This window comes from Burkholderia sp. 567 (assembly GCF_040545115.1).
Taxonomy (GTDB): domain Bacteria; phylum Pseudomonadota; class Gammaproteobacteria; order Burkholderiales; family Burkholderiaceae; genus Burkholderia; species Burkholderia ambifaria.
In genome coordinates, this window is the sequence record NZ_JBEPLG010000001.1 from 282,727 (window position 1) to 339,259 (window position 56,533).

At 65.6% G+C, this 56,533-nt stretch carries 52 protein-coding genes (2 of these 52 running past the window's edge); 41 read left to right on the top strand and 11 right to left on the bottom strand.

The features are described 5' to 3' along the window. Positions 1-24: the final stretch of a DMT family transporter gene (locus ABIC50_RS01325; RefSeq protein WP_011656095.1), read on the top strand. 873 nt of this gene lie to the left of the window's left edge; only the last 24 of its 897 coding nucleotides appear in the window; its start codon lies off the left edge, out of view; the stop codon is at positions 22-24. Between the two features lie 330 nt (positions 25-354). On the opposite strand, the gene ABIC50_RS01330 is transcribed toward ABIC50_RS01325, so the two are convergent. Beyond that, positions 355-1,569: an MFS transporter gene (locus ABIC50_RS01330; protein ID WP_011656096.1), complete on the bottom strand. Its 1,215-nt coding sequence runs from the start codon at positions 1,567-1,569 to the stop codon at positions 355-357. A 348-nt stretch (positions 1,570-1,917) separates the two neighbouring features. Between ABIC50_RS01330 and xdhA the strand changes: the two genes are divergently transcribed. The 4 genes from xdhA (at position 1,918) to ABIC50_RS01350 (ending at position 7,167) form a co-directional block, all read left to right on the top strand. Continuing rightward, the gene (xdhA, locus tag ABIC50_RS01335) at positions 1,918-3,540 is read left to right on the top strand and encodes a xanthine dehydrogenase small subunit (RefSeq protein WP_354161183.1); all 1,623 of its coding nucleotides are present in this window, start codon (positions 1,918-1,920) and stop codon (positions 3,538-3,540) included. An 18-nt stretch (positions 3,541-3,558) separates the two neighbouring features. Then, positions 3,559-5,922 (top strand): xanthine dehydrogenase molybdopterin binding subunit, encoded by a 2,364-nt coding sequence (gene xdhB, locus ABIC50_RS01340; protein WP_354161186.1) that lies wholly within the window; start codon positions 3,559-3,561, stop codon positions 5,920-5,922. 84 nt (positions 5,923-6,006) lie between these two features. Further along, entirely contained in the window at positions 6,007-6,669 is a 663-nt protein-coding gene (xdhC, locus tag ABIC50_RS01345) for a xanthine dehydrogenase accessory protein XdhC (protein ID WP_354161189.1), read from the top strand. A 96-nt stretch (positions 6,670-6,765) separates the two neighbouring features. Further along, positions 6,766-7,167, top strand: coding sequence for a polyketide cyclase (locus ABIC50_RS01350; RefSeq protein ID WP_105832631.1), 402 nt, complete (start codon positions 6,766-6,768; stop codon positions 7,165-7,167). 42 nt (positions 7,168-7,209) lie between these two features. Here the strand turns inward: ABIC50_RS01350 and ABIC50_RS01355 are convergent, their stop codons facing one another. The 3 genes from ABIC50_RS01355 to ABIC50_RS01365 form a co-directional block, all read right to left on the bottom strand. Continuing rightward, on the bottom strand, positions 7,210-8,157 hold the full coding sequence (locus ABIC50_RS01355; protein WP_126227245.1) for a LysR family transcriptional regulator: 948 nt from the start codon (positions 8,155-8,157) through the stop codon (positions 7,210-7,212). Between the two features lie 68 nt (positions 8,158-8,225). Next, positions 8,226-8,864, bottom strand: coding sequence for a 2-hydroxychromene-2-carboxylate isomerase (locus tag ABIC50_RS01360; RefSeq protein WP_006752404.1), 639 nt, complete (start codon positions 8,862-8,864; stop codon positions 8,226-8,228). A 91-nt stretch (positions 8,865-8,955) separates the two neighbouring features. Continuing rightward, entirely contained in the window at positions 8,956-10,419 is a 1,464-nt protein-coding gene (locus ABIC50_RS01365) for a TAXI family TRAP transporter solute-binding subunit (protein ID WP_175711995.1), read from the bottom strand. Positions 10,420-10,883: 464 nt separating this feature from the next. Here ABIC50_RS01365 and ABIC50_RS01370 point away from each other — a divergent pair, with 464 nt between their 5' ends. Both ABIC50_RS01370 and ABIC50_RS01375 read left to right on the top strand, forming a co-directional pair. Continuing rightward, positions 10,884-11,249 (top strand): BON domain-containing protein, encoded by a 366-nt coding sequence (locus tag ABIC50_RS01370; RefSeq protein WP_006759602.1) that lies wholly within the window; start codon positions 10,884-10,886, stop codon positions 11,247-11,249. A gap of 248 nt (positions 11,250-11,497) precedes the next feature. Further along, on the top strand, positions 11,498-13,585 hold the full coding sequence (locus ABIC50_RS01375) for a D-(-)-3-hydroxybutyrate oligomer hydrolase (RefSeq protein ID WP_212083187.1): 2,088 nt from the start codon (positions 11,498-11,500) through the stop codon (positions 13,583-13,585). A gap of 516 nt (positions 13,586-14,101) precedes the next feature. Here ABIC50_RS01375 and ABIC50_RS01380 read toward each other — a convergent pair. The 4 genes from ABIC50_RS01380 to ABIC50_RS01395 all read right to left on the bottom strand — a co-directional run bounded on the left by ABIC50_RS01380 (position 14,102) and on the right by ABIC50_RS01395 (position 17,816). Beyond that, positions 14,102-14,890, bottom strand: a complete 789-nt coding sequence (locus ABIC50_RS01380; RefSeq protein WP_354161192.1) for a sulfite exporter TauE/SafE family protein — start codon at positions 14,888-14,890, stop codon at positions 14,102-14,104. A gap of 346 nt (positions 14,891-15,236) precedes the next feature. Then, positions 15,237-15,971: a DsbA family oxidoreductase gene (locus tag ABIC50_RS01385; RefSeq protein WP_354161193.1), complete on the bottom strand. Its 735-nt coding sequence runs from the start codon at positions 15,969-15,971 to the stop codon at positions 15,237-15,239. A 91-nt stretch (positions 15,972-16,062) separates the two neighbouring features. Beyond that, on the bottom strand, positions 16,063-16,857 hold the full coding sequence (locus ABIC50_RS01390) for a helix-turn-helix transcriptional regulator (protein WP_006759597.1): 795 nt from the start codon (positions 16,855-16,857) through the stop codon (positions 16,063-16,065). After that, positions 16,854-17,816, bottom strand: coding sequence for an ornithine cyclodeaminase family protein (locus ABIC50_RS01395; protein ID WP_354161195.1), 963 nt, complete (start codon positions 17,814-17,816; stop codon positions 16,854-16,856). Before ABIC50_RS01395 ends, ABIC50_RS01390 begins: the two co-directional genes overlap by 4 nt. Positions 17,817-18,196: 380 nt before the next feature. Between ABIC50_RS01395 and ABIC50_RS01400 the strand changes: the two genes are divergently transcribed. The 10 genes from ABIC50_RS01400 (at position 18,197) to groL (ending at position 26,262) form a co-directional block, all read left to right on the top strand. Further along, positions 18,197-18,976, top strand: a complete 780-nt coding sequence (locus tag ABIC50_RS01400; protein ID WP_354161197.1) for an ABC transporter substrate-binding protein — start codon at positions 18,197-18,199, stop codon at positions 18,974-18,976. Between the two features lie 67 nt (positions 18,977-19,043). Then, on the top strand, positions 19,044-20,288 hold the full coding sequence (locus tag ABIC50_RS01405) for an NAD(P)/FAD-dependent oxidoreductase (RefSeq protein WP_354161200.1): 1,245 nt from the start codon (positions 19,044-19,046) through the stop codon (positions 20,286-20,288). Between the two features lie 269 nt (positions 20,289-20,557). Further along, the gene (locus ABIC50_RS01410; RefSeq protein WP_354161202.1) at positions 20,558-20,917 is read left to right on the top strand and encodes a COG4315 family predicted lipoprotein; all 360 of its coding nucleotides are present in this window, start codon (positions 20,558-20,560) and stop codon (positions 20,915-20,917) included. Between the two features lie 58 nt (positions 20,918-20,975). Continuing rightward, positions 20,976-21,491: a sigma-70 family RNA polymerase sigma factor gene (locus ABIC50_RS01415; protein WP_006753920.1), complete on the top strand. Its 516-nt coding sequence runs from the start codon at positions 20,976-20,978 to the stop codon at positions 21,489-21,491. Continuing rightward, on the top strand, positions 21,491-22,273 hold the full coding sequence (locus ABIC50_RS01420; RefSeq protein WP_175737591.1) for an anti-sigma factor family protein: 783 nt from the start codon (positions 21,491-21,493) through the stop codon (positions 22,271-22,273). The genes ABIC50_RS01415 and ABIC50_RS01420 overlap by 1 nt, the downstream gene beginning before the upstream one ends. Before the next feature lie 28 nt (positions 22,274-22,301). Then, positions 22,302-22,727, top strand: a complete 426-nt coding sequence (locus tag ABIC50_RS01425; RefSeq protein ID WP_471685897.1) for a quinol oxidase — start codon at positions 22,302-22,304, stop codon at positions 22,725-22,727. Next, positions 22,724-23,356 (top strand): LolA family protein, encoded by a 633-nt coding sequence (locus ABIC50_RS01430; protein WP_126227256.1) that lies wholly within the window; start codon positions 22,724-22,726, stop codon positions 23,354-23,356. Before ABIC50_RS01425 ends, ABIC50_RS01430 begins: the two co-directional genes overlap by 4 nt. Positions 23,357-23,400: 44 nt before the next feature. Beyond that, the gene (locus tag ABIC50_RS01435; protein WP_011656115.1) at positions 23,401-23,910 is read left to right on the top strand and encodes an SRPBCC family protein; all 510 of its coding nucleotides are present in this window, start codon (positions 23,401-23,403) and stop codon (positions 23,908-23,910) included. 371 nt (positions 23,911-24,281) lie between these two features. Next, entirely contained in the window at positions 24,282-24,575 is a 294-nt protein-coding gene (groES, locus tag ABIC50_RS01440) for a co-chaperone GroES (protein ID WP_004186661.1), read from the top strand. Positions 24,576-24,621: 46 nt separating this feature from the next. Further along, positions 24,622-26,262 (top strand): chaperonin GroEL, encoded by a 1,641-nt coding sequence (gene groL, locus ABIC50_RS01445; protein ID WP_006759587.1) that lies wholly within the window; start codon positions 24,622-24,624, stop codon positions 26,260-26,262. A 170-nt stretch (positions 26,263-26,432) separates the two neighbouring features. On the opposite strand, the gene ABIC50_RS01450 is transcribed toward groL, so the two are convergent. Next, entirely contained in the window at positions 26,433-27,299 is an 867-nt protein-coding gene (locus ABIC50_RS01450) for a hydroxymethylpyrimidine/phosphomethylpyrimidine kinase (protein ID WP_354161204.1), read from the bottom strand. 257 nt (positions 27,300-27,556) lie between these two features. Between ABIC50_RS01450 and ABIC50_RS01455 the strand changes: the two genes are divergently transcribed. From ABIC50_RS01455 to ABIC50_RS01490, 8 genes are all read left to right on the top strand, one after another. Then, positions 27,557-27,727: a rubredoxin gene (locus tag ABIC50_RS01455; RefSeq protein ID WP_004186709.1), complete on the top strand. Its 171-nt coding sequence runs from the start codon at positions 27,557-27,559 to the stop codon at positions 27,725-27,727. A gap of 105 nt (positions 27,728-27,832) precedes the next feature. Continuing rightward, on the top strand, positions 27,833-29,182 hold the full coding sequence (locus ABIC50_RS01460; RefSeq protein WP_354161207.1) for a hypothetical protein: 1,350 nt from the start codon (positions 27,833-27,835) through the stop codon (positions 29,180-29,182). Between the two features lie 182 nt (positions 29,183-29,364). Further along, entirely contained in the window at positions 29,365-29,943 is a 579-nt protein-coding gene (locus ABIC50_RS01465; RefSeq protein WP_006751106.1) for a YqgE/AlgH family protein, read from the top strand. After that, positions 29,940-30,389 (top strand): Holliday junction resolvase RuvX, encoded by a 450-nt coding sequence (gene ruvX / locus ABIC50_RS01470; protein ID WP_011656118.1) that lies wholly within the window; start codon positions 29,940-29,942, stop codon positions 30,387-30,389. The genes ABIC50_RS01465 and ruvX overlap by 4 nt, the downstream gene beginning before the upstream one ends. Further along, positions 30,376-30,903 carry a bifunctional pyr operon transcriptional regulator/uracil phosphoribosyltransferase PyrR gene (gene pyrR / locus ABIC50_RS01475; protein ID WP_175668693.1) on the top strand — a complete coding sequence of 176 codons (528 nt, stop codon included), beginning with the start codon at positions 30,376-30,378 and terminating at the stop codon, positions 30,901-30,903. The genes ruvX and pyrR overlap by 14 nt, the downstream gene beginning before the upstream one ends. Positions 30,904-30,977: 74 nt before the next feature. Then, the gene (locus tag ABIC50_RS01480; RefSeq protein WP_105832647.1) at positions 30,978-32,009 is read left to right on the top strand and encodes an aspartate carbamoyltransferase catalytic subunit; all 1,032 of its coding nucleotides are present in this window, start codon (positions 30,978-30,980) and stop codon (positions 32,007-32,009) included. 61 nt (positions 32,010-32,070) lie between these two features. Beyond that, positions 32,071-33,348 carry a dihydroorotase gene (locus ABIC50_RS01485; protein WP_354161210.1) on the top strand — a complete coding sequence of 426 codons (1,278 nt, stop codon included), beginning with the start codon at positions 32,071-32,073 and terminating at the stop codon, positions 33,346-33,348. A 19-nt stretch (positions 33,349-33,367) separates the two neighbouring features. Then, complete coding sequence (locus ABIC50_RS01490) at positions 33,368-34,225, top strand: lysophospholipid acyltransferase family protein (RefSeq protein ID WP_354161212.1); 858 nt, start codon at positions 33,368-33,370, stop codon at positions 34,223-34,225. A gap of 31 nt (positions 34,226-34,256) precedes the next feature. Here the strand turns inward: ABIC50_RS01490 and ABIC50_RS01495 are convergent, their stop codons facing one another. Beyond that, the gene (locus ABIC50_RS01495; RefSeq protein WP_354161214.1) at positions 34,257-35,096 is read right to left on the bottom strand and encodes a symmetrical bis(5'-nucleosyl)-tetraphosphatase; all 840 of its coding nucleotides are present in this window, start codon (positions 35,094-35,096) and stop codon (positions 34,257-34,259) included. 458 nt (positions 35,097-35,554) lie between these two features. Here ABIC50_RS01495 and ABIC50_RS01500 point away from each other — a divergent pair, with 458 nt between their 5' ends. Further along, complete coding sequence (locus ABIC50_RS01500; protein ID WP_011656123.1) at positions 35,555-36,337, top strand: ABC transporter permease; 783 nt, start codon at positions 35,555-35,557, stop codon at positions 36,335-36,337. Positions 36,338-36,347: 10 nt separating this feature from the next. After that, entirely contained in the window at positions 36,348-37,097 is a 750-nt protein-coding gene (locus tag ABIC50_RS01505; RefSeq protein WP_011656124.1) for an ABC transporter ATP-binding protein, read from the top strand. 410 nt (positions 37,098-37,507) lie between these two features. Here the strand turns inward: ABIC50_RS01505 and ABIC50_RS01510 are convergent, their stop codons facing one another. Next, complete coding sequence (locus tag ABIC50_RS01510) at positions 37,508-37,687, bottom strand: hypothetical protein (protein WP_354161216.1); 180 nt, start codon at positions 37,685-37,687, stop codon at positions 37,508-37,510. 577 nt (positions 37,688-38,264) lie between these two features. On the opposite strand from ABIC50_RS01510, the gene ABIC50_RS01515 reads away from it, so the two are divergent. The 14 genes from ABIC50_RS01515 to ABIC50_RS01585 form a co-directional block, all read left to right on the top strand. Continuing rightward, a complete protein-coding gene (locus ABIC50_RS01515) occupies positions 38,265-39,200 on the top strand; it encodes a GDP-L-fucose synthase family protein (protein ID WP_011656126.1) in 936 nt (311 codons plus the stop codon). 86 nt (positions 39,201-39,286) lie between these two features. After that, positions 39,287-40,630 (top strand): FkbM family methyltransferase, encoded by a 1,344-nt coding sequence (locus ABIC50_RS01520; RefSeq protein WP_354161219.1) that lies wholly within the window; start codon positions 39,287-39,289, stop codon positions 40,628-40,630. Continuing rightward, positions 40,573-42,828, top strand: a complete 2,256-nt coding sequence (locus ABIC50_RS01525) for a glycosyltransferase (protein WP_354161222.1) — start codon at positions 40,573-40,575, stop codon at positions 42,826-42,828. Before ABIC50_RS01520 ends, ABIC50_RS01525 begins: the two co-directional genes overlap by 58 nt. A 484-nt stretch (positions 42,829-43,312) precedes the next feature. Then, the gene (locus tag ABIC50_RS01530) at positions 43,313-44,086 is read left to right on the top strand and encodes a sulfotransferase domain-containing protein (RefSeq protein ID WP_158380523.1); all 774 of its coding nucleotides are present in this window, start codon (positions 43,313-43,315) and stop codon (positions 44,084-44,086) included. A gap of 808 nt (positions 44,087-44,894) precedes the next feature. After that, positions 44,895-45,956: a dTDP-glucose 4,6-dehydratase gene (rfbB, locus tag ABIC50_RS01540; protein WP_354161224.1), complete on the top strand. Its 1,062-nt coding sequence runs from the start codon at positions 44,895-44,897 to the stop codon at positions 45,954-45,956. A gap of 11 nt (positions 45,957-45,967) precedes the next feature. Continuing rightward, a complete protein-coding gene (gene rfbA / locus ABIC50_RS01545; RefSeq protein WP_011656131.1) occupies positions 45,968-46,861 on the top strand; it encodes a glucose-1-phosphate thymidylyltransferase RfbA in 894 nt (297 codons plus the stop codon). Further along, positions 46,846-47,397 carry a dTDP-4-dehydrorhamnose 3,5-epimerase gene (gene rfbC / locus ABIC50_RS01550; protein WP_105832654.1) on the top strand — a complete coding sequence of 184 codons (552 nt, stop codon included), beginning with the start codon at positions 46,846-46,848 and terminating at the stop codon, positions 47,395-47,397. The genes rfbA and rfbC overlap by 16 nt, the downstream gene beginning before the upstream one ends. After that, positions 47,394-48,290: a dTDP-4-dehydrorhamnose reductase gene (gene rfbD, locus ABIC50_RS01555; protein ID WP_011656133.1), complete on the top strand. Its 897-nt coding sequence runs from the start codon at positions 47,394-47,396 to the stop codon at positions 48,288-48,290. Before rfbC ends, rfbD begins: the two co-directional genes overlap by 4 nt. A gap of 6 nt (positions 48,291-48,296) precedes the next feature. Further along, complete coding sequence (locus ABIC50_RS01560; protein WP_354161227.1) at positions 48,297-48,449, top strand: hypothetical protein; 153 nt, start codon at positions 48,297-48,299, stop codon at positions 48,447-48,449. A gap of 58 nt (positions 48,450-48,507) precedes the next feature. Beyond that, entirely contained in the window at positions 48,508-49,953 is a 1,446-nt protein-coding gene (locus ABIC50_RS01565) for a mannose-1-phosphate guanylyltransferase/mannose-6-phosphate isomerase (protein ID WP_354161230.1), read from the top strand. A gap of 317 nt (positions 49,954-50,270) precedes the next feature. Then, the gene (locus ABIC50_RS01570; protein ID WP_354161233.1) at positions 50,271-51,599 is read left to right on the top strand and encodes a methyltransferase domain-containing protein; all 1,329 of its coding nucleotides are present in this window, start codon (positions 50,271-50,273) and stop codon (positions 51,597-51,599) included. Continuing rightward, complete coding sequence (locus ABIC50_RS01575; RefSeq protein ID WP_354161236.1) at positions 51,599-55,324, top strand: glycosyltransferase; 3,726 nt, start codon at positions 51,599-51,601, stop codon at positions 55,322-55,324. Before ABIC50_RS01570 ends, ABIC50_RS01575 begins: the two co-directional genes overlap by 1 nt. Before the next feature lie 12 nt (positions 55,325-55,336). Continuing rightward, complete coding sequence (gene gmd / locus ABIC50_RS01580) at positions 55,337-56,377, top strand: GDP-mannose 4,6-dehydratase (protein WP_011656138.1); 1,041 nt, start codon at positions 55,337-55,339, stop codon at positions 56,375-56,377. Beyond that, positions 56,355-56,533, top strand: the beginning of a protein-coding gene (locus tag ABIC50_RS01585; protein WP_354161239.1) for an NAD-dependent epimerase/dehydratase family protein. The gene runs 739 nt beyond the window's last position; only the first 179 of its 918 coding nucleotides appear in the window; it begins with the start codon at positions 56,355-56,357; its stop codon lies beyond the right edge, outside the window. Before gmd ends, ABIC50_RS01585 begins: the two co-directional genes overlap by 23 nt.

A 56,533-nucleotide genomic window follows, 5' to 3' on the forward strand; every position in this document is an offset into this window, starting at 1 on the left:
TTTCCGAGGACGGCGCGAGCCTGAGCGCACGGTCGCGGCGCCGCCTGATCGGGTTGGCGCGGTAGGCTCTGATTTCGCTTCAGGGCTGCGCTTGATCCGCCGGTTGGGTCAGGAGGGGATGAGGGGCACGCAGGCGCATGCGGGGGAAGGCGCGGCTGCTGCGATTCTCGATGTCGACACGGCCGGAGGCGCAGTGCCGTCGGCGCGGCGACCGTGCCTGGCCCCGATCGCGCGGAATCGAACCGCGCGCTCAGGGAGGCCGCCGCGTTCCGGCGTCATCCCCAAGCTACCCGCGTATGGCGGGACTTCAATCTATTGTCGCGTTGAACGGCATTGCCGGTGCCGCGACACGGCTCACGCCGCCGCGCCGCTCCCCGCGACCCGCGCCTGCCGCTGATACAGCACCATCGACAGCGCGACACCCGCCGCGGCGGCCACGGCCGCGAACAGGAACACCTGCGGATAGCCGAACGCGCCCGCGATATAGCCGGCGAGCGGCCCGGTAATGCCGAGCGACAGATCGAGGAACACGGAGTACGCGGACAGCGCCGCGCCGCGACTCGCGGGCGGCACGAGCGCGACGGCCTCGACGCCGAGCGCCGGGAAGATCAGCGCGAAGCCGAAGCCGGTCAGCGCGGCGCCGGCGAGCGCGACGTGCGGCACGGGCGCGAGCCACAGCAGCAGGAGGCCCGAGCATTCGAACGCGAACGACACGATCGCGACGCGGAAGCCGCCGTAGGTCTTGATCGTGTTCGCGAACAGCAGGCGCGCGCCGATGAACAGCGTGCCGAACACGGTCAGCGACAGCGCGGCGTTCGGCCAGTGGCGCGCCGCGTAGTACAGCGTGACGAAGGTCGCGATCGAGCCGAAACCAGCCGAGCCGAGCGCGAGGCCGAGGCCGTGCGGCAGCACGCGGGTGAACACGCTCGCATACGACATCCGCTCGCCATGCACGAGCGGCACGGCATCGATCAGGCGTGCGAGGTAGAAGCCGATCGCGGCGAGCGCGATCACGATCACGCCGATCAGCGCCGGGTTCAGCGTATGCGCGATCGCCACGCCGACCGGCGCGCCGAGCGCGAGCGCGCCGTAGGTCGCGATGCCGTTCCACGAGATCACCTTCGCGTTGTGCGCGACGCCGACCCGGCCGATGCCCCACAGGATCGCCCCCGTGCCGCACAGGCTTTCGCCGACACCCAGCACGAGCCGGCTCGCGACCAGCAGCACGAGGCTCGCGACCGGCCAGTGGGCCAGCAGCAGCGCGACGAGCAGCAGCACGCCCGACACGCCGCAGCCGATCAGCCCGCGCAGCACCGTCTGCTTCGGCCCGAGCGTATCGGCGAAGCGCCCCGCGAGCGGGCGCGATGCGAGCGTCGCGAAATACTGGACGCTGATCGCACCGCCCGCGACGATCGCGGAAAAGCCGAGATCGTCGTGGACGAAGCCCGGCAGCACGGCGAGCGGCAGGCCGATGGTCAGGTAGCAGATGAACGTGAAGCTGACGACGGACACGATTTGCAGCGTGACGGCGAACCCGCTGCGCGGCGGTGTGGCGGAATCGGTTGACATGGGGTCGGAACGAATGAGCGAAGCGGAGCGGAAGTTGGCGTAAAACGGAATCGGGATTTTCCCATGGAACCGGTTTTCACGCAGGTACCGCTTAGTTCAACACGCCCCGTTTCCTCGCTGGCGGAGCGCCGGCGGATCGGCGCGGCCCGACCCGAAACGCAAGCGGGGCAACGCCGGAGCGGCGCGGCCGGGCGGCTTTGTCGCTCATATCGCGGCAGTTATATGGGCCGCATGCGTGATGGGCTATGGGTTGGGAAATTTGATGGTGATAGCGTGCAAACTGTCAGATAAACGTCGGTCGAGCGCTCCGCGCAGGCCGCCTTGCCCCCCTTGAAGAACGACAGAGACATGAGTGAGCCGATCCGCTTCTACCATCGTCACGCGGTCCGCGAAGTCAGCGGCGCGGACGTCACCCGCACCGTGCTGCAGTACCTGCGCGAGGATGCGCATTGCACCGGCACGAAGGAAGGCTGCGCGGAAGGCGACTGCGGCGCGTGCACGGTCGTCGTCGGCGAGCTGACCGACGCGGGCACGGTCGCGTTCAAGGCGGTCAACGCGTGCATCCAGTTCCTGCCGACACTCGACGGCCGCGCGCTGCTGACGGTTGAAGACCTGCGCCAGCCGGACGGTTCGCTGCACCCGGTGCAGCAGGCGATGGTCGATTGCCACGGGTCGCAATGCGGGTTCTGCACGCCCGGCTTCGTGATGTCAATGTGGGCGCTGTACGAGAAGCACGGCCACGAAGGTTGCGGCAGCGCGTGTGCGAAGGCGAAGGACGTGCCGACGCGCACCGAGATCGCCGACGCGTTGACGGGTAACCTGTGCCGCTGCACCGGCTATCGCCCGATCGTCGACGCGGCCGTGCGGATGTTCGATGCAACCGGCGAAGGCGCGGCCGGCAAAGGTGCAACCGGCGAAGGCGCGACCGGCGAAGGTGCGACCGGCGAAGGCGCGTCCCAGCCCGTAGCCCCGGTCGACACGGCCGCGCTCGCCCGCACGCTCGCATCGCTCAAGCGTGACGACACATTCGACTACACGACGAGCGACGGCGCGCGCTTCGCGGCGCCGCGCACGCTCGACGCGCTGGCCGCGTTGAAGATCGAGCGGCCCGACGCACGCATTCTTGCCGGCAGCACCGACATCGGCCTGTGGGTCACCAAGCAGTTGCGCCGGCTCGACGATCTGATCTACGTCGGCCAGATCGCCGAACTGCAGACCATCGCGCACGGCGACGACTGGATCGAGATCGGCGCGGGCGTGACGCTCGAGAACGCGTATGCGGCCCTCGCCGGCACGTATCCGGAGCTGACCGAAATGTGGAAGCGCTTTGCGTCGCTGCCGATCCGCAACGCGGGGACGATGGGCGGCAACGTCGCGAACGGCTCGCCGATCGGCGACTCGATGCCGGGCCTGATCGCGCTCGGTGCGCGCGTCGTGCTGCGCGGCGGCGACACGGTGCGCGAGCTGCCGCTCGAGGCGCTCTACACCGGCTATCAGCAAAAGGACATGGCGCCGCACGAATTCGTCGTCAGCCTGAAGGTGCCGACTCGCACCGGCGCGCGCGCGAAGCTGCAGTTCCGCACCTACAAGGTGTCGAAACGGTTCGACTCCGACATCTCGGCTGTGTGCGCGGCGTTCGCGTTCGTCGCGGACGGCGACACGATCCGCGAGCCGCGCGTCGCGTTCGGCGGGATGGCCGCGACGCCGAAGCGCGCGACGCACACGGAAGCCGTGCTCGACGGCGCGCAGTGGCACGAAGCCACCGCGCAGGCCGCGATGCAGGCGCTCGAGCGCGACTACCAGCCGCTCTCCGACATGCGCGCGACGAGCACGTATCGCCTCGATACCGCGAAGAACCTGGCGTATCGATTCTGGCTGGAGACGCGCCCGCACGACCCGCTGCCGCCGCAAGCCGTGAATGTGCGTGAAGTGGCCGCCGAAGCCGGCGCCGACGCCGACGCGCGCGTCTGAAGACGGAGAACACCGAACATGAACCAGCAAGCAGAACCGTTCCTGAACACCCTCGACCAGCAAGCCGACGCCGCGCAGGTGCACATCTCGCGTCCGCACGAATCCGCCCATCTGCACGTGAGCGGGCGCGCGACCTACACCGACGACATCCCGATCGTCGCCGGCACGCTGCACGCGGCGCTCGGGTTGTCGGCCAAGCCGCACGCGAAGATCGTGTCGATGAACTTCGACGCGGTGCGCGCGACGCCGGGCGTCGTCGCCGTGTTCACGGCCGACGACATCCCGGGCGTCAACGACTGCGGCCCGATCATCCACGACGACCCGGTGCTCGCGAAAGGCATCGTGCAGTTCGTCGGCCAACCGATGTTCATCGTCGTCGCGACGTCGCATGACATCGCGCGGCTCGCCGCGCGCCGCGCGCAGGTCGACTACGAGGAGCTGCCCGCGATCCTGACCGCGCAGGAAGCGCGCCAGGCCGAAACCTACGTGATCCCGCCGCTGAAGCTCGCGCGCGGCGACGCGGCCGCGCGCCTGGCCGCCGCGCCGCATCGCGAGTCGGGCGAGATGCTGCTCGGCGGCCAGGAGCAGTTCTATCTGGAAGGGCAGATCGCGTACGCGGTGCCGAAGGACGACGACGGGATGCACGTGTACTGCTCGACGCAGCACCCGAGCGAAATGCAGCATCTCGTCGCACACGTGCTCGGCGTCGCGTCGCACAACGTGCTGGTCGAATGTCGCCGGATGGGCGGCGGCTTCGGCGGCAAGGAATCGCAGTCGGGCCTGTTCGCATGCTGCGCGGCGCTCGCCGCGTGGAAGCTGCTGTGCCCGGTGAAGCTGCGCCCGGACCGCGACGACGACATGATGATCACCGGCAAGCGGCACGACTTCCATTACCGCTTCGACGTCGGCTACGACGACGACGGCCGCCTCGACGGCGTCGCGCTCGAGATGACGTCGCGCTGCGGCTTCTCGGCCGACCTGTCGGGCCCGGTGATGACGCGCGCGGTGTGCCACTTCGACAACGCGTACTGGCTCGGCGACGTCGACATCGCCGGCTACTGCGGCAAGACCAACACGCAGTCGAACACCGCGTTCCGCGGCTTCGGCGGCCCGCAGGGCGCGTTCGCGATCGAGTACATCCTCGATGACATCGCGCGCGCGCTCGGCCGCGATCCGCTCGACGTGCGCTACGCGAACCTGTACGGCAAGACCGAACGCAACGTGACGCCTTACGGGCAGACGGTCGAGGACAACGTGCTGCAGGAGCTGCTCGGCGAACTCGAGACGACGAGCGACTACCGCGCGCGGCGCGCGGGCGTGCGCGAATTCAACGCCCGCAACACGGTGCTGAAGAAGGGCATCGCGCTCACGCCGGTGAAGTTCGGCATCGCGTTCAACGTCACGCACTTCAACCAGGCCGGCGCGCTGGTGCACATCTACACCGACGGCTCGGTGCTCGTGAACCACGGCGGCACGGAGATGGGGCAGGGGCTCAACACGAAGGTCGCGCAGGTCGTCGCGCACGAGCTCGGCATTCGCTTCGGCCGGATCCGCGTGACGGCGACCGACACGAGCAAGGTCGCGAACACGTCCGCGACGGCCGCGTCGACGGGCTCCGACCTGAACGGCAAGGCCGCGCAGGATGCGGCGCGCCAGCTGCGCGAGCGGCTCGCGGTGTTCGCGGCGAAGCAGTTCGGCGACGGCAAGGTCGATGCGGCCGACGTGAAGTTCGGCAACGACTTCGTGTGGGGCGGCGGCGCGAGCGTGCCGTTCGGCGAGGTGATCGCGAAGGCGTATCTCGCGCGCGTGCAGCTGTGGTCCGACGGCTTCTATGCGACGCCGAAGCTGTACTGGGATCAGTCGAAGCTGCAGGGCCGGCCGTTCTACTACTACTCGTACGGCGCGGCCGTGTCGGAAGTCGTGATCGATACGCTGACGGGCGAGATGCGCACGCTGCGCGTCGATGCGCTGCACGACGTCGGCGCGTCGCTGAACCCGGCGCTCGACATCGGCCAGGTCGAAGGCGCGTTCATCCAGGGGATGGGCTGGCTCACGACCGAGGAGCTGTGGTGGAACGCGGGCGGCAAGCTGATGACGCACGCGCCGTCCACGTACAAGATCCCGACGGTCAACGACACGCCGCCCGAGTTCAACGTGCGGCTGTTCCAGAACCGCAACGTGGAGGACAGCATCCATCGTTCGAAGGCCGTCGGCGAGCCGCCGCTGCTGCTGCCGTTCTCGGTGTTCTTCGCGGTGCGCGACGCCATTGCCGCGGTCGGCGACTATCAGGTGAATCCGCCGCTCGACGCGCCGGCCACCGGCGAGTCGATCCTGCGTGCGGTGAACGCGGTGCGGGCGGCGAGCGCCGCGCGGGCAGGTTGAGATGAAACGACGCCCATGCCCACTTCGATCGCTGCTCTCCGAGGGAGCGGTCAGCTTCCTTGGGGCGGCCCGGCGGAGGCTGACATGAACGGACCCGCTCCGTCGCCACATGCCGCGTCGCATGCACCCGCCGCCGGGTGCGACGGCGCGTGCGGCGCGTCACCCGCGCAGACGTTCGCGCAAGGCACCGGCCGGCGCAACCGCGCGAGCGCCGCGCCGCCGCCGATGCACATCGTGTTGTTCGGCGCGGGGCACGTCGGTCACGCGCTCGTCACGCTGCTCGGCGCGTTGCCGTGTGTCGTGCAGTGGGTCGACACGCGCGACGAACTGTTCCCCGACGAATGTCCGCCGAACGTGCAGCCGGAGCCGACCGACACGCCGGAGGCCGTCGTCGACGCCGCGCCGCCCGGCGCGTACTTCCTCGTGATGACGCACAACCACGCGCTCGACTTCTCGCTCGCCGCGCAGATCATGCGGCGGCGCGACTTCGCGTACTTCGGGATGATCGGTTCGCGCACCAAGCGCGTGAAGTTCGAGCGCCGGCTCGCCGCGCGCGGCGTCGATCCGGCGCGGCTCACGGAGATGGTGTGCCCGATCGGCATCGCGGGCATCGTCGACAAGGCGCCCGGCGCGATCGCGGTGGCCGTCTGCGCGGAATTGCTGCAGGCGCGCTCGGGGATGCCGGTGGCCGATGTGAAGGCGACCGCGGCCGGCCGCGTGCGCGACGACGTAAGCTGCGCGCGGTAACGACGAGGGCCGCTGCACCCGACGCGCGCTCGCGCGTTTTTGCCTACACTGCACGGATCGCGCGGCATCGGGCCGTGCGTCTTTCGTGCAGGTACCATGTCCGATCATCAGGTCTATCTCGACGCGCTCCATTCGAGCCTCGTCGCCATCGAGCGCTGGCTGTCCGGCGCCGATACCGCGCCCGCGGCGCTCGATGCGCTGCTCGCGCCTTTCTCCGCCGATTTCACGATGACCATGACCGACGGTCGCGTATTCGACCATGACGGCACGCGCGCGCTGTTCGCGAAGCTGGGCGGCGCGAAGCCGGGGCTGCGCATCGCGCTGTCGGATATCCGCGTGCTCGCGGCCGACGCGTCGCATGCGGTGCTCACCTATCTCGAAGCGCAGCAGGCGGCGTCGGGCGAACTGCCCGCGCGTCGCGCGACCGCCGTGTTCGAACGCGACGCGGCAGGCGTCGTGCGCTGGACTCATCTGCAGGAAACCTTCTGCACGGCCTGAGCGGCCGCGTCGCATGCGCGCGTGCGGGCCGTCCCGCGCGAGTCAGCGCTTGCGGCCGCGCGCGGCCGTCAGCTCGTCGGACACGCTCTGCATCAGCGCGCACAGCCACGCGATGTCGGTCGGCCGATCGGGCTGTGGGTGCGTGAGCAGGTAGCTCTTGATGCGCGGGAACGGCACGGGCGGCGCGACGACGACGAGCGGCAGCAGCTGCGCATAGTGCGTCGCGAAGCGGCGCGTCGTCGTGAAGATCAGGTCCGACTGCAGCAGCACCTGCGGCACGATCCCGAAGTACGGCAGCGTCGTCACGATCCGCCGCGTGAGGCGCGCGCGTGCGAGGCCGATCTCGATCGCGTTGCGCTTGTCGCCGGTGTACGGCGTCGGCGCGACGTGCGCGGCCGACGCGTACGCTTCGCGCGTGAGCGGTTCGCGGGCGAGCGGATGCGCGTCGCGCATCAGGCACACGATCGTGTCGGAGAACAGGTCCTGCCGCGCGAAGTGCGGGTCGGGCTTCGGCCAGTTGCCGATCACGAGGTCGAGCGCGCCCGATTCGAGCGCGCCCGCGTGGTCGAGCGCGGGATTCAGCGAATCGATTTCCAGATGCGCATGCGGCGCCGCGTCGCGAAAGCGCTCGATCAGCGTCGGCATGAAGAAATCGTTCAGATAGTCGGGCGCGGCGACGCGAAACGTGCGCCGCGCGGACGACGGATCGAAGTCGCCATGCGGCGTCGCGATGAAGTCGACTTCGCGCAGCGCGCGCGACGCCGCACCGAGCAGCGACGCGCCGTATTCGGTCGGCACCATCCCCGACTTGCCGCGCACGAGTATCGGGTCGTTCAGCGTCTCGCGCAGCTTGCGCAGCGCGGTGCTGATCGCGGGCTGGGTCTGGTTCAGCCGCAGCGCGGCTTGCGTGACGCTGCGCTCGAGCAGCAGCGTGCGCAATACGCGCACGAGCCAGATATCGAGCGAGGCGGTACGGTCGTCGTCTTCCATCGGGGCGGGCGGGTTCGGGGAAGCGTAACCTTACCGCAGCCGCGCGTCGCCGTGCGTGATACCGGCCATCACACGCGGCCCTTCGGCAGCGTGCTGATCCGCTTGACCTCGCGCGACTCGAGCCAGTTCGGCGTGCGCGCGCAGTACAGCACCATCGGCAGCGCGTCCTCGCCCCAGAACAGCTGCTGGTTCATCCAGAAGGTCGGGACGCCGAACACGCCGAGCGCGATCGCGTCGTCGGTGTTGCGGCGCAACTGCGCGCTCGTTTCCTCGAATTCGATCAGCTCGTCGCCGTGGCTTACGCCGACGCGTTCGCACAGCGCGGCGAAGCCGTCCGGCGTCGACGGATCGTTGCCGTCGTGCCAGATGAAGCGGAACATTTCCAGCACGGTCGCGATATCGGCGCGCAGCGCGAGCGCGAGGCGCAGCACCTTGTCGGAATCGAACGGATGGGCGGGCGGCATCTTGAAGCGGATGCCGAGCTGTTCGGCGCGAAACAGCGCGTGGCGGTACGTGAACACGCGCTTGGCCGGTACTTCGGCGCTCGGGCGTTGTCCCCAGTGGCGCTGCAGGTCGAGCAGCGACACGGCGACGGGTTCGAATGGCACGTCCGGCCATTTGTCGAGCTGTTCGAGCAGCAGGTAGGAGAACGGCGACACGAAGTCGTAGAACCACGCGGGTTGGGCAGTATCGAGGCCGGTTGTCATGGCGATCTCCAGAGGGTGGGGCGTGCGCGCCTGGCGGCGGCCTTCATGTTGCGCGGTGGCGCGGATGCAGCAATGATCGCGGATCGGCCGCTTACGCGGAACCGGGAGTCGCCCGGGGGGGCGCGCCGGCCGGCGGCGACGCTTCCGCGGTTCGCGCCGTCGTGGGCGGCCCGGCGCCGGGCGTACCCGACGTGCCGGACGTACCCGACGCGGCGTCGTGCTCGTGCGCGGTGAGGCGCTCGCGCACGAAGCCGATGTGCTCGCGCAGCACGTAGAACTGTCCCGCGTACGCGAGCGGCATCTTCATGCGGTTCACGGCTTCCTCGATATCGTCGAGCTCGTCGAGCAGCTGTACGCGCTCCTCGGCCGTGTGCTCGCCGAGCGCGCGGCGCTCGAGCGCGATCAGCGCGCCGTACCAGCGGTAGATGCGCGAACGCACGCGCCAGCCGTACAGCGACGGCACCAGCCGCAACCCGGGAATCAGCACGACGATCAGCGGCACCAGCACGACGAGCATCCGGTCGACCAGACTCGCGACCCAGAACGGCAGCCGCCGGTACAGGAAGGTCTTGCCCGACTTGTAGTAGCGCGCCGCGTCGTCCGACAGCGGGAAGCCGCGCGTGACGGCCGACGGGAATTCGCCCGCGTGCTGCAGGATCGTCGCGTGGCCGTGCACCTCGCGCGCGGCCTCGATCAGCAGGTCGGACAGCGCGGGGTGCAGCGTGTCGCGCGCGACCAGCTCGATCGTCGGCGCGACCGTGTGGATGTCGGCGGGCGGCAGGTTGCGGCCGAGATCGTAGACGCCCATCGGCAGCGTGATCGCGGTCAGGTACGGAAAGCGCCGCGCGTACGCCTCGGCCTGCGTGAACGAGTACACGTGCACACCCGGCGCGCGGAACAGCTTCGCCATCACCGGAATCTGGGTCGAGTCGCCGGACAGGAACGCGGCGTCGATCTTGCCGTCGAGCAGCGCGGTCGCGGCGTCCTCGCCGGCGGTCGGCAGCAGCTCGGTCGCGCCGCCCGGCACGATGCCGTTCATCTTCAGCAGCGCCAGGCTCAGTTCGCGGGCGCCGCTGCCCTCCGCGCCGAGCGCGAGCCGCTTGCCCTTGAAGTCGGACAGGCGGGCGACGATCGGGCCGCGGTACATGATCGCGAGCGGCACGTAGCCGATGCTGCCGAGCGAGACCAGATGCTCGTCGCGCTCCTTCGGCCCGATGCCGCTCTGCACGAAGCCGACGTCGACCGGCGCGTTCGGGTTCGACAGCCGCTCGAGGTTCTGCGCCGATCCTTCGGACGACTCGACGTCGAGCGTGACGCCGTTCTTCGCGAGGATCGCCTTGTATTTCTGCGCGGCGTTCCAGTAGGTGCTGCCGGGCGGCCCGGACGAAATCACGAGCGTGGACGGCGGCGCCGGCTGGATCAGCTTGACCGCGAGCCAGACCGCCGTGCCCGCGAGCAGCACGGTGGGGCCGATCGACAGCGCGAGGTCGCGCCACGACACCGCGACGAAGCGGGCGAGGATGCGGCGGGGCGGGCGAGGGCTGGCTGGCTTCATGGCGGCGGCGGATGACACGGGCGTGACGCATCGCTGACGGCGGGCTCGGACGCTGCACGCGATGCATGTTCTGGCGGCGATGGTACCCGGTTTCCCCTGACGTGCGCGAATCCGCCGCCGTGTCGCGCGGGCTTGCCCGGCCGGCCACGACGGCCGGTCGTGTGCGGCGGCGCTCGCCCGCGCGTCAAAAGCTTTGCGCTTCGGCGGGCGCTGGATTACATTGTGCGACGCAGCCGCGCCCGATTCGCGCGCGACCCGGCACGCAATGAGACCGGGCGCGTCCGGCCGGCGGCTGCCCGGCCCGGCCGGCCCGCACTCGCGCGCGCCGGTTGCCGGCCCGTGTCGCCTCTCTCGCATCGCCGTGGAAATCATCGGCCGTCCCGCCCGTTCGCGCGCGGGCCGGCTGCCATTGGGGGTATCCGGCCGTACTGTGCACGGCCGTTCAGGAGTTACAAGGAGATAGCATGAAGTCGATCGTGTTGAGAGCGTTGGGTGTTGCGGCCGTGGCGGCCTGTCTGACGGGCAGCGTATACGCGCAGTCCAGCGATACGGCGGCCACCGAAGCGCCGGCCGCGGCAGCGAGCTCGCCGAAGGCGGCGGCCAAGACCGCGAAGAAGGCGAACCGCAAGCTCGGCTACGCGGTGCGCAAGGCAATCACGAAGGCAGGCGGCATCGACGTGGCGAACCTCGTCGTGCGCTCGAAGGGCGGCGCGATCACGCTGGAGGGCACGGTGCCCGACCAGGCACAGATCGACAAGGCGGAAGAGGCAGCGAAGGGCGTGAGCGGCGTGACGTCGGTCTCGAACAAGCTGACGGTTCAGCAGCAATAATGCCGGGCGGGCGGCGCGCGAGCGCCGCCCGCGCCTGCTTTCAGACGGGCTCCGGCATGCCGGGGCCCGTTTGCGCCGCAGCGTGCCCCAGCTGTCGCTGCGCGCCAGCCCTCAGGGAGAGCATCTCCCAGGGGGACTGCCTTCGGGGCGGAATATCAGGAGCGGCCCGGTGTTTTCCCGACAGGCCGCGAGCCGCGCACGACGCAGCGGCGCAGCGATAGCGATATCCATACTGATAGGGGGCGGCAATGACGACGCACGGGTGGGGCACTCGGATTCTTCTCGGCGCGGCGCTGGCCGCGCTCACATTGCTCGGCGGCTGCAACGACGCCGATTCGGGCGAGCGCAACCGGTTGCCCGGTTTCGTGTCCGGCAGCGTGCGCACGACCGCCTATGACGGCACGAGCGACGACCTGCTGACGGCCGGCCTCGGCAAGACGGGCCTCGCCTCCACGGCGCCCGCGTTCGCGAATCCGTCCCGGCCGACGAGCGCCGAGCTGCGCCGGCTCGCGATCTGGTCGAACTACCGCGCGCTCGTCGACATGAGTGCGAACGGCGGCTACGGCCGCTTCTGGGGGCCGAACGTCGACCTCGACGGCAACGCCACGCTCGGCGAAGGCAAGATCCCCGGCACCGAATATCTCGCGTACTCCGACGACGGCAGCGGCCGCAAGAACGTGACGCTGCTCGTGCAGGTGCCCGCCAGCTTCGATCCCAAGCAGCCGTGCATCGTCACCGCGACGTCGTCGGGTTCGCGTGGCGTGTACGGCGCGATTTCGGCGGCCGGCGAGTGGGGCCTCAAGCGCGGCTGCGCGGTCGCATACAACGACAAGGGCGGCGGCAACGGCGCGCACGAGCTCGGCTCCGACACGATCACGCTGATCGACGGCACGCTCGCCAACGCGGTGCTCGCCGGCAATGCCAGCCTCTTTACCGCGAACGTGACGAGCGGCGACCTCGCTGCGTTCAACGGCCGCTTCCCGAACCGCTACGCGTTCAAGCACGCGCATTCGCAGCAGAATCCCGAGCAGGACTGGGGGCACGCGACGCTGCAGGCGGTCGAATTCGCGTACTGGGCGCTCAACGAGCAGTTCGGGCCGGTGCTCGACAGCTCGCATCACGGCGTGCGCTACCACCCGGGCGACATCACGACGATCGCCGCGTCCGTCAGCAACGGCGGCGGTGCGGCGCTCGCGGCGGCCGAGCAGGACACGCGCCGCTGGATCACCGCGGTCGTGGTCGGCGAGCCGCAGGTCAACGTGCGGATGTCGCCGAACGCGATCGTGCGCGAGGGCGGCCAGCCGGCGCCGTCGTTCGGCCGGCCGCTGGCCGACTACGCGACGCTCGCGAACCTGCTGCAGCCGTGCGCGGCCGCGTCTGCGTCGCTCGCGGGCGAGCCGTACCTGAGCGGGCTGCCGGCCGCCACCACGCAGTCGATCCGCACGCAGCGCTGCGCGACGCTCGCCGCGGCGGGGCTCGTGTCGGGCGCCGACACGCAGAGCCAGGCCGCCGACGCGCTCGCGCAGCTGCATGCGGCCGGCTATCTCGCCGATTCCGACCTGCTGCAGGCGTCGATGTGGGATTCGCAGGCGATTCCGGCGATCGCGGTCACCTATGCGAACGCGTACACGCGCTCGCGCGTGACCGACAATCTGTGCAATTTCAGCTTCGCGACCACCAGCGCGCCGACCGGCACGGTCGCGGCGCCCGCCGCGTCGCCGATGCCGGCTATCTTCGGCGTCGGCAACGGCGTGCCGCCGACGGGCGGCATCGACCTCGTGTTCAACACGGGCGCGGGCGTCGATCACCGGCTCGCGACCCCCGACGCAAGCTTCGCGGGCGCGCTGTGCCTGCGCCAGCTGTGGACCAACGGGATGCTCGGCATGCCGGCCAACGTCGACGCCGTGCGCGTGAACGCGAACCTGCAGGGCAAGCCCGCGATCATCGTGCAGGGCCGCAGCGACGCGCTCGTGCCGGTGAACCACGCGTCGCGCGCGTACGTCGCGCAGAACAGCATCAGCGAAGGCAGCCGCAGCCAGCTCGTGTTCTACGAGGTGACGAACGGGCAGCACTTCGACGCGTTCCTGCCCGTCGCGGGCTTCGATACGCGCTTCGTGCCGGTCCACTACTACAACGTGCAGGCGCTGAACCTGATGTGGCGCCATCTGAAGAACGGCGCCGCGCTGCCGCCGTCGCAGGTGATCCGCACGGTGCCGCGCGGCGGCACGCCGGGCGCCGCGCCCGCGCTGACGAGCGCGAACCTGCCGCCGATCGCGACGTCGCCCGGCGCGAACGCGATCACGGCCGGCGCCGGCGCGATCGACGTGCCGCTCTGAGGGCATTCGCCGTACCGGGTTGATGAAGCCGGCCTGTCATGCACACGTCAGCCACCCGACCCGACCGGCGCGCGAACAACGGCGGCGGCAATACGCCGCCGCCGGCGATCTGGCGGCGATGACCGACATCTGCACGTCGGGCCAGATGAGCTGGGGGACCGGCGAGCCCGCCGTGGCGCTAGCGCTGCATCGACTCCCACACCTTGTGCAGACGCTTGACAGAGACAGGCATCGACCTGAATGACGCGCCGCGGACCGCGCTGCGGCGCGTGCTGATGCTGGACGCGTGTACGCGGCAGTTCAAGCAGCAGCAATTGAAGCAGCAGGGGCGGTAAGCGTCGCGTTGCGGCCGGCGCGCCCTGGTCTTGCGCCGGGCGGGGCGAGTTCACGTGGCGCCGGATGGACGACAGCCCGATCGGCGCAGGCCGGTCGGGCTGTGTTTTTATGGAGAGGGTGCCGGCGCGCGAGGCGCCGCAAGCGGCGCGTCCCGCGGCGCGGAAACCGCCGGCCGCGTCGTTACGCGAGCACGAGCCGTATGCCGACCGCGACGAGCGTCGCGGCGAGCAGGTTGCGCAGCAGCCGCTCGGGCGCGCGCGCGGACAGCAGGCTGCCGAGCACGATGCCGGGCAGCGAGCCGAGCAGCAGCGACAGCAGCATCGACCAGTCGACCGACCCGAGCAGCCAGTGGCCCATGCCCGCGACGAGCGTGAGCGGCACCGCATGCGCGATGTCGGACCCGACGATGCGGGTGGTCGCCAGCGCCGGGTACAGCAGCAGCAGCACGGTGACGCCGATCGCGCCGGCGCCGACTGACGTCATCGACACGAGCACGCCGAGCACGGCGCCCGTCAGCACGGTCGACCACAGCGTGCGCGCGGGGCTCGGCGCGAGCGGGTTGCGCGTGGCGAGCGCGGTCAGTTGCGGACGGAAGATCAGCGCGAGCGACGTGAGCAGCAGCGCGATGCCGAGCACCAGCTGGATCATCCGCGCGGTGCCGGGCGAATTCACGCCGTGCGTGTGCAGCACCCACAGCGTGACGGCCGCGGCCGGGACGCTGCCGGCCGCGAGCCGGCCGGTGATGCGCCAGTCGATCGACCCCTTCAGCCCGTGGACGAGCGTGCCGGTCGCCTTGGTCGCGGCCGCGTACAGCAGGTCGGTGCCGACCGCCGTCGCGGGGTGGACGCCGAACAGCAGCACGAGGATCGGCGTCATCAGCGAACCGCCGCCGACGCCCGTCAGGCCGACGAGAATGCCGACGAACAGGCCGGACAGGGAGTACAGCAGATCGATATGGGGGAGCGACATCGGAAGCAGGCGGTTATGCGACGTTCGGCGGTGGCGCGCGGCTGCGGCGCGCGCATTCAAAGTCCGCCATTGTCGCAAAAGTGGCGCGTTGGTGTACGACTACGTTAAAAATCGGCCGGGAAGGGCTGCCGGGCGGCCCGTTCGCGGTGGATAAAACGTGCGTTTGAACGGGCGCCGGGCCCGACAGGGCCGCGCGCCGGTATCCGCGAGCGGGTGGCCCGGCAGCCTTCTGATAGTGCTTTGAGAGGCTGAATGGCAGACATCATTCGCGCGCGCTTCCTGCCGGTTCATGGCAGGAGCGACGCGTAGCGGCCGCGCGTGTCGCGCGGCGCCCGACGCCCGGATGTCAGCCGCGCGGCGGCAGTTCGCAGCCGTCGGGGCCGCACGCGGCCGCGTCGTCGCCGGCGAATTCGACGATCGCGCCGTCGCGCCACGCCTGCTCGAGCGCCTGCGCGAACACGTCGGCCGGCTGCGCGCCCGACACCGCGTAGCGGCCGCCGAACACGAACAGCGGCACGCCGCGTCCGCCGATCTGCGCGGCCCGCGCGATGTCGGCCTCGACTTCGTCACGGTATGCGTCGCTGCGCAGTACGGCTTCGACGGCCGAGCGATCCAGCCCCGCTTCGACCGCGAAGTCGATCAGCGCCGCGTGGTCGAACAGCGAGCCGTGCTCGCAGAAATACGCGCGGTACAGGCGTTCGGTCAGCGCATGGGCGCGGCCGGTCGCTTCCGCGAGCTTCACGAGCCGGTGGGCGTCGAGCGTGTCGCCGACGGACGTGCCGGGCAGGTCGTAGTGGAGCCCGACGCTCGTGGCCGCGTCGGTCACCTGGCGCAGCATCTGGTCGACCTGGGCGGGCGACATCCGGTACTTGCCCGCGAGCATCGCCTCGACCGGCTCGACCGGCTGGCCCGGCATTAGCCGATACGCGCGCAGCACGACGTCGACGTGCCCGGCGTGCGCGAACGCCGCGAGCGCCTCGTCGAAGCGGCGCTTGCCGATCCAGCACCACGGGCAAATCAGGTCGGACCAGATCTCGACGGTCAGGGTCGGGCGGGCAGTCGGGGCAGGGGTGGTCGTCATGGGCGGTAGGGCGGCAAATAAATGTAACCGCGACTATATCACTTTATGCTTCGACGCTCCGTCATGGCCTGGCGCGGACGAAACGGGCCCCTTACGCGTCGCCCTGCGTTTCCTTCAGATGCTTCAGATGCTTGTAGACGGTCGCTCGCCCCATCCCGAGCACGTTCGCGACGTAGTTCGCGGCGCTCTTGCCGCGGAACGCGCCTTCCGCGTGCAGCGCCTCGACGAGTTCGCGCCGGTGCTCGCGCGTGAGGCCGTTCAGGCCGACCTGCCGTTCGCGCAGCCAGCCGTGCAGGAACGTGTTGATGCGCTCCTGCCAGTCGTCGCGGAACAGCTCGTCGGGCTGCGCGACGATGCCCGCGCCCTTGATGAATACGTCGAGCGTCGCGCGGACGTCGTCGAACACCGCGATGTTGAAGTTGATGCACATCATCCCGGCCGGGCGGCCTTCGTCGTCGAACAGCACGTTGCTCACGCAACGCATCCGCCGGCCGTCCCAGTTCAGCTTCTCGTACGGGCCGATCACGCGCTCGCGCGCCGAATGATCGATTTCCTCGAGCGCCGAGTCGTCGCCGACCTCGCGCTTCGACAGGTTGTTCGCGAGGTACAGCACGGTCTGGTCGTGCAGGTCGTGGATCACGACTTCCGCGTACGGGAAGAACAGCGCCGCGATGCCATCGGCGATCGGCGCATAGCGGGTGAGCAGCAGGTCTTTGACGGGGGATTGCTTCTTGCGCATCGGAATCGCCATCTCGGGTGAGCGGGGGCCGGGCGGTGCGTCGGCGCGGCGCGCCGGCGTACCGTCGACCGGCATGTCCGTGCGCCCGCGCGCTGCCGCCGCGGCGGTTGCGCCATTGTATCGGCCCCGCGTGCGCGTGCTGCTCATGCGCGCGTCAGATGCGTGTACAGCGCGTGCGCGATCGCGATGTCCTCGAGGCCGAGGCCGATCGAGCGGAAGAACGTATGACGCGTGCGCGACGGTGCCGCGCAGGTGCCGCCGACGAGCGCGGGCAGGTCGCCGACGATCCGCTCGGGCGTCCAGCCGTGCGCGTCCGCCGCGATCTGCATCTCGCCCGCGCTGGCGGGCGTCGTGTGGCGGTAGTCGCAATACACGTCCATGTCGGGCAGCCACGCGGGCGGGATCTCGTGGGCGCGCGCGACGTTGGTGCTGATCGACGTGACGAGCGCGGGGCGCGTGAGCATGCCGTCCGCGAGCACCGGCGTGCCCGACGACGTGCACAGCATCACGACGTCGGCGTCGCGCACGCATGCGTCCATGCTGGCGGCCGGGCGGGCGCGCGGATCGATCCGCGCGAGCGTCGCCTGCAGCGCCGGGTCGCCCGCGAGCGCGGGCGAATGCACGCTGATCGAGGCCCAGTCGCGCAGTGCCGCGGCGTGGCGCAGATGCGCGAGGCCGACCGCGCCCGTGCCGATCACGGCGAGCCGGCGCGCGTCGCGCGGCGCGAGGCAGTCGACCGCGAGCGCCGTCGTGCCGGCCGTGCGCTCGACCGTCAGCAGCCCCGCGTCGCACCACATCAGCGGCTGGCCGGTGCGCATCGACATCAGCGCGGTCCACGCGGTCACGATCGGTTTGCCGCCGGTCACGACGTACGGCGACAGCTTCGCGCCGAACACCTGTTCGTCGGCGAGCGCGCCGAGATACGTGATGAAATCGCCGGCCTGTTCGGGGAACAGCGTGAGGGTTTGCGGCGGCTGCACCGCGCGAGCCGACGCGAGCGACGCGAACATGCGGCGCAGCGTGCCGAGCACGTCGAGCGACGGCAGTGCCGCGCGCACCGCGGCTTCGTCGACGGTGAGCGGCACGGTCGGGGCGGGTTGCGTCATGGGACTTCTCCGGTCAGGGCCGGACGGGACTGTCTCGATAGAGTACGTCCGGCAGTGTTCGTGATGGATTAAAAGTCTAATATAGACAGAAGTGGTCGGGTGGATTTTTCTTTCCACGACGCGTGCGCAAGGAAAAACATAGATAAATCAAACGGGTTTTGCGCAAGCGACGGCATGGCAAGGGACGGCGTCAGCACCGCGATTATCGTATCCCCTATAGTCTATAGTAGACTAAGAGTCTATATTTGGCGTGCGGACCAGCGTGTCGCCGCACGGCGGCCGGCTGCATCGCAAGCCGATCCGGCACGGGCGCAGCGCCCGGCAACGGCGTCGCGCGACCGGTCTTCATCGCCTCAATCCGGAATCGAAGGACATCCGTCATGAACTGGAAGCTTTCCCTCTGCGCCGTCGCGGCGCTCGCCTGCGCGGCCGTCACGGCCCACGCGGAACAGACCACGCTGCGCTTCGGGATCGAAGCCGCCTACCCGCCGTTCGAGAGCAAGTCGCCGGCCGGCCAGCTGCAGGGCTTCGACGTCGACATCGGCAACGCGGTGTGCGCGAAGCTGAACATGAAGTGCGTGTGGGTCGAGAATGCGTTCGACGGGTTGATCCCGGCGCTGCGGGCGCGCAAGTTCGACGCGATCAATTCGGCGATGAACATCACCGCGAAGCGCAAGCAGAGCATCGACTTCACGCCGGCGATCTACGTCGTGCCGATCGTGATGGTCGCGCACCGCGGCTCGCCGCTGCGGCCCGATGCCGCGAGCCTGCGCGGCAAGCACGTCGGCGTGCTGCAGGGCTCGTCGCAGGAGGATTTCCTGAAGGCGCACTGGGCGAATGCGGGCGTGGCCGTCGTGTCCTATCCGGACCAGGACCAGATCTACGCCGATCTCGTCGCCGGGCGTCTCGACGCGGCCGTGCAGGAAGCGCAGACCGCGCAGGACGGCTTCCTCGACAAGCCGGCCGGCCGCGACTACCAGATCGTAGGCGAGCCTTTGAAAGATCCCGCGACGCTCGGCGAAGGCACCGGCTTCGGGATGCGCAAGGGCGACAAGGCGCTGCAGACGAAGATCGTCGGCGCGCTCGACGCACTGAAGAAGGACGGCACGCTGAGCGCGCTGTCGCAGAAGTACTTCAAGCGCGACATCGTCGCGAAGTAAGCCTGGCCGCGCGCCGGCCGCCGTGCCGGCGCGCGTCGCACCGAATCTCGACGCAGTACGGGGAAGCATGGATTTCGACGTCATCGTTCTGGGGGCCGGCATCGTCGGCGTGTCGTCGGCGCTGCATCTGCAGGATCGCGGGCTGCGTGTCGCGCTCGTCGACCGGCGCGCGCCCGGCGAGGAAACGAGTCACGGCAATGCCGGGCTGATCGAGCGCTCGTCGGTCGTGCCGTACGCGTTCCCGCGCCGGCTCGGCACGCTGCTGCGCTACGCGCGCAACCGCTCGGTCGATCTCTATTGGGACTACAAGGCGCTGCCTGCGTACGCGGGCTGGCTCGCGCGCTTCTGGCGCGAATCGTCGCCGCAGCGCCTCGCGGCTGCCGCGCGCGACATGCTGCCGCTCGTCGCGGCGAGCGTCGTCGAGCACGACGCGCTGCTCGCGCGCACCGACGCACAGCCGCTCGTGCATGACGGCGGGTGGCTCGAGGCGTTCCGGTCGCCCGCGCTGTTCGATGCGGAAACGCGCGCGCAGCAGCGGGTGGCCGACGCGCACGGGTTGCGGATGAGCGTGCTCGACGCGCGCGCGCTGCGCGAGCGCGAGCCCGGCATCGGCGATGCATTCTGCGGCGCGTTCCACTGGCAGGACCCGAAGACCGTGTCGAGCCCCGGCGGCCTCACGAAGGCGTACGCGCGGCTGTTCGAGCGCGACGGCGGCACGTTCGTGCGCGGCGACGCGACGACGCTCGCGCAGGTGCGCGACGGCTGGCAGGTCGATACCGAACATGGGCAGATCTCGGCACGGTCGGCCGTGGTCGCGCTCGGGCCGTGGTCCGATCACGTGTTCGCGCCGCTCGGCTACCGGATTCCGCTGCGCGCGAAGCGCGGCTATCACATGCATTACTTGCCGACCCGCGCGCCGCTGAACGTGCCGGTGTGCGATACCGAGGCGGGTTTCGTCGTCGCGCCGATGGAGGGCGGCCGCCTGCGGCTCACGACCGGCGTCGAGATCGCATTGCGCGATGCGCCGCCGACCGGCGTGCAGCTCGCGCGTGCCGAGCCGCTCGCGCGCGACGCGTTCGGCATCGGCGAGCGGCTCGATCCGGCGCCGTGGCTCGGGATGCGGCCGTGCACGCCCGACATGCGGCCGGTGATCGGGCCGGCGCCGCGCCACCGTCATCTGTGGTTCGCGTTCGGTCATTGCCACCACGGGCTCACGCTCGGCCCCGCGAGCGGACGGCTGCTCGCCGAAATGATCACCGGTGCGCCGACCTACATCGATCCCCATCCGTACCGGCCCGCGCGTTTCGGCTGAGCCAGTGGCCGGGCGACGGCCGCCGCGGGTGCGGCCGTTGCAGTGCACAACGCGGCATGACGGCAAGGTCATGCCGCGTTTTTCTTTGGATTCCCGATGGGCTTGTTGGACGAATGGCGGGCGATCGGCGCGCTGCATGGAATAACCGCCCGCGGCCGTCCGTTTATATACCGAGTCGCGGCGCAATCGGGCAGCGGGATAATGACCATGACGAAGTCGACGCCCGTCCGGCGGTGCCGTGCCGTAATGCCATGCCAAGGAGAACGGGAATGAAGACGATGCTGTTCGCCGTCGCGCTGACGGCCGCGATCGCGCGGCCCGCGGCCGCCGAGCCGCCGCAGGCCGGCAACGGGAGACTGGTCGACGAAGATCACATGACACTGTACGTGTTCGACCACGACGCGCCGGGCAAGAGCACCTGCACCGGCACCTGCGCGGCCAACTGGCCGCCGGCGCTCGCCGACGCATACGACAAGGCGTCGGGTGCACTGAGCCTCGTCACGCGCGACGACGGCAAGAAGCAATGGGCGTACAACGGTCGCCCGCTGTATCGCTGGAAAATGGACCACAAGGCTGGTGACGCGGGCGGCGACGGAGTCGGCGGCATGTGGCACGTCGCGCGTCCCTGAAAACTGAGTGACTGACGGACGGATCGACTGACGGCGCGGCGACGCGCGAGGCATCCGGATGAGCTACGAATCGGACCTGCTGGTGTGGCTGCCGCATCTCACGCGCTATGCGCGTGCGCTGACGGGCGACCGCGCCTGGGCGGACGATCTCGTGCAGGACACCCTCGAGCGCGCGCTGAACCGGCCGCCGCGCGACGGCGGCAACCTGCGCGCGTGGCTGCTGACGCTGCTGCGCCACCGTTTCATCGACCAGTTGCGCGCGCGGCACGAGATCGCGGTCGACGACGCGACCGCGCCGTGGCAGACGATGGCCGCGCCCGCCGACGAGATCAGCGGTCTGATGCTGCGCGACGTGCAGCGCGCGCTGTACCGGCTGCCGGTCGAACAGCGCGAGGTGCTGCTGCTGGTCGCACTGGAGGAGTTGAGCTATCGCGACGCCGCACAGGTGCTCGGCGTGCCGGTGGGGACGGTGATGTCGCGGCTGTCGCGGGCGCGTGAACAGATGCGTGCGTTGCTGTCCGGCGAGCCGCCGGCGCACGGCACGGCCGCGTTACGGGTGATCGGGAAGACATGATGGACGACGATCCGCGCAAACCTTCGGACGATCGGGACGATGCTGCATCGGCCCAGCTGCTGTCGGCGCTGCTCGACGGCGAGCTGTCCGGGCAGGAGCGCCGCGAGGTGCTCGAGCGGCTGCAGTCCGATCCGCGGGAAGCCGACCGGTTCGCGCATTACGGCGCGCAGCGCGACGCGTTGCGCGCGCTGTTCCCGCTGCCGGGCGCCGCATCGGCATTGTTCGTGCAGCGGCGCGCGTCGCGCCGGCGCGTGGTTGCCTATGCGTTCGCGGGGCTGGCGGCCGGGCTGGTGCTCGGCATCGCGCTGCACGCGGGCTGGACGGCGTTCGGCGTCGAACCGGCGTTCGCCGCGCGCGCGGATGTCGCGTATGCCGTGTACGCGGCCGATCGTGAACACCCGGTCGAAATCGACGCCCGCGATCCGGCGCGCCTGGCCGGCTGGCTGTCCGCGCGTCTCGGCCGGCCCGTGCGCGCGCCGTCGCTCGACGAATACGGCTACGCGCTGCTGGGCGGGCGGCTGCTGCCGGGCGACGCGGGGCCGGCCGCGCAGCTGATGTACCAGCGCGCGGACGGCGCGCGCGTGACGCTGTACATGACGGCCTACGATGCGCGGCGCCTCGCGCCGCAGGCGATGTCGGCGGACGGACGCTACACGTATTTCTGGTCGGATCGCGGCATGGGCTACGCGCTGTCCGGCCGTGGCGACGAGCGGCGGCTGCGCGAGCTCGCGATCGACGCATGCGGCGCGCTCGGCGGGCCGACCGACGCATGGAAGGGGTGACGCGCGCGGCATCGGCAAGGAGCAGAAGATGAACGCGAAGAAGACGGCGATGAAGGCGACGGTGGTGGCGGTGCTCGCGGCAGGCGCCGGGCTCGCGCGGGCGGACGGCGACGCGCCGGTGCGCGTGCCGGTCGACGCCGACGGCGTGCAGCGGGTGACGATCGTCGGCGGCAGCTATTTCTTTCGGCCGAATCACGTGATCGTGCGCGCGCATGTGCCGGTCGAACTGACCGTATCGGCCGAACCGGGCCATGTGCCGCACAGTTTCGAAATCGATGCGCCGCAGGCCGGCATCGCGGTGCACACCGAACTGGCCACGACCCCGCGCACGTTCCGTTTCACGCCGACGCAGCCCGGTCGCTTCGCCTACTATTGCACGCATCGGCTGCTGTTCTTGCGCAGCCATCGCGAACGCGGCATGGAGGGCGTGCTCGACGTCGAGGCGGCGCCATGATCGCCGCATTGCTGGCCGCGAGCCTGATAGGAGCGAGCATGACAGCCGACCCGGTGACCGTTGCGCAGGCACATTTCGACCAGGTCCGCTCGTACCGCGCGACGATCCGCTCGTCGGCGCGAAGTGGCGAGCGCACCGAATTCCACTATGCGTACCTGAAACCCGGTTTCGTCCGGATGGACTTCGTGTCGCCCCATCGTGGCGCGGTGCTCGCGTACGATCCCGGCGACGGAAAGGTCCGGCTGCGCCCGTTCGGCGAGCATGCGCCGCCCGCGCTGAGGCTGTCTCCGACCAATCCGCTCGTGCGCGACCGCAGCGGCCATCGCGTCGATCGCTCGGACGTCGGCGAGCTGCTGCGCAACGTGCATGCGCTGCAGCAAGGCGGCGCGACGGTGACGGAGGGCGAGGAGACCATCAACGGGCGGACCGCGCTGCGCGTGTCGGTGACGGGCGCGCCCGCGCACGCGGTCGACGGCGTGCATCGCTACCGGCTGTGGCTGGACACCGAGGACGGTTTTCCGCTGAAGGTCGTCAGCTTCGCGGATGGTGACGGCGACCCGCTCGAAACGGTGACGCTCGACGACGTCGAGATCGACGTCGCGTTTCCCGCCCGCTTTTTCGCGCCCTGATCCCTCATCCCTGATTCCTGATCCCGACTCATGCCGGAGGCTGCATGGCGGAATACCGGTTTTCGACGACGTGGCGCGTGGACGCGCCGCTCACGGCGGTCTGGGACGCGATCTACCAGGTCGACCGCTGGCCCGACTGGTGGAAGAGCGCGGTACGGACCGTCGAGATCGAGCGCGGCGACGCGCGCGGCGTCGGCGCGCTGCAGCGATACACATGGAAAGGCGCGCTGCCGTACCGGCTGACCTTCGACATGCGCGTGCTGCGCGTCGAGCGCCCGCATGTGCTCGAAGGCCGCGCGAGCGGCGCGATCGACGGCGACGGCCGCTGGTCGTTCAGCGGCGACGGCACGCGCACCGTCGTGCGCTACGACTGGCACATCCGCACCCGCGAGCGCTGGATGAACTGGCTGGAGCCGCTCGCCCGCCCGCTGTTCATCTGGAATCACGACGTCGTGATGCGCGAAGGCGCGAAAGGGCTCGCGCGCCTGCTCGGCGCGACGGTCCAGACCGACGGCCGGACGTACCAGCCGGTCGCGGGCTGTCCCGACATGTGACGATCCGGCCCCGGATAGGGGTCGCGGCGACGCCCAAGCGGATCTTTTTATGTGGTGTCAGACGATCGCGGGAACTCGGTGCTTACCCCGTGTCAAATCGGTGCGCGGGTCGGGAAATCCCGCATCCGCATGCTGCCGGAGCGCAGTATTGATGCCTACTTGATTGTTTCAAAAGGATTTTTCAATTCCACCCCCGTTTTTCCGTCGTTTCGGCCCCCGCGAAAAAACCTCCGGTTTCCCTTCTTGAATTTGTCAAAACCCGTCCATATAATTAGCACTCGCTGCACGAGAGTGCTAACAATTCTCTGCCGGGCGACCCGCCGGGCAGATTCCCTAAGCGTTCTTCAATCTCAGTCAAGAGAGGAGTGAATATGAACCTTCGTCCTTTGCACGATCGCGTGATCGTCAAGCGCCTGGATCAGGAAACCAAGACCGCCTCGGGCATCGTGATCCCCGACGCAGCAGCTGAAAAGCCGGATCAAGGCGAAGTCCTGGCCATCGGCCCGGGCAAGCGCGACGACAAGGGCGCACCGATCGCACTCGACGTGAAGGTCGGCGATCGCGTCCTGTTCGGCAAGTACGCAGGTCAGACCGTCAAGGTCGACGGCCAGGAACTGCTGGTCATGCGCGAAGAAGACATCATGGCCGTGGTCAACGCGAAGTAAGCGTCCACTGACGGTACATATTCCCAAGAATTCAAGGAGTTAGAAGATGGCAGCTAAAGACGTCGTATTCGGCGATTCCGCCCGTTCGAAGATGGTCGAAGGCGTGAACATTCTCGCCAACGCGGTCAAGGTCACGCTGGGTCCGAAGGGCCGCAACGTGGTGCTCGAGCGCAGCTTCGGCGGCCCGACGGTCACCAAGGACGGTGTGTCGGTCGCGAAGGAAATCGAGCTGAAGGACAAGCTCCAGAACATGGGCGCGCAAATGGTCAAGGAAGTCGCTTCCAAGACCAGCGACAACGCAGGCGACGGCACGACGACGGCAACCGTCCTCGCGCAATCGATCGTTCGCGAAGGCATGAAGTACGTCGCATCGGGCATGAACCCGATGGACCTGAAGCGCGGCATCGACAAGGCAGTCGCAGCGGCTGTCGAAGAGCTGAAGAAGATCAGCAAGCCGTGCACGACGAACAAGGAAATCGCGCAAGTCGGCTCGATCTCGGCGAACAGCGACACGTCGATCGGCGATCGCATCGCTGAAGCGATGGACAAGGTCGGCAAGGAAGGCGTGATCACCGTCGAAGACGGCAAGTCGCTCGCCGACGAACTCGACGTCGTCGAAGGCATGCAGTTCGACCGCGGCTACCTGTCGCCGTACTTCATCAACAACCCGGAAAAGCAAGTCGCCGTCCTCGACAACCCGTTCGTGCTGCTGCACGACAAGAAGGTGTCGAACATCCGTGATCTGCTGCCGGTGCTCGAGCAAGTCGCGAAGGCTGGCCGTCCGCTGCTGATCATCGCTGAAGACATCGAAGGCGAAGCGCTCGCAACGCTGGTCGTCAACAACATCCGCGGCATCCTGAAGACCGTCGCGGTCAAGGCACCGGGCTTCGGCGATCGTCGCAAGGCGATGCTGGAAGACATCGCGATCCTGACCGGCGGCCAGGTGATCGCGGAAGAAACCGGCCTGACGCTCGAGAAGGCAACGCTGGCAGAACTGGGCCAGGCGAAGCGCATCGAAGTGGGCAAGGAAAACACGACGATCATCGACGGCGCAGGCGAAGCCGCGAGCATCGAAGCACGCGTGAAGCAAGTGCGCGCGCAAATCGAAGAAGCGACGTCGGACTACGACCGTGAAAAGCTGCAAGAGCGCGTGGCCAAGCTGGCCGGCGGCGTGGCAGTGATCAAGGTCGGCGCTGCGACCGAAGTCGAAATGAAGGAAAAGAAGGCACGTGTCGAAGACGCACTGCACGCAACGCGCGCAGCTGTGGAAGAAGGCATCGTGGCAGGCGGCGGCGTTGCGCTGATCCGCGCTCGCACGGCAATCGCCAGCCTGACCGGCGCGAACGCCGACCAGAACGCCGGCATCAAGATCGTGCTGCGCGCGATGGAAGAGCCGCTGCGTCAGATCGTCACGAACGGCGGCGAAGAAGCCAGCGTCGTGGTGGCGGCAGTTGCTGCAGGCCAGGGCAACTACGGCTACAACGCAGCAACGGGCGAGTACGTCGACATGGTTGAAGCCGGCGTCGTCGACCCGACCAAGGTCACGCGCACCGCACTGCAGAACGCAGCTTCGGTTGCTGGCCTGCTGCTGACGACGGACGCAGCTGTCGCAGAACTGCCGAAGGAAGATGCACCGATGCCGGGCGGCATGCCGGGCGGCATGGGCGGCATGGGCATGGACATGTAATCGACTTCGGTCGATGGTGACCGGAGCGCGCAGCGATGCGCGCTCCAGCCAAAAGAAAAGACCCGCAGCGATGCGGGTCTTTTTTTATGCGCGAACGAAAGGGGCGGACCTGCCGCCCCGAGGCGATGGCGAGCCGCGCGCAACGACGGCCCGGGGCCGCCGTGCGGGCGTCAATGCCGGTGCGACGTCCTCGGCACCGGGTCGGCCTTCACGGCCGGCGGCGCGTCCGCATCGTCGTTGCTGCGGGCCCAGAAGAACCGGTCGGGCAGGTACGCGCCCATGCCGGGCCGGAACGCGTCGCGCACGGCCTGGTACAGGTATTCCTGCGCTTCGCGCACCGCTTCGGGCGGCTCCTGGCCGTTCGCGAGCAGTGCCGCGATCGCCGCGCCGAGCGTGTCGGTGATGCCCATCAGCCGGTGCGGCGAACGATCCCACATGTCTTCGCGGAGCTGGCCTTCCTCGCCGTACAGCGTGTTGACGAGCCGGTGCGAGCCTGTTTCCGATGACAGGATGTACTCGCAGCCCTGCGACAGCAGGTGCGACACGGCCGCGTCGAGATTCGGCGCCTCGGCGTCGCCGTCCGGCTGCGCGAGTGCGAGCAGCGTCGCGTGGTCGGCGACCAGCAGCGTCGTCTGCGGCGCGAGCAGGTCGGCGATCGATTCGCGCAGGTCGTCGGCGGCGAGCACGTGCTCGTCGTCGAGCGTGAAGTCCGGTGCGAGCACGAGCGGCACGCCGTCGTAGTCGGCGACCACTTCGGCGATCGCGCTCACGACTTCCGCGCGCGTCGCCGCGCCGATCTTGAACGCGGCGATCGGCATGTCCTCGAGCAGCATGCGCGCCTGGGCGGCGACGACATCGGGATCGAGGCCGGTGACTTCGTCGCAGGCGGCCGAGTCGCGCACGGTATAGCCCGTCAGGACGGACACGCCGTGACAGCCCATGCTCGCCAGAGTCATCAGATCGGCTTGGATGCCGGAGCCGCCGGTGGGATCGGACAGGCCAAAGGTGAGGACGATCGGAGGGGCGTTGCTGGACATGTAAAAAAAGGGCAAGAAAAAACGGGGGAAGCGACGGAATTGCGGACGGCGAGGCGAAGGGGGCGGTTTGGCCCGGTGTTGCCCCGGCAGGCCGCACTTTTTAGGCATTATGCGGCGGAAATCCGGCCCGCACGACGGATTTTTTAGCCCAACGCAACGTAGTCGCTGTACTCCAGTGCGATCGCTAGGCAGTCCGGCCCCGACACGGTACCATCATGGCTCCCGAATTTACCGACTTTTCCCCGACGCGGCTTAAGATGGAATACAAGAGCTGGATGTGCCTGATTTGTGGCTGGATTTATGACGAAGAAGCCGGACTGCCCGAAGAGGGCATCGCCCCGGGCACGCGCTGGGAAGACGTCCCCATCAACTGGACGTGCCCCGAATGCGGTGCCCGCAAGGAAGACTTCGAGATGGTCCAGATCTGATCGGACCCTCGGCCCACGGACACACCGCTCGCGGCCTCGCGGTTGCCCGGCGCTTGCGCGCCGCGGCCGGCGCGAGCGACTAGACGATGACAGGCGCGCGTGTCCATGACGTCCGATCCGGCGAACGTTCCCCTCCCTGACGCACTGCCCAACCCGCGTGGCGGGGCCGTGCGCGCGGCCGACGCGTGGCTCGCGGCGGCCGCCGACGCCTTCGAGCGTCGCGACGACGCGGCCGCGCCGCTGTCGGCCGCCGCCGCCGTGCTGGCGGAGGCCGGCTGGCTGCCGGCCGCCCGTTTCGCGGGGCAACTCGCCGCCGCGGCGCCGCTCGCCGCCGCCGAACCGACTTCCGCTGGCTGGCGCATCGCGCTGCGCGATTTCCGCGCGGCGGTCGGGCGCCACAATCTGCGCGAGCTGGCCTGCTCGCCGCTCCTGTTCGACCATTTCCGTGCGCTGCGTGCCCAAGGCGCGGCCGACCTGCACGCGAGCGTGCCGCTCGACGTGCTGGCCCTCGTCGGGCGCGCGATGCCGCCGGCGACGCTGCGGCCGATGTCCGACGCGTTCGCGAGCCGGGCGCGGGCCCGCTACGAGCAGGCGCTGCTCGGCGTGCTCCGCACTGCCAACGGATCGCCGAATGGCACGCCGGACGGCTCGCCGAACGGATCGCCGAATGGATCGCCGGACGCGGCGCTCGACGAGCTCGATGCGATCGTGACCGCGCTGGCCGCCGACGGCCCGTACGACTTCTGGCGGCTCGCCGCCGCGTGCCTGCGCGCGCTGCGCGCCTGCAACGCGCCCGAACTGAAACGTTTCCTCGCCCGGACCAACCTGCTGCTCGGCGAGCACGCGCAGGGCAGGCGTCATGCGCCGCCGGCGCTCGTGCGCGAGACGGTCGCGCTGCTATGGCGCGATTTCGCGCTATTCGGCGCGGCCGCCGAGGATGTCGCGCTCGTCGACGTGCTGCACGACTATGGACTGACAGTGGACTGGCACGTCGCCGGCACGCCCGCGTCCGAGGCGCTGTGGGAAGCCGGCGCCGCGCAGGCCGAGCATGACGCGGTCGCGGTGGCGCCCACCCGCATGCTCGGGGTCGTGACCGTCAACGCGCATGCGTACGAGGATTTCCTGCAGACCGCCGATGCGTCGATGGCCGAACTCGCGCTCGATCCGGGCACGGCCGATGCGGGGGCCGCATGGCGCGCGTCCGCGGCCGCCTATCGGGTCGGGACGGCGGCGTGCGCGCTCGGGCTCGGCCACGCGGCGTTGCTGGCCGATACGCTCGGGCTGGCATGGCGCCGTGCCGCGCACGGCTTGCCGCTCGCCGGCGACGGGCTCGGGGCCCACCGCCGCGCGTCCGACCTGCTGCGCGGCGCGCTGCTGAAGATCGCCGCGGGGGTGGCGCCGCCCGACCTGACCGCGGCGTCGGGTGCGCTCGGCGAGGCGCTCGGCCGGACCTGACGCGCAACGGGGCGCGTACACGCCGGCAGCCCTTGTCGCGCGGGCCGGCAACACGCTGCCGACAGCGCCCGCGCGCGTGTTAGAGTGCCGTGTGATCCGCGTGCGTCGTTGCCAGCGTCGCGCGGCGTTGCTTGTTGATCGCGGCCCGGTCAGGTCGCGGCGTCTTTGCTAAAATTCAAACCATGTCAAAGCCTTCCGATCGCATCAATCTCACCAACCAGTTCCTGATTGCCATGCCCAACATGGCCGATCCCACGTTTTCAGGAACGGTGGTCTATCTTTGCGATCACAGCGAGCGCGGAGCGCTCGGCCTCGTCATCAATCGTCCCACCGACATCGACCTCGAATCGCTGTTCAACCGCATCGACCTGAAGCTCGACATCGAGCCGCTGCTGCACATTCCCGTGTACTTCGGCGGCCCGGTGCAGACCGAGCGCGGCTTCGTGCTGCACGAGCCGGTCGAGGGCGCGAACTACAACTCGTCCATGTCGGTCGAGGGCGGGCTCGAGATGACGACGTCGAAGGACGTGCTCGAGGCGGTCGCGACGGGCACCGGCCCGAAGCGCTTCCTGCTGACGCTCGGCCATGCAGGCTGGGGCGCGGGGCAGCTCGAGGAAGAAATTTCCCGCAACGGCTGGCTGACGGTCGCCGCCGATCCGCGCATCGTGTTCGACACGCCGGCCGAAGAGCGTTTCGAAGCCGCGCTCGGCCTGCTCGGCGTCAGCTCGTCGATGCTGTCCGGCGAAGCAGGGCACGCATGAGTGGCGCGAGTGCGCGCGATGCGACGCTGCTGGGGTTCGACTACGGCGAGAAGCGGATCGGGGTCGCAATCGGCAATGCGCTGACGCGCTCGGCCCGCGCGCTCGTCGTGATTCCCAACCTGAACCGCGAACACCGCTTCAAGGCGGTCGGCGACCTGCTGGCCGAATGGCGGCCGGACGCGCTCGTCGTCGGCCTGCCGATGCATCCGGACGGCACGCCGCACGAAATGACGCAGCAGGCGAAGCGCTTCGGCAACCAGCTGAACGGCCGCTTCGGGCTGCCCGTCACGTGGGTCGACGAACGCTATTCGTCGGTCGAGGCCGAGGCCGGGCTGCGCGAGCGCAACGTGCGCGGGCGCGCCCGCGCCGAGATGCTCGATGCCGAGGCCGCGCGCGTGATCCTTCAACAGTATCTCGATCAATTGTCCGACCATGAGCACCATTGACGCCGACGCGCTCTACCGCGTCCTGCTCGAGCAGATTCGCGACGCATACGGCACGGCCTTCGCCGAGCCGGGCGGCCCGCGGCTCGCCGGCATCTACAGCGGCGGCGCGTGGCTCGCCGAGCGCCTCGCGCGCGATCTCGGCGCGCCGGCGTTCGGCGTCGTGAACGTCGCGCTGCACCGCGACGACTACGCGAAGAAGGGGCTGCACAGCCAGGCCAGCCCGACGTCGCTGCCGTTCGAGGTCGGCGGCGCGCGCATCGTGCTCGTCGACGACGTGCTGTACACCGGCCGCACCGTGCGCGCCGCGCTCAACGAACTGTTCGACTACGGCCGTCCGGCCGCGGTCGAGCTGGCGGTGCTCGCCGATCGCGGCGGCCGTGAGCTGCCGGTCGCCGCGCGCTTCGCGGGCGGCACGCTCGACGTGCCGGCCGATGCGACGCTCGTGCTCGCGCGCGACGAAGCCGCCCAGCTCACGCTGCATATCGAGGCCCACAGCGAGGCGCACGGCGCCTGAGCGCACCGCGAAACCGTATCCCGGGCCGCCGGTTCGCGCCGCGGCCCGTTTGCATAGTTGGAATCACGCACACCATGACCACCGACACCACTGGCCGCACCGGCAATCCCGCCGCGGCCGCGAGCCCCGAGCGGTTCCGCTACGGTTTCCTGAAGGGCAACCCGCAGCTCACGAAAAACGGCGAGCTGAAACACCTGCTGTCGATCGAGGGCCTGCCGCGCTCGATCGTCACTCACATTCTCGATACGGCCGAGCAGTTCGTCAGCGTGACGGATCGCGAGGTGAAGAAGGTGCCGCTGCTGCGCGGCAAGTCGGTGTTCAACCTGTTCTTCGAGAATTCGACGCGCACGCGCACGACCTTCGAGATCGCCGCGACGCGCCTGTCGGCCGACGTGCTGAACCTGAACATCAACGCGTCGTCGACGAGCAAGGGCGAGTCGCTGCTCGACACGATCAACAACCTGTCGGCGATGCATGCCGACCTGTTCGTCGTGCGTCACGCATCGAGCGGCGCGCCGTACCTGATCGCCGAGCATTGCGCGCCGCACGTGCACGTGATCAACGCCGGCGACGGCCGCCATGCGCACCCGACGCAGGGCCTGCTCGACATGTACACGATCCGCCACTACAAGCGCGACTTCACGAAGCTGCGCGTGGCGATCGTCGGCGACATCCTGCACTCGCGCGTCGCGCGCTCGGACATCCACGCGCTCACCACGCTCGGCGTGCCGGAAGTGCGCGCGATCGGCCCGCGCACGCTGCTGCCGGGCGGTCTCGAGCAGATGGGCGTGAAGGTGTTCAACAACCTCGACGAAGGGCTGAAGGGCGTCGACGTGATCATCATGCTGCGCCTGCAGAACGAGCGGATGAGCGGCGCGCTGCTGCCGTCCGCGCAGGAGTACTTCAAGACCTGGGGCCTGACGCCCGAGCGCCTCGCGCTCGCCGCGCCCGACGCGATCGTGATGCACCCGGGGCCGATGAACCGCGGCGTCGAGATCGACTCGCAGGTCGCCGACGGTCCGCAGTCGGTGATCCTCAACCAGGTCACGTTCGGCATCGCTGTGCGGATGGCGGTGATGGGCATCGTCGCCGGCAACAGCGACTGAGCCCGCTTTCGCGCATCCTGATCCAGGCATTCAACGCAATCAACGCATTCACAGACAGCGCATGAAGATTCATATCCAAGGCGGCACGCTGATCGATCCGGTCGCCGGCACCGAGCGGCAGGCCGACGTATTCGTCGCGGACGGCAAGATCGCCGCGCTCGGCACCACGCCGGCCGGTTTCAACGCGGAGAAGACGATCGACGCGTCGGGCCTGATCGTCGCCCCCGGCCTCGTCGACCTGTGCGCGCGGCTGCGCGAGCCCGGCTACGAGCACAAGGCGACGCTCGCGTCCGAGATGGCCGCGGCCGTCGCGGGCGGCGTCACGACCCTCGTGTGCCCGCCGGACACCGACCCCGTGCTCGACGAGCCGGGCCTCGTCGAGATGCTCAAGTTCCGCGCGCGCAACCTGCACCAGGCGAACGTCCATCCGCTCGGCGCGCTCACCGTCGGCCTGAAGGGCGAGGTGATCACCGAGATGGTCGCGCTGACCGAATCGGGCTGCGTCGGCTTCACGCACGCGAACGTGCCGGTGCGCGACACGCAGGTGCTGCTGCGCGCGCTGCAGTACGCGAGCACCTACGGCTACACGACGTGGCTGCGTCCGCTCGACGCGTTCATCGGCCGTGGTGGCGTCGCCGCGAGCGGCGCGCTCGCGTCGCGGCTCGGGCTGTCCGGCGTGCCGGTCGCGGCCGAGACGATCGCACTGCACACGATCTTCGAACTGATGCGCGTGACCGGCGCGCGCGTGCACCTCGCGCGCCTGTCGTCGGCGGCCGGCCTCGCGCTCGTGCGCGAGGCGAAGGCCGAGGGGCTGCCCGTGACGTGCGACGTCGGCGTGAATCACCTGCACCTGATCGACATCGACATCGGCTACTTCGATTCGCAGTTCCGGCTCGACCCGCCGCTGCGCGGCGAGCGCGATCGCGAAGCGATCCGCGCAGCCCTCGCCGACGGCACGATCGACGCGATCTGCTCCGATCACACGCCGGTCGACGACGACGAGAAGCTGCTGCCGTTCGCCGAAGCGACGCCCGGTGCGACGGGGCTCGAACTGCTGCTGTCGCTCACGGTGAAGTGGGCCGATGAAACGAACACGCCGCTGGCGCAGGCGCTGCGCCGCATCACGGCCGCGCCGGCCGACGTGCTGCAACTGCCGGCCGGCAGCGTGGCCGAAGGCGCCGCGGCCGACCTGTGCGTGTTCGACCCGCGCGCGCACTGGCGCGTCGAACCGCGTGCGCTGAAGAGCCAGGGGCACAACTCGCCGTTCCTCGGCTACGAACTGCCGGCCTGCGTGCGCGCGACGCTCGTGGCGGGGCAGGTCGCGTTCGAGCGCCACTGAACCACGCCGGATCCTCGCCATGACCGCTCTTCGCAAGCTGCGTCTCGTCTTCCACCTGCTGCGCGGCATGACGATCGTCGCGCTGCGCTTTTCGCATGTCACGCCCGCGCGCCGTGCCGAGATGACGCGCCGCTGGTCCATCAAGATGCTGCGCATCTGCGGGATGCGTCTCGTCGTCCACAACGACGGCGCACGGCTCGACGCGAGCGCGCTCGTGGTCGGCAATCACGTGTCGTGGCTCGACATCTATGCGCTCAATGCGTGGCGGCCGACGCCATTCGTGTCGAAGGCCGAGGTGCGGCAGTGGCCGGTCGTCGGCTGGCTCGCGGAGAAGCTCGATACCGTGTTCCTGCAGCGTGAGAAGCGTACCGAGGCGATGCGGATCATGCACGAGATGGCCGAGCGCCTGCGCAACGGCGGGCTGATGTGCGTGTTTCCGGAGGGCACCACGTCGGACGGGCAGGCGCTGCTGCCGTTCCATGCGAACCTGTTCCAGGCCGCGGTGTCGGCCGGCTGCGCGGTGCAGCCGGTCTGCCTGATGTACGAGGACGCGCAGCGGCGGCAGTCGGTCGCGCCGGCCTACACGGGCGATTTGTCGCTCGGGAAGTCGCTCGACATGGTGTTGCGCGGCGGCCCGCTCGTCGCGCACCTGTACGTGTGCGAGCCGATCCCGCCGGGCGGTGACCGCCGCGCGACCTCCGCGGCGGCGCGCGACGCGATCGCGGCCGCGCTCGCGACGCTGCAGGCGAAGGTCGGCAAGCCGTCGCCCGAGTCGCTGGCGGAACTCGAGCGGCATGCGTATCCGGCAACCGAAGTCGGCGCGGGGGCGGCGGGTGAGGCGGCGGCCGAGGAGCCGGTGCCGGGGCGCGAGGGGTGATGTTCTTTCGCCCGCGCGTGTCGCGTGCGGGCTATTCGCCGCCCTGCGTGCGGCACGCTTCGCACTGCACCTGCGTGACCGTACGCTGTGCCGGGTCGGCTGTCAGGCGCACGGCCGACAGCTGGTTTCCCCACACGCATCCCGAATCGAGCGCGACGACGTTGTCGCGCAGCATCAGGCCGAGAGCGGCCCAGTGGCCGAACACCAGCGTCACGTCTTCGGTGCGGCGGCCCGGCGCGTCGAACCACGGCAGGTAGCCGGGCGGCGCGCTGTCGGGGCCGCCGTTGGCCTTGAAGTCCATCGCGCCGTCGGGCGTGCAGAAGCGCAGGCGCGTGAACGCGTTGAACGCGACGCGCATCCGGTCGCGTTTCTTCACGTTCGGACTCCATTGGTTCGGCTCGTTGCCGTATAGGCCTTGAAGCGTGTCGCGCCAGTCGGGGGCGCGCAGCGCGCGCTGCAATTCGTCGGCGAGTTCGAGCGCGAGCGACGTATCCCATTGCGGCAGCACGCCCGCGTGCACGAGCAGCATCCCGTGTTCGAAATGCGCGAACGGGCGGTGACGGACCCATTCGAGCAGCGCGTCGGCGTCGGGCGCGTCGAGGATTTCGCCGATGGTGTCGCCCGGGCGTTCGGTGCGGATGCCTGCGGAAACCGCGAGCAGATGGAGGTCGTGGTTGCCGAGGACGACGGTCGCGCGCGGGCCGAGCTCGACGAGCGCACGCAGCGCGGCCAGGGACTCGGGGCCGCGGTTAACGACGTCACCGGCAACCCAGAGCGGGGTGTCGGCGGGGGGGGAAAGCTTTTCCAGTAGCGAGTGGAAAGCGGAATGACAGCCTTGGATGTCGCCGATGGCGATGGGACGAGGGAGCATGGAGTCGTGAACGTGCAGATCTAGGCGTACGTTAGCAAAAAGTCGCACAAAAATGGGCCGTCCGCGAGCTATCGTCCGAGCCGGAGGAATGCTCACAGGTGTATTTCCGCTCGGTCGACGCGGGTTTGGCTCGCTGTTTCAAGTTGTTAGCAGCATGGCTTTTGCGCCCGCAGACTTCTTATAATTCTTGGCTTCCTCCCGAAAATTGCCATCAGATGACGCTGGCGGGCATGGCGACCGGGTAAAATGCCGGGCGCTGAGGCGCCTCGGATAGCTTGCCCGCCTCCACTATGGGGCGTTGGCCGCGTCCGGGCGGCGCTCGCTGTGCACTCCCAGGGCACGCCAACAAGCCGATACACGCGGCCCTGTGCTCCCATTTGCGGCGCTGGTTACTGCGGCGGGCGTGGGCTCATTGATGGGCCGGGGTGCCCCCTATTCTTTCATTTTTGAATGCTTGCATGCTGACCCTTTCACTTGCTGACCTAAAGAAAAGCATCACGGCGTGGCGGTTATGGACCCTGCTTGGCTGGCTCGAAATCCGGCAACGCTATGCGCGCTCGCGCTTGGGGCCGTTCTGGCTCACGATCAGTATGGGCGTGATGATCACGTCGTTGGGCGTGGTCTACGGTACGTTGTTCGGGCAAAAAATCAACGAATATCTGCCGTTTCTTGCCGCGAGCATCGTGCTGTGGGGTTTGTTTTCGACGACCATCGTGGAAGGCAGCACCGCGTACATCAGCAGCGCGCCCTATATTCGGCAAATGTCCACGCCGAAACTGATCTACATCCTGCAGGTCGTGTGGCGAAACATCATCGTCCTTGCCCACAACTTCGTGATCGTTGTCGCGCTGCTGGCAATCTTCGGTGTGAAGAGTTGGGCGACGTTGCCGGTGTTCATTCCGGCACTGCTGGTGTATGTCCTGAACGCCACGTGGATCGCAATGGTGGTAGGCCTTCTGTCGGCACGCTTTCGCGACCTGCCGCAGATCGTCAGCGCATTGCTTCAGGTTGCGTTCTACGTCACACCGATCATTTTCCGCCCAGATGCGCTGAATCGCTTCTCGTTCATTGTCGAGTGGAATCCGCTCGCGTATTTGATCGACCTCGTGCGCGGCCCGCTGATCGGGCAAATGCCCAGTGAATTGACCTGGGGCGTGACGATTGGCATGGCGGCGATCGGTTGGCCTGTCGCCATGTTGATGACCGGGCGTTATCTGAAGCGCATTCCGTACTGGGTCTGAGAGAGACGATATGGCGTTTATCGAATTGCAGAGCGTAACGCTCGATTTGCCGATTTTCGATGTGCAGGGGCGCTCGCTCAAGAAGCAGGTGCTTAACATGGGGCGTCGCAACAGGATCGCCGAGGGCAACGACGGCGTGATCGTCGTGCGCGCGCTCGACGACGTGAGTTTTCGCTTCGAGCGTGGCGATCGCGTGGGCCTGATCGGGCACAACGGGGCGGGGAAATCGACATTGCTTCGTGCGATGGCGGGCATCTATCCGCCGTCGGCGGGCCAGTTGTCGCGTGAAGGAAAAGTGGTGCCGCTCCTCGATATCGGCCTCGGTATGGACGAGAACTCGACCGGCATGCAGAACATCCGGCTCAGAGGGCTGCTGCTCGGCATGTCAGATGCGGAGATTCGTTCGAAACAGCGCGACATCGCGGAATTCTGCGAACTCGGCGATTATCTGGACCTTCCGATCCGTACGTACTCCAGCGGGATGAAGGTGCGGCTCGCGTTTGCAGTATCGACCGCGGTCGATGCCGAAATCCTGTTGCTCGACGAGGTAATGGGAGTCGGCGACGCGTCGTTCATGCACAAGGCCGAAGCGCGATTGGCGGACCTGCATAGCCGTGCGGAAATCGTCGTGCTGGCGATGCACTCGAACTCCGAAATCCGCAAGGTATGCAACAAGGTCCTTTGGATGGAGCGTGGCCGTGTACGCGCTTTCGGGCCGACGGAAGAGGTCGTGTCGGCTTACGAGGCGACAACAGGCTGAGCGCGTCGGCCGGCCAGGCCGTGCATGCGTAATCACGGCGGCATACGACGGCACGATGTCCGGTGACGAGCCGCTCCTGGCGGAGCGCGATCGGCTGCCTGCGTCTTATCGTGTTGGGCCGGCCCTACTCCCCGACATCTGCGTTCGGAGCAGCGAATTGCTCGATATCTGAGCGATGTACTTCACGCGTGCGCGCAAGATTACAGGTTGCGGCGGCGCCCGACGTGCACAAGCCGCCCACACGGCGGTTTTCGAGTCGTCGCCGCCGCGCGATGTGCCGAGGCCGAGTGCGTGATCGTTGCGCACGCAGCATGTTTCGACCTGGTGATCCTTGATGGTCTGCAGTGCCCGGCTCCCTCATTCAGTCCTTTCTGCATCATTTCCCCCGCATTGCGGATAAGACCTCTGCGTCACCGGACAGCTTGATGTCGGCGGCGCACGGTTCGCGTTTCCCGGACAGTTGCCGATTCTGCTGAGAGCACGCGATCGGCGCGCGTGCCGCCGAATCGTAGAGTGGTGCCGGCGCCGCGATCGATCACGGTTTGCCAGGTAGCATGCGTGGCTCGATTCATCCGGTCCAGTTCATCCATTCGATGTACGTACTCCGCGGGATGGCAGTGCGGGATGATGTTGTCGCGTGATCATGGTCCACGCGATTGCGGCGAAGACGTAGATTCTTTACATATTTTGACGAAGACAAGATAGATGCGTCTGGCGTTCGTCACGACCCGTGTTTCGAATGTGCGTGGGACTCGCGTCTCTTCCATTCGCAGAGCATGTTTTGCCGCCTGGGCGCGCTCCACAAACGGTTCGCGGAGAAGGGGCGGATTTCATGTCGGCTTCGAAGGTTCGCTGGTTTGCGACTTTGCGTTGCGCGGCATCGAGCAACTCGATGCCGCCGGCATCCATCAACGGTCTTTGGAGCTTGACGGCTTCCGCCTTCCTCGCCCCGCCGCCGCGCGTCGAGCAATTGTGTTGAGGAATCCACGACGCCTCGCCCTTGCGGTCGTCTCCTTGGGGCAGCCGGAGCCGTCGGTAGCGTAGTGTCTGTATAATTATTGAGGCACTGACGTTTGCAGCATCACGTTCGATTCCATCGTTGAACTCGATTGCGGTCGCGAAGTGTTTGACGGGGAAGCAAATGGTAAAAATTTGGAGAATTTAGGAATGGCGGGATCTGAAGAAAGCGTATTGATCACGGGCGCCGGTGGAGTGATCGGCCACGCATTAAAGCAGGAATTGGCGGACTCGGGCTACTCGAACGTCGTCGCAATCACGAGCAGTGATATCGATCTTAGAGATCAGAGCGCGACTGAAAAAATGTTCGATGAATTGCGCCCGACTATCGTTTTCCATATGGCGGCGCGGGTGTACGGCATCATGGGGAATATGTCCAATCGTGGCATCGCGTATCTTGACAACGTTCGAATCAACACCAACGTAGTCGAGGCTGCACGTCAGACAGGGTGCAAGAAGTTTGTCGCCATGGGCTCGACAGCCATTTACTCTGATCAGGTCCGTCTCCCGATGTCGGAGGAGCAAATCTGGGTTGGAGCGCCGCATCATTCCGAGGCTCCGTACGCACACAGCAAGCGCGGTATGCTTGCGCAGCTCGAGGCCTACAAAGATCAATACGGAATGGACTACGCATTTTGCGTATCCACCAATCTCTTTGGTCCGCACGACAAGTTCGACGAGAAATTCGGGCATGTCATTCCGTCGCTTGTGTCGAAGTTCTATCGTGCATCTGTTCTAGGGCAGCCCATTTCCGTCTGGGGGTCTGGGAAGGCTGAACGGGACTTTCTCTTCAGTGGCGACGCTGCGTACGCGCTTCGCCTTATCGCCGAAAATCACACGGGCGCAATCAATCTGGCGACTGGTCAATCGCACACGATCCGGCATACGGTCGACACGCTTTGCCAGATTTCGGGCTTCAGCGGCAGCGTGGAATGGGATGCGACAAAGCCGGATGGCCAAAAACTGCGTGCATACGATATCTCGCGTCTGACGGCGTTGGGCTTCAAGCCACGATTCTCGTTCGACGAAGCGTTGGCGATTACTTACGACTGGTATTGCAAGAACGTCGCGTCCGCCAGAAAGTGATTGCATGGCATTGCTCCCGGTGTGCTTGCGCGTAAATGGGCCGCACACCATCTCTCTAACGTGTGGTCATTCGAGTTGTTTGATCGATGAAATTTGTATCGTACGCGCAGAACTATGAAGATGTGATGCTCCGGCGCGCGCTCGCTAAAGTCGATCGCGGATTCTACATAGATGTCGGCGCTGCCGAGCCATATGCAGATTCGGTAACCGCGGCATTCTACGAGCGTGGCTGGCGTGGCATAAATATCGAGCCGATGCCCGGGCCGTTCGATCGACTGGCTCAGGCGCGACCGGAAGACGTCAATCTGCAAGTTGCCGTGGAGAACAAGCAGACGGTCGCCCAGTATTTCGCAGTGGATGGCGGTAACGGCATTTCGACGGGCATTCAAAGGCTTGCCGAAGGGTATAGGAGCGCGAACTGGGACATCAGTCAGGTAACCGTTGCGGTCACGACATTGCGCGATATATGCGCGACGTATGTCGGCGAGAGGCCGGTCCATTTCCTCAAGATTGATGTTGAAGGTAACGAAAGAGAGGTGCTGGCGAGTGCCGATTTCAATACCTTTCGCCCTTGGATCATCCTGGTCGAGGCCACGGAGCCGAATTCCCAGATACCGTCGCATGACGACTGGGAAGCCCTTTTGCTGGAAGCGAAATATCATTTCGTCTATTTCGATGGTCTGAATCGCTTCTACGTGTCGGCAGAAAAGATGGATGAATTGAAACACGCCTTTATGGTTCCGCCAAACTGGTTTGACGGATTTATTCGGGCATCGGAGTCCGACATGATTCGGCGTGCGATGGATCTGGAGCAGCAGCTCATTGAATCGCGGAGGCAGTTGCAAGAGGCTCATGAGGGATGGTCTTTGGAAAAGGGCGCACGAGAAGAATTAGAGGTGCGATTGAACAACATGACCGATCATGCGCATGACGAGCAGGCGTCACAAGTTGTTTTGAAAGACGCAAGCCAAGACTGTGTCGTGCAGAATTCCAAGATATCGCAAGACGAGATCGAGCAACTCAAGGCGCGGGTTGCGGCAAGCGAGGGAGATCTCGAGAGTCATCGCGCCCAATTGGCCGAATTGCGCACGCGATTGACCGAGAGTGAAAAGTCCGCACAAGTGCTGAGCACCGAGCGCGACACCGCCTACCAGGAGCTGTTCGAGTCATCCAGACATGCTGCTTGGCTGAGCCAGGAAAGGGTGCGCTTGCAGGAAAGGATCGACGAGTCATCCAGACATGTTGCGTGGTCGAACCAGGAAAGGGGACGCTTGCAGGGGAAGATCGACGAACTTGAGCACATGATCGGTCCGCTCCGCTTACAAGAGGAGCGTGTGTCGGCCGCGCTGCATGCGGTGCTTCGGAGTACATCGTGGAAATTGACCGGCCCGCTGCGATGCATAAAGCGCATGATGCAACGCCGATCCTAGTATTAATGGAGCAAATTTTGGTATCGAATTCGATTTGCGTCATTGGTCGCTGTACTTTCGGGACCGGAATCGGCGCTGTGACGTATGCAGCGTGTGAGATGTTGAGCCGATTTTATTCTGTTTCCATTTTTCCGACCGAGCCGCATTTCCGTACTGAGCGGGAAATCGTACTGCCGAATGGAACGGTGGTCCCCGTTTGCACCGATCTTTCGCAGGCGAAGGTTGTCTTCTATGCGGACGTGCTGTGGAACGGTGCATATGACTTGAATTACACCCTGGTTCCGCCTGGTGCATTGCGATTTGCTCATATCGCTTACGACTCCGATGAGCTACCGTCTCAATGGGTCAAAGTGCTTAACGAGCACTTCGATTTTGCGCTCTTCATGAGCCGGCACTTGGAAGACGTGGCTCTGAAATCGGGCGTCGAGATAGGAGTGGGTACACTGCCACTCGCCTTGGACATTGAAGGACTGTTGAGCCGCCCCTATAGGGCTTCGTCGGATGGTAAGGTTAGGTTCTGTTCGATTGCAGCATTTCATGCACGTAAAGGTGTTGAGTCACTTGTTGAGGGGTTCATTCGTGCTTTCGGTGATCGACAGGACGTGGAGCTCACGATACATTCGAATCTGGCGATCGGCTCAAGTTTTGAGCGCGTCAAGAAACTGGTCGACTCTAGAAAGGCAACGAATATTGTCATCAGTTGTGCCCCGCTGACTGATCAAGAGAAAAATTCGCTGATCGAGCAATGTGATGTTTTCGTGAATTGCTCCCGCGGTGAAGGATATTCCATCGGGCCGCGAGAAGCCCTGGCATTGGGGAAAGTACTTGCAATAACAGCTGTTGGTGGTCATAACGATCTGATTTCGACGCCCGGCGTTTTTGCTATACCGGCTACTATTGCGATGCCGGCACGCTACCCCGAAATCGATAATCTCGTCGTCGGCCGGCAATTTGCCGCGGACATCGACGACGTCAGCAAGGCACTCACGGACGCGTTTGAATACATTTCGTCCGGCATAAGCACGACGACGGTACGTGCGCGGCGCCAACTCGCCGCCGAGTTCAGTTTTACTGGGCTGGAGCTGAATTACGGTGAGTTGATCGATACCAAGCTTCGGTCATTTCGGCCCCGGCAATGCGGTTCACGCTTCACCAGATTGCCGGCCGAATTGCCAGCGACCGTAGAGCGGCTCCTGGGACATCGTTCTGCATCACTGCCTGGTGTTGATCGTACCGTTGTGCAGTCTCATGACGGCGGCTTCTTCTCGGTATTCAACTCATTCATGAGTCATTTGGTGTGGGACCAGCGTGACAAGAGGTGTCACATGGTCTTGCCAGACTGGAACGTGGATCGCATGATCAAGCGCCTAGGTACGGCTCAATTCATGAGCTTTTGCTATGGGCGCCCGAACGAGGGAAATGTCTGGTCCAAGCTGTTCGAGCCGCTCTACGGCCTCAGCGACGCAGATATGGATGACGAGGGCTTCCTGTACGCAAAGGGGCGTCCTCCTGTCGCGGTGTTCAATCATGAACGTGAGCCGCAACTTACTTATGTCCACGCGTATAAATTGTATAAGAGCGGTCAATTTTCTCGCATTCGCTCGCAATACAACAAGGCGTTCAGGGATCATGTGCACTTGCGCCCTCGATACCAGCGCGAATTGGATGAGTTCCGGGCGAACTTCGCCGGGAAGTTTATGATCGCGGCGCACGTCAAGCATCCGAGTCACGTGATCGAGCAGCCGAACGGAAAAATCGCACACATCCAATCGTATATAGACGGGATTAAGCGCCAGCTCGAGGTTCGCGGATTAAAAAGGGATTCGCCGGACTGGGCGGTATTTCTTGCGACGGATCAGGATCGAGTAATCAATGTCTTCAGGGAAGAATTTGGCGACAAGATCTTTTGCTACGAGGATGTCCGTCGAACGACCGAGGCTGAAGATGCGCGCTACGACCAGTTGGGGCCAGAGGAGCGCCGTGCAGAAGGTTTTCAGGTGCAACACTTGGTCGCTGCAAATCCGGATAACTGGAACATTAGGATGGCTTGGGAAGTGATTCGCGATGCGATGACTATGGCGCATTGCAATGTGCTTCTCCACATTGTCAGCAACGTTTCGACAGCAGTGTCGTACATGAATCCGGACATCGAACTGGTTTTTTGTTCCGCCGAAGAGGGCGAGTCCGCACGTCACTGAATGCCAGCTTTGCGTTTGGCGCCGAGCGGCATGCGGAGCGTGGAGCGCTCGCCGGGCTTAGTCGCTGCGCCTGATGGAGTCGTTGCGCAACGCGCAACAAAACAAGTGGAGTCGACAAGCAAGTGCCGGTGCGCATGACAAAGCGAGTGGGTCTGCGTGACAAGTGCACCAGACCTATCTGGCGACTCGTGTCTTAAGCGTGATGCTGTATCAGCGCTTACTGTGTCGCACGGCAGGATGCGCCGCCGGTCAGTCGAATCGGTACGGCCTATCGGCAGATTGTAGGTTGCCGCGGGACGTTTGATTCCGACACCGGCCGGCGATACGAGCGTGGGGAAGCAGCGACGCAACTTGCGGGGCAAGACTTCCGCTGTCAGTGCACCGTCGAGGTACAGGATGAGGTGGGGGAGGTGCGTCGCCGATTGAAGCGACTGTGCGAGACCTTTCGTTATCTAGAATGTATATGCGAGTTACAGGAGATAGTTTGTCCACCAACGCTCAGGATTGCCCATCTAGTGAAATTTTGCGTATCGCGGTGGTGAGTTCCCCGCGGAGCGGGAATTCATGGATCAGATCAACGCTCGCTGGCGCATTGTCCATGCAGGAGATCGCGATTCACAATTATCTCGATGCTCCGGCCGTTTTACCGCAGAGGTGTTTTCTTCAGATCCATTGGTATCGCGAGCCGAACTTTCAAGCGTGGCTTCGCGAAAATCAATTTCGGGTATTGACGGTAGCAAGACATCCGCTCGACGTTCTTGTGTCGGCGCTGCACTACATTCGATACGAACCGGGAACGAGCCGATGGCTTGAGGGGAATGTAAAATTGCCCGGGGAATTGGCGAACGCCAGCCCGTCCTCCCCGGAATTTCTTGAATACGCTCTTGGCATGGGCGCCGAAGATCTGCTTTCGATCACCTATCAATGGTGGAACGATCCCGAGGTGCTTCGCCTTCGATACGAAGATGCCGTTGCGAACCCTGAAGTAGTGCTTGGCAATCAAATCGCTGCATTAGGGGGCAGTGCCCAGGACGTTGTTCCCTGGCTGGCGCGCCTCAGTATCGACAAGATGCGTGCGACGCCGAACCGGCACGGATGGCAAGGAAGCCCTGGGCTTTGGCGCCGCTTGATTGTCCCTCAAGACGCCATTCGCATCTACAGAAGGCATCGAAGAATTTTTGATACCTTGGGCTATACGATTCGGCCGTACTTTCTGACGCGTGCGTCGGCCTATCGTAACTGGATGGAGCGACTTTAGTGGCGACGCTTACTGAATGGTCGTATTTCATCACGTCGCGGCTGGTGTATGCCTAGCGAATTCCCGCTCGTCCAATAAGGCGGGGGGCTATGTGTTTCGTCAAGCGCTCGGGGTCGACTTGGGTTGGTAAATGGTGCCGTTCCCAGCATGGTGGACAGAACATCGCAGCGTCGCCGTGAGAGCGCACCGCGCGCTTGATTGTGACGCTTGCCCTCTTGGAACTTGCGGGCGTCATAAGCCCCAAGATGGGGTGCAGGGAAGGCCGACAGGAGCAAGGCGCTTGAGCACCTTGTTGTCGCGCCCGGACGGCTGCCGTTCTACTTGGACAGTGAACTCATCGGATTGCTTACGCACGGCTCAAGTTGTTGGGGTCAAAGTGAGGCGCGACGATAGTAGGGGCCGGTGTGTCGGGCACGACTCCGGCTTGTCCGCTCAGTGGCTCAACGATCGCAGTCGCCAGGCCATCGCCGCCTACGCCGAGTGAACGGGATGGGGCACGTTGCAAAGCCGGCGGGTTGGTAGAACCGAGAACGCTATATCGGGTGCAATCTTGATGCCACTTCAACCGGTCGATTTTTTCGCCGATGCACGAGGCGGGCCTGTATCAATTTGTTACCGGCATGAGCCTTGCTTGCCGCAATTTCCTATAATTGCCTGTTTCTCGCACAAAATTGGCACTTCGTGACATTGACGATCATGGCGACCGGTTAAAATCCGGCACCTGACGCGGCTCGGGCGTTGCCGCCCGTGATATGTCATGCGATGAGCGCCCGCCCGGGCGGGGCCGCACATTTCTAAAGGAAGTCTCATGATCCTGGTGACGGGGGGGGCGGGTTTCATCGGCGCCAACTTTGTTCTCGATTGGCTGCGCCACGACGTCGAGCCCGTGCTCAATGTCGACAAGCTGACCTATGCGGGCAATCTGCGCACGCTGCAGTCGCTCAGTGGCAATCCGAAGCACGTGTTTGCGCGTGTCGACATTTGCGATCGGGCCGCGCTCGACGCACTGTTTGCCGAGCACAAGCCGCGCGCCGTCGCGCACTTCGCAGCCGAGAGCCACGTTGATCGTTCGATTCATGGTCCTGCCGATTTCGTGCAGACCAACGTCGTCGGCACGTTTACGTTGCTCGAGGCGGCGCGCGCGTACTGGAGCGGGTTGAACGATGCCGACAAGGCCGGATTTCGCTTCCTGCACGTGTCGACCGACGAGGTATTCGGCTCGCTGTCCCCGACCGATCCGCAATTCTCCGAATCGACGCCGTACGCGCCGAACAGCCCGTACTCGGCAACGAAGGCCGGCTCCGATCATCTCGTGCGTGCCTATCACCATACCTACGGCTTGCCGACGCTGACGACGAATTGCTCGAACAACTACGGCCCATATCAGTTTCCCGAGAAGCTGATTCCGCTCATGATTGCGAACGCACTTGCGGGCAAGCCTCTGCCGATCTACGGCGACGGCCAGAACGTGCGCGACTGGCTGTACGTCGGCGATCATTGCAGTGCGATCCGCGAGGTGCTTGCGCGCGGCGTGCCGGGCGAGACGTACAACGTCGGCGGCTGGAACGAGAAAAAGAATCTCGACGTCGTGCATACGCTATGCGACCTGCTCGACAGCGCGCGTCCGAAGGCGGCAGGTTCGTACCGCGGCCAGATTACCTATGTGACGGATCGTCCCGGTCACGACCGCCGCTACGCGATCGACGCGCGCAAGGTCGAGCGCGAACTGGGGTGGAAGCCGGCGGAGACGTTCGAGACGGGCCTGGCGAAGACTGTCCGCTGGTATCTCGATAATCAGGCGTGGGTTGACGACGTCGTGTCGGGCGAATATCGCAACTGGGTCGAGACGAATTACGCGCAACGCACTTGAGGGCATGGTCGATGGCACGTAAAGGCATCATTCTCGCGGGCGGCTCCGGCACGCGGCTGTATCCGATCACGCACGTCGTGTCGAAACAGCTGCTGCCGGTCTACGACAAGCCGATGATCTACTATCCGTTGTCCACGCTGATGGTGGCCGGAATTCGCGACATTCTGATCATTTCGACACCGCAGGATACGCCGCGTTTCGAGGCAATGCTCGGCGACGGCAGCCAGTGGGGGATGAATATCCAATATTCGGTGCAGCCGTCGCCGGACGGGCTCGCGCAGGCGTTCATCATCGGACGGGATTTCATCGGCAACGATCCGTCGGCGTTGATTCTCGGTGACAACATCTTCTACGGGCACGATCTGGCGAAACAGCTCGAGCGTGCGGACGCGAAGCAGTCGGGCGCGACCGTGTTTGCGTATCACGTACAGGATCCCGAGCGTTACGGCGTCGTCGAATTCGACAGGGATTTTCGCGCGCTGTCGATCGAGGAGAAGCCGGCGGTGCCGCGCTCGAACTATGCGGTGACGGGCCTGTACTTCTACGACAACCAGGTGTGCGACATCGCCGCCGACATCAAGCCGTCCGCGCGCGGGGAGCTCGAGATCACCGACGTGAATTCCCGCTATCTCGCAGCGGGCGAACTCGACGTCGAGATCATGGGCCGCGGCTACGCATGGCTCGATACCGGCACGCACGATTCGCTGATCGAAGCGGCGACGTTCATCGCAACGTTGCAGAAGCGGCAAGGGCTCGTCGTGGCCTGCCCGGAAGAGATTGCCTATCGCAGGCAGTGGATCGACGCAGATCAGTTGCGCAGGCTGGCCGTGCCGCTGGCAAAGAACAGCTACGGGCGTTATCTCGAACACCTTCTTTCGGATCAGGTCGCATGGCAATTCAAATAACGGCAACCGCGTTGCCGGAAGTCAAAATCGTCGAGCCGAAGGTGTTCGGCGACGCGCGCGGCTATTTTTATGAAAGCTTCAATGCGCGCGAGTTCGCGGAGCACGTGGCGGCTGACGTTGAATTCGTTCAGGACAATCATTCCCGCTCCGCGAAGGGCGTGCTGCGCGGTTTGCACTACCAGATTCGGCATGCACAGGGGAAGCTCGTGCGCGTCGTGGAGGGCGAGGTATTCGACGTCGCGGTCGACATCCGCAGGAGCTCACCGGATTTCGGCAAGTGGGTTGGCGTCGTCCTGTCGGCCGAGAATCATCGGCAAGTCTGGATTCCACCTGGTTTCGCGCACGGTTTCGTCGTACTGTCCGACGCTGCGCAGTTCCTGTATAAGACGACCGACTACTGGTATCCCGAGCACGAGCGCTGTATCGTGTGGAACGATCCGGCAATCGGAATCGAATGGCCGGTCGATGTGGACCCGTTGCTGGCGGCCAAGGACGCCGCGGGGGCACGACTCAGCGAAGCCGAGGTCTACGCTTGAAACAGGACACAAGGCACACGCCCACGATTCTCGTGACCGGGGTAACCGGTCAGATCGGATTCGAATTGTTGCGGGCGCTCCAGGGGCTCGGCCGAGTGGTGCCGTGCGACCGTTCGGTCCTCGACCTCGCCGATCTCGATCGGGTGCGTGCTTTCGCGAGAGATCTGAAGCCGGCACTGATCGTGAATCCGGCCGCTTATACGGCGGTGGACACGGCGGAGAGCGAAGTCGAGCTCGCGCGGCGGCTGAATGTCGATGTGCCGCGCGTGTTCGCTGAAGAAGCGGCGCGTAGCGGTGGCACGCTGATCCATTACTCGACCGATTATGTGTTCGACGGCACGAAAGTGGGCGCGTATGTGGAAACCGACGCGCCGAATCCCTTGAACGCATATGGGGCGACGAAGCTGGAGGGTGAGCAGGCGATCGCCGCGACCGGATGTGCGCACGTGATCCTGCGCACGAGCTGGGTATATGGCCGGCGCGGCAGGAACTTCCTGCGGACGATGCTGAAGCTCGGGGCCGAGCGCCCCGAATTGAGAATCGTCGCGGATCAGGTCGGCGCGCCGACCTGGGCCGCAACCATCGCCGCCGCGACGTCGCACATCATCGCCCAGGCCGCGGCGTCGGCCGACACCGACTGGTGGGCGCGCCGGGCCGGCGTCTATCACCTTACATCTGCCGGAGCGACTTCCTGGTGCGGTTTTGCCGAGGCGATATTCGGTATCGCCATGGCTTCTCATGCGCCGAGGGTTGTACCGATTTCCTCGGACGATTACCCGACGCCCGCGAAGCGGCCGGCCAACTCGAAAATGGCGCTGGGGAAGCTGGCGGAAGTCTTCGGCATGCAGATGCCGGATTGGCGCGATGCATTGCAGTTGTGCCTGAGCGAATGAGCGGTCATGGTGACGTCCGCCGGCGGCCCGCATGAAGGCCAGGCCCGTTCCCGGCGGTTGTCCGGCGCGCCCGGCAGTTTCCGGGGAAAGGAGTTCGCCGGCTATAATTCGCATTTTGGTCCGGTTTGGCCGGCCTACACCGATGCCGTGGTGTATTGAGGCAAATGGCGAAGGCGTTGACCTTGCCAACGGATACTAAATCTCTGGAGTGTATGTGATGTTAATCCCCGTCATCCTGTCCGGTGGTGCCGGCACGCGACTGTGGCCAGTTTCCCGCGAAGGGCATCCCAAACCTTTCATGAAGCTCGCCGATGGCGAGAGCTTGCTCGTGAAAACTTACCGGCGGGCGGCAGCGGTGGTTGGCGGCGATGCGGAATCGCAGCGCGGAGAACTACTGACGGTCACGAACCGCGACTACTACTTCATGAGCAAGGACGAGTTCGGCTATGCCGCGCTCGGCAATCAGCAGTCCGGTGTATTCATGCTCGAGCCCGCCGGCCGCAACACTGCCCCTGCGGTGGCGATGGCGGCGCATCATGTAGCGGACAAATACGGCCGGGATGCGCTGATGCTGGTGCTCGCAGCCGATCATCTGGTGCAGGACCAGCAAGGTTTCGCGGCCGCCGTGTCAAGCGCGGTCGAACTGGCGAAGCAGGACAAGCTGGTCACGTTCGGGATCGTGCCGACGAGCCCGGACACAGGCTTCGGCTACATCGAAGCCGGTGAAAGCGTCGGTGGCGGCCGCGCCGCGCTGCGCTTCGTCGAAAAACCCGACGCCGTGAAGGCTGCCGAATACGTTGCGGCGGGCAACTATTTGTGGAACTCGGGCATGTTCTGCTTCAAGGCCGGCGTCATTCTCGACGAGATGGCGCGTCACGCTCCCGACGTTGCCACGGCCGCCGATGCGTGTTGGGCGTCGCTGCAAGCGGACAAAGGCTCTGCACAGATGCTCGAGATTCCTGCCGAGTCGTTCGAGAAGATGCCCGACATCTCGCTCGACTATGCGGTGATGGAGCGTTCGTCCCAAGTGGTGGTGGTGCCGTCCAGTTTCGGCTGGAGCGATATCGGCTCGTGGAACGCCGTACGCGAGCTGGTCGCGCCGGACCAGGACAGCAACCGGGCCGTCGGCGAAGCGATCTTCGTCGATAGCCGGAACACATACGTGCAAAGTCAGGATCGCGTCGTGGCTGCGGTTGGCGTCGCCGACCTGATGATCGTCGATACGCCGGACGCGCTGCTGGTTGCGCATCCGGATCGTGCGCAGGACGTGAAGCAGGTTGTCGCTCGGCTGAAGAAGCAGAATCACGACGCGTACAAATTGCATCGCACCGTGAGCCGCCCGTGGGGTACCTACACGGTGCTTGAGGAAGGCCCGCGCTTCAAGATCAAGCGCATCGAAGTCAAGCCCGGCGCGAGCCTCAGTTTGCAGATGCACCACCATCGCAGCGAGCACTGGATCGTCGTGTGCGGGATGGCCAAGGTCGTCAACGGCGATCAGGAAATCTTCGTTCGAACCAACGAATCCACGTACATTCCCGCCGGTCACAAGCACCGCCTTGAGAATCCCGGCGTGCTGGACCTCGTGATGATCGAGGTGCAGAGCGGCGAATATCTGGGAGAAGACGACATCGTTCGCTTCCAGGACGTGTACGGACGGGCATGAGCCGGCATTGATGAAAGCCCGGTGCCTAGCCGGGCTTCATGGCGCGGCTGGGGGTGTTTTTGACCGACGATGATCAGCTCGCGGGGCGAGCGTGCCCGGTGGTGTGATGGCGACAGCGGCTCCGCATACAGCATCCACCTGTATGCAGGCATGTTGCCGCGGGCCAAGCGCATCAAAAATTGCCGGCCGCGCCCGAAGCGCGTTTTTCGACAACGTCGATCTGATCAAGAAGCTGGATTCACCCGGCCCCGCTTGCCGGTGATGGATAATTTCGTCAGTGTGGCCTGGCTGCAGACGATGGTGAGGAGTTTGCCGTAGTGGATAGCTTTTATCGCGCGTTTGAAGATCAGCATCGAGGCTCAAGGGAACTGATCAAAAGTCGGCTGGCGAAATACCAGCCGTTCATTGCGCCCCTTGCCACGCTCCATCCGGGCGGGAAGGCGTTCGATCTGGGTTGCGGCCGCGGTGAATGGTTGGAGCTGATGGTCGAATCGGGGTTCAGCGCGCTGGGCGTTGACCTCGATGCCGATATGCTGCAAGCGTGTCGGGAGCGCGGTCTGCCCGTATTGCAGGGCGACGCGATCGAGTATCTTGCGGCGCTCGATTCGAATAGCCATGCGCTCGTGTCGGCGTTTCACGTCGTCGAGCATGTGCCGTTCGAGCAAGTTCGGAGAGTCGTTAGCGAAGCGTTGCGCGTACTGAAGCCCGGCGGGCTGTTGATCCTCGAGACGCCGAATCCGGAAAATGTCGTCGTTGCGGGCTGCAATTTCTATCTGGACCCCAGCCACAATCGGCCGATTCCTTCCGAACTCCTGAGTTTCCTCGGCAAGCATGCCGGATTTGCCAGAGTCAAGCAGCTTCGACTGCAGGAACCCCCTGCGCTGCACGAGGCTGGCGCGCGGATTCGTCTTCTCGATGTACTCGGCGGCGTAAGTCCCGATTACGCGATCGTTGCCCAGAAATCCTGCAGCGACGCAGAGGCCGGATTGTTCGACGAAGCGTTCCGTGAGGATTATGGGCTGTCGTTAGCCGAGCTTGCCGCGCGTTTCGACGCAGGAGCCGCCCGGCAGCATGAGCATGCCGCCGAACAGATCCAGCGGACCCAGGCTGAAGTGCAGCGCCTTCATGGCGAGCTGGGCGTGATCCACGAAGAACTGACCCGCACCCGCAGCGAACTGACGCAAGCTGTCGATGAGCTGGGGCAGGTCCGGCGCGACCTCGGCCGAGTCCGGAGCGACCTGGGGCAAGTGAACGGCGAACTGAAGCGGGTCCACGACGAAGCACAGCACACCGCCGGGCAATTGCACGCGGTCTATGGCAGCACGTCATGGCGTATCACTGCGCCCATGCGAAACGCCGTCACGTTCGCGCGTAGCGCGAAAGGGACGTGCAAAGCCGGAGTGCGGCGCGTGCTGTTCAAAAGCGTCGCATACGTTAACCGCAATCCCCGCCTGCGGCGATTGGCGGTGCGAGCATTGGGCGCGATGCCCGGCGTGAAGCAGCGACTCGTTCGGATCATCGTTGGGGCTCCTATGCAGCCTGCGTATAGAAAACCGATAGACGATGATGGTTTGACACCCCGCGCGCGCGAAGCGTACATGGCACTGAAGTCAGCCTTCGCGCCCGACAATGGGGATATTGAATAATGCGTATCGTTGTTGACATGCAAGGGGCGCAGAGCCTCAATTCGCGCAATCGCGGCGTGGGCCGTTACACCGAGTCCATCGTCAAGGCGATGATCCGGAATCGCGGCGATCACGAAATCGTACTGGCGCTCAACGGCGCGTTCGAGGAGTCCGCCCGCATCCTGCGCGAGCAGTTCGGAGCGTTGCTGCCGAAGCAAAACATCCACGTCTGGTATGCGGCAGCCCCCGTCGCCCATGCAGATAAAGCCAATCGCTGGCGGCGAGAGTCCAGCGAATTGACCTATGAAGCGTTTCTGACGAGCCTGCGGCCGGATTTCATTTATATCGCCAGCTACTTCGAAGGCTTCGGCGACGATTCGATTACGAGTATCCACGCGCTTCAGACGAATGTTCCGGTCGCGGTCACGCTGTACGACCTGATTCCGTATCTGTATGCCAAGCCTTATCTGGAGAATCCTCTTTTCAAGGATTGGTACCTGGAGAAAATCGAACATCTGCGCCGCGCGGATTTGTGGCTGGCCATCTCCGAATCGTCGCGCTCGGAAGGGATCGAGCATCTCGATCTCTCCCCCGAATGGTCGGTCAACATGTCCGCCGATGTCGACGCGTGGTTCCGTCCCGAGCAGGTTCCTTCCCAGCGCGAAACGGCGTTGCGCAGCAAGTATGGTCTGACGAAACCGTTCGTGCTCTATACGGGTGGTATCGATCATCGCAAGAACGTCGAGGGCATGATCCGCGCGTTCGCCTTGTTACCGCCCGAGTTGCGGCAGTCGCACCAATTGGCGATCGTATGCTCGATTCAGCCGGCGAGCCGCGATGCATTGATGCGCCTGGCCAAGCAAGTAGGCCTGGACGCGGCCGATGTCGTGTGCACGGGTTTCGTGCCCGACGAGGATCTGTTGGCCCTGTACAACTTGTGCCGCTTGTTCGTCTTTCCTTCATGGCATGAAGGGTTTGGCTTGCCGGTGCTGGAGGCGATGCGTTGCGGCGCGCCTGTAATCGGCGCGAATACGTCGAGCGTTCCCGAGGTCATTGGCTGGGACGATGCGTTGTTCGATCCCAAATCCGATGATGCGATTGCGCACCAGATGCAACGTGGCCTGACGGATGACAGCTATCGTCAGGCACTGATCGAACACGGAAAGCGCCAGGCCGGCAAATTCTCGTGGGATCGCAGCGGACGGTGCGCGCTCGATGCAATGGAGCGGCGGCGTGAGGCGTGGCTCGCCGAAGCGCGCGAGCCGGAAGGCCAGTCGCGACGTCCCAAACTGGCCTACGTGTCCCCATTGCCCCCGGCCCGCACGGGGATTGCGGATTACAGCTCGGAATTGCTGCCGGAGTTGTCGCGCTTTTACGATATCGACGTGATCGTCGATCGGGATGCAGCGACGGAAATCCAGTCCGGTCCGTTCGCGCACGTCTCGGTGAAGACGCCGGCCTGGCTGCGCAAGCATGCGGATTCGTACGATCGGGTGCTCTATCATTTCGGGAACTCGTCGTTCCACGAGTACATGTTTCCGCTACTGGAAGCCGTGCCGGGTGTGGTTGTGCTGCACGATTTCTTTCTATCGGGCGTACTCGCGCACATGGCCATTCACGGGAATCGTTCCGACTTGTGGTCCAAGGCGCTGTACGATGCACACGGATATGGCGGCCTGAGAGCGCGCCATCTGAGCGCGGACATCGCGGACCCCGTCTGGGAGTATCCGTGCAGCCTGGGCGTGATCCAGAAGGGGCTGGGTGTGATTGTTCACTCGCCCAATTCACTGCGACTGGCGCGCCACTGGTACGGCGGCGATGCGGCCGAATGGACCGTGATTCCGCACATGCGCGACGCGACTACCGCGTCGAGCGGCGAGGAAGCGCGCGACGCACTGGGAATCGGCACGGACGACTTCGTGGTATGCGCGTTCGGCGGGCTCGGGCCGTCCAAGCTGAATCATCGGCTGCTTGATGCGTGGAACCGCTCGTCCCTGGCGCGCGATCGGGCTTGTCATCTGATCTTCGTCGGAGAAAATCAGCCGACCGAATATGGCGAGAAACTCGCGCGCACCATTCGACAAATGGCCGCGAAGGATCGCGTCCGCATCACCGGTTGGGCCGATGCGCAAATGTTCCGCCGGTATCTGGCGGCGGTCGATGTCGGCGTCCAGTTACGGACGCTGTCGCGCGGTGAGACGTCGGGAACGGTGCTGGATTGCATGAACTACGGCAAGGCGACGATCGTCAACGCCAATGGAAGCATGGCAGACCTGGATCGCGACGCTGTGTGGATGCTGCCGGACGAGTTTTCCGACGAGCAACTGATCGACGCGCTGGAGACGCTGCGGTCGGATCCGGCGCGCCGGCAACGGATGGGCGCGCGCGCCCGGGAAATCATCGTGACCGCTCATGCGCCCGACGTCTGTGCGCGACAGTATCGCGATGCCATCGAGCGCTTCTATCTCCGGGCCAATGCGAATCCGCTCGTACTGGCTCGCGCAATCGCGCGTCGAGCGGGTCAAGCGAGCGACGACCAGTTGCGCACGTGGGCACTGACCGTGGCGAGGAGCTTCGTTCCCCGAAACGAAAAACGGCAATTGTTGGTAGACATCTCCGAGCTCGTGCAGGTGGATGCCAGAAGCGGGATCCAGCGGGTGGTGCGCAATCTGCTGAAGGAATGGCTGGACTCTCCGCCCGACGGATTCAGGGTTGAGCCCGTTTATGCCACCACCAAGGACTCCTATCGCTATGCGCGCGACTTCACGGCGAGGCTGATGGGATTCGAGGACGGCTGGCTGCAGGACGAACCGATCGACTATGCGGCGGGAGACGTGTTCGTCGGCCTGGATCTGCAACCGCGCGTCGTTCCGGCACAGCGGGCGTTCTATCAAAACATGCGATTGCAAGGGGTGCAGGTCAAGTTTGTCGTCTACGATTTGCTATGCGTGCTGCTCCCTCAGTACTTCGTTCCCGGCGCCGCCGATGGCTTTACGGGCTGGCTGGATGTCGTGGCGGAAAGCGACGGAGCATTGTGCATTTCGCAGGCCGTGGCCGCGGACTTGTCGTCATGGGTGGCGGCGCATGCACCGCAGCGGGCACGGTCCTTCGAGATCGACTGGTTCCACTTGGGCGCAAACATCGAGAATTTCACGACGTCTTCGGAAATCCCGCGCGACGGCGGCAAGGTACTTCAGCGCCTGCGTGATTGCCCGACGTTCCTGATGGTCGGGACGCTGGAACCTCGCAAGGGGCATGCCCAGGTTCTGGATGCGTTCGAGCAGCTGTGGCGCGACAACGAGAACGTCAACCTGGTCGTCGTGGGGCGACAGGGGTGGATGGTCGAGGATCTGGTCGCGCGGTTGCGATCGCACACGGAACAGGGGCGCCATCTGTTCTGGCTGGAGAATGCATCGGACGTATATTTGGAGAAAATCTATGGTGCAAGCTCGTGCCTGATTGCGGCCTCCTATGGTGAAGGCTTTGGTTTGCCGCTGATCGAAGCCGCTCAGCACGGATTGGCGATCATTGCGCGCGATCTGCCGGTGTTTCGTGAAGTGGCGGGCGAGCATGCGTTTTATTTTTCCGCGCAGGAAGGGCATGATCTGGCGACGGAGATCAAGGCATGGCTGGAGCTTCGGGCGAAGCAACAAGAGCCGGCGTCTCGCGGTATGCCGTTCATGACTTGGGCGCAGAGTGCTCGCCAGTTGGTAAAAATTCTCACGCGCGACGAAGCGTATTCTTAAAGTAGGACCATTATGTCTAAGAAAACCTCCATCATCACTGGCATCACCGGACAAGACGGTGCTTATCTGGCCGAGTTGCTGCTCGACAAGGGTTACACGGTTTACGGTACCTACCGCCGCACCAGCTCGGTGAACTTCTGGCGCATCGAGGAACTGGGCATTGCCAAGCACCCGAACCTCCATCTTGTCGAATACGACCTGACCGATCTGTCGGCGAGCATTCGCTTGCTTCAGACGACCGGGGCCACGGAGGTTTACAACCTCGCGGCGCAGAGCTTCGTCGGCGTGTCGTTCGACCAGCCGGTCACGACCGCGGAGATCACCGGCGTCGGTCCGTTGAACCTGCTCGAGGCGATTCGCATCGTCAATCCGAAGATCCGCTTCTATCAGGCAAGCACCTCCGAAATGTTCGGCAAGGTCCAGGCGATCCCTCAGATCGAATCGACGCCGTTCTACCCGCGCAGCCCGTACGGCGTGGCCAAGCTGTATGCGCACTGGATCACGGTGAACTATCGCGAGAGCTACGACATCTTCGGCTGCAGCGGGATCTTGTTCAACCACGAGTCGCCGCTGCGCGGCCGCGAATTCGTCACACGCAAGATCACCGACTCCGTTGCCAAGATCAAGCTCGGGCAACTCGACGTCCTCGAGCTGGGCAACATGGATGCCAAGCGCGACTGGGGCTTCGCGAAGGAATATGTCGAAGGCATGTGGCGCATGCTGCAGGCGGACGAACCGGACACGTTCGTGCTGGCCACGAACCGTACCGAGACCGTGCGCGATTTCGTGCGCATGGCGTTCAAGGCGGCTGGTGTCGACCTCGAGTTCAAGGGCAGTGACGAGCAGGAAATCGCCGTCGATGTCGCCACCGGCAAGACGCTGGTCCGCGTGAATCCGAAGTTCCATCGGCCGGCCGAAGTCGATCTGCTGATCGGGAATCCCGAGAAGGCGAAGCAGAAGCTGGGCTGGGAGCCGAAGACGACGCTCGAGGAGCTGTGTGCGATGATGGTTGAAGCGGACTTGCGACGAAATGAGCGCGGCTTCTCGTTCTGACGTCCCGCGCGCGCTGGTAACGGGCCTCGGCGGCTTTACCGGCGACTATCTCGCGGAGTCGCTGCGGGCGGCCGGGTATCGCGTGTTCGGCACGACACACGCGGCCGACACGATCGAACCCGATACGTATCGGGTCGATCTGTGCGACCGGCCGAC

What these genes read in the sequence shown, in the direction of transcription:
- ABIC50_RS01330 (WP_011656096.1), bottom strand. Translation starts at nt 1,569, where the DNA reads ATGTCAACCGATTCCGCCACACCGCCGCGCAGCGGGTTCGCCGTCACG.
- xdhA (WP_354161183.1), top strand. Translation starts at nt 1,918, where the DNA reads ATGAGTGAGCCGATCCGCTTCTACCATCGTCACGCGGTCCGCGAAGTC.
- xdhB (WP_354161186.1), top strand. Translation starts at nt 3,559, where the DNA reads ATGAACCAGCAAGCAGAACCGTTCCTGAACACCCTCGACCAGCAAGCC.
- xdhC (WP_354161189.1), top strand. Translation starts at nt 6,007, where the DNA reads ATGAACGGACCCGCTCCGTCGCCACATGCCGCGTCGCATGCACCCGCC.
- ABIC50_RS01350 (WP_105832631.1), top strand. Translation starts at nt 6,766, where the DNA reads ATGTCCGATCATCAGGTCTATCTCGACGCGCTCCATTCGAGCCTCGTC.
- ABIC50_RS01355 (WP_126227245.1), bottom strand. Translation starts at nt 8,157, where the DNA reads ATGGAAGACGACGACCGTACCGCCTCGCTCGATATCTGGCTCGTGCGC.
- ABIC50_RS01360 (WP_006752404.1), bottom strand. Translation starts at nt 8,864, where the DNA reads ATGACAACCGGCCTCGATACTGCCCAACCCGCGTGGTTCTACGACTTC.
- ABIC50_RS01365 (WP_175711995.1), bottom strand. Translation starts at nt 10,419, where the DNA reads ATGAAGCCAGCCAGCCCTCGCCCGCCCCGCCGCATCCTCGCCCGCTTC.
- ABIC50_RS01370 (WP_006759602.1), top strand. Translation starts at nt 10,884, where the DNA reads ATGAAGTCGATCGTGTTGAGAGCGTTGGGTGTTGCGGCCGTGGCGGCC.
- ABIC50_RS01375 (WP_212083187.1), top strand. Translation starts at nt 11,498, where the DNA reads ATGACGACGCACGGGTGGGGCACTCGGATTCTTCTCGGCGCGGCGCTG.
- ABIC50_RS01380 (WP_354161192.1), bottom strand. Translation starts at nt 14,890, where the DNA reads ATGTCGCTCCCCCATATCGATCTGCTGTACTCCCTGTCCGGCCTGTTC.
- ABIC50_RS01385 (WP_354161193.1), bottom strand. Translation starts at nt 15,971, where the DNA reads ATGACGACCACCCCTGCCCCGACTGCCCGCCCGACCCTGACCGTCGAG.
- ABIC50_RS01390 (WP_006759597.1), bottom strand. Translation starts at nt 16,857, where the DNA reads ATGAGCAGCACGCGCACGCGGGGCCGATACAATGGCGCAACCGCCGCG.
- ABIC50_RS01395 (WP_354161195.1), bottom strand. Translation starts at nt 17,816, where the DNA reads ATGACGCAACCCGCCCCGACCGTGCCGCTCACCGTCGACGAAGCCGCG.
- ABIC50_RS01400 (WP_354161197.1), top strand. Translation starts at nt 18,197, where the DNA reads ATGAACTGGAAGCTTTCCCTCTGCGCCGTCGCGGCGCTCGCCTGCGCG.
- ABIC50_RS01405 (WP_354161200.1), top strand. Translation starts at nt 19,044, where the DNA reads ATGGATTTCGACGTCATCGTTCTGGGGGCCGGCATCGTCGGCGTGTCG.
- ABIC50_RS01410 (WP_354161202.1), top strand. Translation starts at nt 20,558, where the DNA reads ATGAAGACGATGCTGTTCGCCGTCGCGCTGACGGCCGCGATCGCGCGG.
- ABIC50_RS01415 (WP_006753920.1), top strand. Translation starts at nt 20,976, where the DNA reads ATGAGCTACGAATCGGACCTGCTGGTGTGGCTGCCGCATCTCACGCGC.
- ABIC50_RS01420 (WP_175737591.1), top strand. Translation starts at nt 21,491, where the DNA reads ATGGACGACGATCCGCGCAAACCTTCGGACGATCGGGACGATGCTGCA.
- ABIC50_RS01425 (WP_471685897.1), top strand. Translation starts at nt 22,302, where the DNA reads ATGAACGCGAAGAAGACGGCGATGAAGGCGACGGTGGTGGCGGTGCTC.
- ABIC50_RS01430 (WP_126227256.1), top strand. Translation starts at nt 22,724, where the DNA reads ATGATCGCCGCATTGCTGGCCGCGAGCCTGATAGGAGCGAGCATGACA.
- ABIC50_RS01435 (WP_011656115.1), top strand. Translation starts at nt 23,401, where the DNA reads ATGGCGGAATACCGGTTTTCGACGACGTGGCGCGTGGACGCGCCGCTC.
- groES (WP_004186661.1), top strand. Translation starts at nt 24,282, where the DNA reads ATGAACCTTCGTCCTTTGCACGATCGCGTGATCGTCAAGCGCCTGGAT.
- groL (WP_006759587.1), top strand. Translation starts at nt 24,622, where the DNA reads ATGGCAGCTAAAGACGTCGTATTCGGCGATTCCGCCCGTTCGAAGATG.
- ABIC50_RS01450 (WP_354161204.1), bottom strand. Translation starts at nt 27,299, where the DNA reads ATGTCCAGCAACGCCCCTCCGATCGTCCTCACCTTTGGCCTGTCCGAT.
- ABIC50_RS01455 (WP_004186709.1), top strand. Translation starts at nt 27,557, where the DNA reads ATGGAATACAAGAGCTGGATGTGCCTGATTTGTGGCTGGATTTATGAC.
- ABIC50_RS01460 (WP_354161207.1), top strand. Translation starts at nt 27,833, where the DNA reads ATGACGTCCGATCCGGCGAACGTTCCCCTCCCTGACGCACTGCCCAAC.
- ABIC50_RS01465 (WP_006751106.1), top strand. Translation starts at nt 29,365, where the DNA reads ATGTCAAAGCCTTCCGATCGCATCAATCTCACCAACCAGTTCCTGATT.
- ruvX (WP_011656118.1), top strand. Translation starts at nt 29,940, where the DNA reads ATGAGTGGCGCGAGTGCGCGCGATGCGACGCTGCTGGGGTTCGACTAC.
- pyrR (WP_175668693.1), top strand. Translation starts at nt 30,376, where the DNA reads ATGAGCACCATTGACGCCGACGCGCTCTACCGCGTCCTGCTCGAGCAG.
- ABIC50_RS01480 (WP_105832647.1), top strand. Translation starts at nt 30,978, where the DNA reads ATGACCACCGACACCACTGGCCGCACCGGCAATCCCGCCGCGGCCGCG.
- ABIC50_RS01485 (WP_354161210.1), top strand. Translation starts at nt 32,071, where the DNA reads ATGAAGATTCATATCCAAGGCGGCACGCTGATCGATCCGGTCGCCGGC.
- ABIC50_RS01490 (WP_354161212.1), top strand. Translation starts at nt 33,368, where the DNA reads ATGACCGCTCTTCGCAAGCTGCGTCTCGTCTTCCACCTGCTGCGCGGC.
- ABIC50_RS01495 (WP_354161214.1), bottom strand. Translation starts at nt 35,096, where the DNA reads ATGCTCCCTCGTCCCATCGCCATCGGCGACATCCAAGGCTGTCATTCC.
- ABIC50_RS01500 (WP_011656123.1), top strand. Translation starts at nt 35,555, where the DNA reads ATGCTGACCCTTTCACTTGCTGACCTAAAGAAAAGCATCACGGCGTGG.
- ABIC50_RS01505 (WP_011656124.1), top strand. Translation starts at nt 36,348, where the DNA reads ATGGCGTTTATCGAATTGCAGAGCGTAACGCTCGATTTGCCGATTTTC.
- ABIC50_RS01510 (WP_354161216.1), bottom strand. Translation starts at nt 37,687, where the DNA reads ATGGATGAACTGGACCGGATGAATCGAGCCACGCATGCTACCTGGCAA.
- ABIC50_RS01515 (WP_011656126.1), top strand. Translation starts at nt 38,265, where the DNA reads ATGGCGGGATCTGAAGAAAGCGTATTGATCACGGGCGCCGGTGGAGTG.
- ABIC50_RS01520 (WP_354161219.1), top strand. Translation starts at nt 39,287, where the DNA reads ATGAAATTTGTATCGTACGCGCAGAACTATGAAGATGTGATGCTCCGG.
- rfbB (WP_354161224.1), top strand. Translation starts at nt 44,895, where the DNA reads ATGATCCTGGTGACGGGGGGGGCGGGTTTCATCGGCGCCAACTTTGTT.
- rfbA (WP_011656131.1), top strand. Translation starts at nt 45,968, where the DNA reads ATGGCACGTAAAGGCATCATTCTCGCGGGCGGCTCCGGCACGCGGCTG.
- rfbC (WP_105832654.1), top strand. Translation starts at nt 46,846, where the DNA reads ATGGCAATTCAAATAACGGCAACCGCGTTGCCGGAAGTCAAAATCGTC.
- ABIC50_RS01560 (WP_354161227.1), top strand. Translation starts at nt 48,297, where the DNA reads ATGGTGACGTCCGCCGGCGGCCCGCATGAAGGCCAGGCCCGTTCCCGG.
- ABIC50_RS01565 (WP_354161230.1), top strand. Translation starts at nt 48,508, where the DNA reads ATGTTAATCCCCGTCATCCTGTCCGGTGGTGCCGGCACGCGACTGTGG.
- ABIC50_RS01575 (WP_354161236.1), top strand. Translation starts at nt 51,599, where the DNA reads ATGCGTATCGTTGTTGACATGCAAGGGGCGCAGAGCCTCAATTCGCGC.
- gmd (WP_011656138.1), top strand. Translation starts at nt 55,337, where the DNA reads ATGTCTAAGAAAACCTCCATCATCACTGGCATCACCGGACAAGACGGT.